At 63.6% G+C, this 56,547-nt stretch carries 51 protein-coding genes and 1 riboswitch (1 of these 52 only partly in view); of the genes, 18 read left to right on the top strand and 33 right to left on the bottom strand.

Annotated features, from left to right (window positions below):
- Positions 1-302: 302 nt before the first annotated feature.
- The 3 genes from HGB41_RS16335 to polA all read right to left on the bottom strand — a co-directional run bounded on the left by HGB41_RS16335 (position 303) and on the right by polA (position 5,236).
- On the bottom strand, positions 303-1,091 hold the full coding sequence (locus HGB41_RS16335; RefSeq protein WP_229423075.1) for a ZIP family metal transporter: 789 nt from the start codon (positions 1,089-1,091) through the stop codon (positions 303-305).
- Positions 1,092-1,190: 99 nt separating this feature from the next.
- Complete coding sequence (locus HGB41_RS16340; RefSeq protein ID WP_171086373.1) at positions 1,191-2,072, bottom strand: dienelactone hydrolase family protein; 882 nt, start codon at positions 2,070-2,072, stop codon at positions 1,191-1,193.
- Between the two features lie 380 nt (positions 2,073-2,452).
- A complete protein-coding gene (polA, locus tag HGB41_RS16345) occupies positions 2,453-5,236 on the bottom strand; it encodes a DNA polymerase I (protein ID WP_171086374.1) in 2,784 nt (927 codons plus the stop codon).
- Positions 5,237-5,435: 199 nt separating this feature from the next.
- Here polA and HGB41_RS16350 point away from each other — a divergent pair, with 199 nt between their 5' ends.
- Genes HGB41_RS16350 through HGB41_RS16360 form a run of 3 tightly spaced genes read left to right on the top strand, consistent with a single transcriptional unit; the run spans position 5,436 to position 7,762 of the window.
- Positions 5,436-5,966 (top strand): hypothetical protein, encoded by a 531-nt coding sequence (locus HGB41_RS16350; RefSeq protein WP_171086375.1) that lies wholly within the window; start codon positions 5,436-5,438, stop codon positions 5,964-5,966.
- A 54-nt stretch (positions 5,967-6,020) separates the two neighbouring features.
- Entirely contained in the window at positions 6,021-6,980 is a 960-nt protein-coding gene (locus HGB41_RS16355) for a homoserine kinase (protein WP_171086376.1), read from the top strand.
- Positions 6,977-7,762, top strand: coding sequence for a BPSS1780 family membrane protein (locus HGB41_RS16360; protein ID WP_171086378.1), 786 nt, complete (start codon positions 6,977-6,979; stop codon positions 7,760-7,762). The genes HGB41_RS16355 and HGB41_RS16360 overlap by 4 nt, the downstream gene beginning before the upstream one ends.
- A 142-nt stretch (positions 7,763-7,904) precedes the next feature.
- Here the strand turns inward: HGB41_RS16360 and HGB41_RS16365 are convergent, their stop codons facing one another.
- Both HGB41_RS16365 and HGB41_RS16370 read right to left on the bottom strand, forming a co-directional pair.
- Entirely contained in the window at positions 7,905-10,223 is a 2,319-nt protein-coding gene (locus HGB41_RS16365; protein WP_171086379.1) for a UvrD-helicase domain-containing protein, read from the bottom strand.
- A gap of 87 nt (positions 10,224-10,310) precedes the next feature.
- The gene (locus tag HGB41_RS16370) at positions 10,311-10,715 is read right to left on the bottom strand and encodes a GFA family protein (protein WP_171086380.1); all 405 of its coding nucleotides are present in this window, start codon (positions 10,713-10,715) and stop codon (positions 10,311-10,313) included.
- 247 nt (positions 10,716-10,962) lie between these two features.
- Between HGB41_RS16370 and HGB41_RS16375 the strand changes: the two genes are divergently transcribed.
- The gene (locus HGB41_RS16375) at positions 10,963-11,508 is read left to right on the top strand and encodes an SRPBCC family protein (RefSeq protein WP_171086382.1); all 546 of its coding nucleotides are present in this window, start codon (positions 10,963-10,965) and stop codon (positions 11,506-11,508) included.
- Between the two features lie 393 nt (positions 11,509-11,901).
- Here HGB41_RS16375 and HGB41_RS16380 read toward each other — a convergent pair whose 3' ends face one another.
- Both HGB41_RS16380 and HGB41_RS16385 read right to left on the bottom strand, forming a co-directional pair.
- The gene (locus tag HGB41_RS16380) at positions 11,902-13,797 is read right to left on the bottom strand and encodes a M56 family metallopeptidase (protein ID WP_371868534.1); all 1,896 of its coding nucleotides are present in this window, start codon (positions 13,795-13,797) and stop codon (positions 11,902-11,904) included.
- A 203-nt stretch (positions 13,798-14,000) separates the two neighbouring features.
- Positions 14,001-15,107, bottom strand: a complete 1,107-nt coding sequence (locus HGB41_RS16385; protein ID WP_171086384.1) for an S-(hydroxymethyl)glutathione dehydrogenase/class III alcohol dehydrogenase — start codon at positions 15,105-15,107, stop codon at positions 14,001-14,003.
- A 333-nt stretch (positions 15,108-15,440) separates the two neighbouring features.
- Here HGB41_RS16385 and HGB41_RS16390 point away from each other — a divergent pair, with 333 nt between their 5' ends.
- On the top strand, positions 15,441-17,027 hold the full coding sequence (locus HGB41_RS16390; protein WP_171086393.1) for a S8 family serine peptidase: 1,587 nt from the start codon (positions 15,441-15,443) through the stop codon (positions 17,025-17,027).
- 158 nt (positions 17,028-17,185) lie between these two features.
- On the opposite strand, the gene HGB41_RS16395 is transcribed toward HGB41_RS16390, so the two are convergent.
- The 9 genes from HGB41_RS16395 to thiC form a co-directional block, all read right to left on the bottom strand.
- Positions 17,186-17,725 carry a GNAT family N-acetyltransferase gene (locus HGB41_RS16395; RefSeq protein ID WP_371868535.1) on the bottom strand — a complete coding sequence of 180 codons (540 nt, stop codon included), beginning with the start codon at positions 17,723-17,725 and terminating at the stop codon, positions 17,186-17,188.
- The gene (locus tag HGB41_RS16400) at positions 17,722-19,149 is read right to left on the bottom strand and encodes a M28 family metallopeptidase (protein ID WP_171086396.1); all 1,428 of its coding nucleotides are present in this window, start codon (positions 19,147-19,149) and stop codon (positions 17,722-17,724) included. The genes HGB41_RS16395 and HGB41_RS16400 overlap by 4 nt, the downstream gene beginning before the upstream one ends.
- A 92-nt stretch (positions 19,150-19,241) precedes the next feature.
- A complete protein-coding gene (locus tag HGB41_RS16405) occupies positions 19,242-19,955 on the bottom strand; it encodes an ion channel (protein WP_171086397.1) in 714 nt (237 codons plus the stop codon).
- A gap of 162 nt (positions 19,956-20,117) precedes the next feature.
- Entirely contained in the window at positions 20,118-21,998 is a 1,881-nt protein-coding gene (locus HGB41_RS16410) for a potassium transporter Kup (RefSeq protein WP_171086398.1), read from the bottom strand.
- A gap of 89 nt (positions 21,999-22,087) precedes the next feature.
- Complete coding sequence (gene thiE, locus HGB41_RS16415) at positions 22,088-22,702, bottom strand: thiamine phosphate synthase (RefSeq protein ID WP_171086806.1); 615 nt, start codon at positions 22,700-22,702, stop codon at positions 22,088-22,090.
- Positions 22,703-22,810: 108 nt separating this feature from the next.
- On the bottom strand, positions 22,811-23,554 hold the full coding sequence (locus HGB41_RS16420) for a bifunctional hydroxymethylpyrimidine kinase/phosphomethylpyrimidine kinase (RefSeq protein ID WP_171086399.1): 744 nt from the start codon (positions 23,552-23,554) through the stop codon (positions 22,811-22,813).
- A complete protein-coding gene (locus tag HGB41_RS16425; RefSeq protein WP_171086400.1) occupies positions 23,554-24,336 on the bottom strand; it encodes a thiazole synthase in 783 nt (260 codons plus the stop codon). The genes HGB41_RS16420 and HGB41_RS16425 overlap by 1 nt, the downstream gene beginning before the upstream one ends.
- A gap of 164 nt (positions 24,337-24,500) precedes the next feature.
- The gene (thiS, locus tag HGB41_RS16430; protein WP_171086402.1) at positions 24,501-24,704 is read right to left on the bottom strand and encodes a sulfur carrier protein ThiS; all 204 of its coding nucleotides are present in this window, start codon (positions 24,702-24,704) and stop codon (positions 24,501-24,503) included.
- Entirely contained in the window at positions 24,704-26,629 is a 1,926-nt protein-coding gene (gene thiC, locus HGB41_RS16435; protein ID WP_212760994.1) for a phosphomethylpyrimidine synthase ThiC, read from the bottom strand. The genes thiS and thiC overlap by 1 nt, the downstream gene beginning before the upstream one ends.
- A gap of 69 nt (positions 26,630-26,698) precedes the next feature.
- Positions 26,699-26,807, bottom strand: a riboswitch (TPP riboswitch).
- A gap of 196 nt (positions 26,808-27,003) precedes the next feature.
- Here thiC and HGB41_RS16440 point away from each other — a divergent pair.
- The 6 genes from HGB41_RS16440 (at position 27,004) to HGB41_RS16465 (ending at position 32,418) form a co-directional block, all read left to right on the top strand.
- Positions 27,004-29,802: a valine--tRNA ligase gene (locus HGB41_RS16440; protein ID WP_171086403.1), complete on the top strand. Its 2,799-nt coding sequence runs from the start codon at positions 27,004-27,006 to the stop codon at positions 29,800-29,802.
- A 268-nt stretch (positions 29,803-30,070) separates the two neighbouring features.
- Positions 30,071-30,517: a DUF2147 domain-containing protein gene (locus HGB41_RS16445; protein ID WP_171086405.1), complete on the top strand. Its 447-nt coding sequence runs from the start codon at positions 30,071-30,073 to the stop codon at positions 30,515-30,517.
- 27 nt (positions 30,518-30,544) lie between these two features.
- Complete coding sequence (locus HGB41_RS16450) at positions 30,545-30,910, top strand: VOC family protein (protein WP_171086406.1); 366 nt, start codon at positions 30,545-30,547, stop codon at positions 30,908-30,910.
- A 19-nt stretch (positions 30,911-30,929) separates the two neighbouring features.
- Positions 30,930-31,271, top strand: coding sequence for a DMT family transporter (locus HGB41_RS16455; RefSeq protein WP_171086407.1), 342 nt, complete (start codon positions 30,930-30,932; stop codon positions 31,269-31,271).
- 149 nt (positions 31,272-31,420) lie between these two features.
- Positions 31,421-31,846 carry a hypothetical protein gene (locus HGB41_RS16460; protein ID WP_171086408.1) on the top strand — a complete coding sequence of 142 codons (426 nt, stop codon included), beginning with the start codon at positions 31,421-31,423 and terminating at the stop codon, positions 31,844-31,846.
- Positions 31,847-31,950: 104 nt separating this feature from the next.
- Entirely contained in the window at positions 31,951-32,418 is a 468-nt protein-coding gene (locus HGB41_RS16465; protein ID WP_171086409.1) for a hypothetical protein, read from the top strand.
- Here HGB41_RS16465 and HGB41_RS16470 read toward each other — a convergent pair.
- The 4 genes from HGB41_RS16470 to HGB41_RS16485 form a co-directional block, all read right to left on the bottom strand.
- The gene (locus HGB41_RS16470) at positions 32,385-32,990 is read right to left on the bottom strand and encodes a response regulator transcription factor (RefSeq protein ID WP_171086410.1); all 606 of its coding nucleotides are present in this window, start codon (positions 32,988-32,990) and stop codon (positions 32,385-32,387) included. The two genes, HGB41_RS16465 and HGB41_RS16470, sit on opposite strands and share 34 nt — an antisense overlap.
- On the bottom strand, positions 32,987-34,105 hold the full coding sequence (locus tag HGB41_RS16475) for a sensor histidine kinase (protein WP_229423076.1): 1,119 nt from the start codon (positions 34,103-34,105) through the stop codon (positions 32,987-32,989). Before HGB41_RS16475 ends, HGB41_RS16470 begins: the two co-directional genes overlap by 4 nt.
- 28 nt (positions 34,106-34,133) lie before the next feature.
- Entirely contained in the window at positions 34,134-35,924 is a 1,791-nt protein-coding gene (locus HGB41_RS16480) for a CIA30 family protein (protein ID WP_171086414.1), read from the bottom strand.
- 257 nt (positions 35,925-36,181) lie between these two features.
- Entirely contained in the window at positions 36,182-37,360 is a 1,179-nt protein-coding gene (locus tag HGB41_RS16485; protein WP_308788937.1) for an aldo/keto reductase, read from the bottom strand.
- Here HGB41_RS16485 and HGB41_RS16490 point away from each other — a divergent pair.
- A complete protein-coding gene (locus tag HGB41_RS16490) occupies positions 37,359-38,339 on the top strand; it encodes a LysR family transcriptional regulator (protein WP_171086415.1) in 981 nt (326 codons plus the stop codon). The two genes, HGB41_RS16485 and HGB41_RS16490, sit on opposite strands and share 2 nt — an antisense overlap.
- Before the next feature lie 122 nt (positions 38,340-38,461).
- Here HGB41_RS16490 and HGB41_RS16495 read toward each other — a convergent pair whose 3' ends face one another.
- The gene (locus tag HGB41_RS16495) at positions 38,462-38,689 is read right to left on the bottom strand and encodes a hypothetical protein (RefSeq protein ID WP_171086416.1); all 228 of its coding nucleotides are present in this window, start codon (positions 38,687-38,689) and stop codon (positions 38,462-38,464) included.
- Between the two features lie 151 nt (positions 38,690-38,840).
- Positions 38,841-40,373 carry a right-handed parallel beta-helix repeat-containing protein gene (locus tag HGB41_RS16500; RefSeq protein ID WP_171086417.1) on the bottom strand — a complete coding sequence of 511 codons (1,533 nt, stop codon included), beginning with the start codon at positions 40,371-40,373 and terminating at the stop codon, positions 38,841-38,843.
- A gap of 624 nt (positions 40,374-40,997) precedes the next feature.
- Between HGB41_RS16500 and HGB41_RS16505 the strand changes: the two genes are divergently transcribed.
- On the top strand, positions 40,998-41,231 hold the full coding sequence (locus HGB41_RS16505) for a hypothetical protein (protein ID WP_171086418.1): 234 nt from the start codon (positions 40,998-41,000) through the stop codon (positions 41,229-41,231).
- A 32-nt stretch (positions 41,232-41,263) separates the two neighbouring features.
- On the opposite strand, the gene ruvB is transcribed toward HGB41_RS16505, so the two are convergent.
- The 10 genes from ruvB to tyrS form a co-directional block, all read right to left on the bottom strand.
- The gene (gene ruvB, locus HGB41_RS16510) at positions 41,264-42,331 is read right to left on the bottom strand and encodes a Holliday junction branch migration DNA helicase RuvB (protein WP_171086423.1); all 1,068 of its coding nucleotides are present in this window, start codon (positions 42,329-42,331) and stop codon (positions 41,264-41,266) included.
- Positions 42,332-42,337: 6 nt separating this feature from the next.
- The gene (ruvA, locus tag HGB41_RS16515; RefSeq protein ID WP_171086425.1) at positions 42,338-42,916 is read right to left on the bottom strand and encodes a Holliday junction branch migration protein RuvA; all 579 of its coding nucleotides are present in this window, start codon (positions 42,914-42,916) and stop codon (positions 42,338-42,340) included.
- A 19-nt stretch (positions 42,917-42,935) separates the two neighbouring features.
- Entirely contained in the window at positions 42,936-43,472 is a 537-nt protein-coding gene (ruvC, locus tag HGB41_RS16520) for a crossover junction endodeoxyribonuclease RuvC (protein WP_171086427.1), read from the bottom strand.
- A gap of 191 nt (positions 43,473-43,663) precedes the next feature.
- Positions 43,664-45,259 (bottom strand): bifunctional phosphoribosylaminoimidazolecarboxamide formyltransferase/IMP cyclohydrolase, encoded by a 1,596-nt coding sequence (gene purH / locus HGB41_RS16525; RefSeq protein ID WP_171086429.1) that lies wholly within the window; start codon positions 45,257-45,259, stop codon positions 43,664-43,666.
- 90 nt (positions 45,260-45,349) lie between these two features.
- Entirely contained in the window at positions 45,350-45,583 is a 234-nt protein-coding gene (locus HGB41_RS16530) for a helix-turn-helix domain-containing protein (RefSeq protein WP_027865797.1), read from the bottom strand.
- A gap of 123 nt (positions 45,584-45,706) precedes the next feature.
- Positions 45,707-46,732, bottom strand: a complete 1,026-nt coding sequence (dusB, locus tag HGB41_RS16535) for a tRNA dihydrouridine synthase DusB (protein ID WP_171086431.1) — start codon at positions 46,730-46,732, stop codon at positions 45,707-45,709.
- Positions 46,733-46,968: 236 nt separating this feature from the next.
- Positions 46,969-47,646 carry a histidine phosphatase family protein gene (locus HGB41_RS16540; RefSeq protein ID WP_371868536.1) on the bottom strand — a complete coding sequence of 226 codons (678 nt, stop codon included), beginning with the start codon at positions 47,644-47,646 and terminating at the stop codon, positions 46,969-46,971.
- Positions 47,647-47,674: 28 nt separating this feature from the next.
- Positions 47,675-48,340, bottom strand: coding sequence for a YbhB/YbcL family Raf kinase inhibitor-like protein (locus tag HGB41_RS16545; protein WP_171086434.1), 666 nt, complete (start codon positions 48,338-48,340; stop codon positions 47,675-47,677).
- Positions 48,341-48,408: 68 nt separating this feature from the next.
- Positions 48,409-48,867: a D-aminoacyl-tRNA deacylase gene (dtd, locus tag HGB41_RS16550; protein ID WP_171086436.1), complete on the bottom strand. Its 459-nt coding sequence runs from the start codon at positions 48,865-48,867 to the stop codon at positions 48,409-48,411.
- Positions 48,864-50,126, bottom strand: a complete 1,263-nt coding sequence (gene tyrS / locus HGB41_RS16555) for a tyrosine--tRNA ligase (RefSeq protein ID WP_171086437.1) — start codon at positions 50,124-50,126, stop codon at positions 48,864-48,866. The genes dtd and tyrS overlap by 4 nt, the downstream gene beginning before the upstream one ends.
- A 148-nt stretch (positions 50,127-50,274) precedes the next feature.
- Between tyrS and HGB41_RS16560 the strand changes: the two genes are divergently transcribed.
- On the top strand, positions 50,275-51,639 hold the full coding sequence (locus HGB41_RS16560) for a M23 family metallopeptidase (RefSeq protein ID WP_171086438.1): 1,365 nt from the start codon (positions 50,275-50,277) through the stop codon (positions 51,637-51,639).
- A gap of 84 nt (positions 51,640-51,723) precedes the next feature.
- Here HGB41_RS16560 and HGB41_RS16565 read toward each other — a convergent pair whose 3' ends face one another.
- Positions 51,724-51,939 carry a hypothetical protein gene (locus HGB41_RS16565; protein ID WP_171086439.1) on the bottom strand — a complete coding sequence of 72 codons (216 nt, stop codon included), beginning with the start codon at positions 51,937-51,939 and terminating at the stop codon, positions 51,724-51,726.
- Between the two features lie 253 nt (positions 51,940-52,192).
- On the opposite strand from HGB41_RS16565, the gene HGB41_RS16570 reads away from it, so the two are divergent.
- From HGB41_RS16570 to HGB41_RS16585, 4 genes are all read left to right on the top strand, one after another.
- The gene (locus HGB41_RS16570; RefSeq protein ID WP_171086440.1) at positions 52,193-52,942 is read left to right on the top strand and encodes a Crp/Fnr family transcriptional regulator; all 750 of its coding nucleotides are present in this window, start codon (positions 52,193-52,195) and stop codon (positions 52,940-52,942) included.
- A gap of 283 nt (positions 52,943-53,225) precedes the next feature.
- On the top strand, positions 53,226-55,343 hold the full coding sequence (locus HGB41_RS16575) for a PAS domain-containing hybrid sensor histidine kinase/response regulator (RefSeq protein ID WP_229423096.1): 2,118 nt from the start codon (positions 53,226-53,228) through the stop codon (positions 55,341-55,343).
- Positions 55,336-56,160: a response regulator gene (locus HGB41_RS16580; RefSeq protein ID WP_171086441.1), complete on the top strand. Its 825-nt coding sequence runs from the start codon at positions 55,336-55,338 to the stop codon at positions 56,158-56,160. The genes HGB41_RS16575 and HGB41_RS16580 overlap by 8 nt, the downstream gene beginning before the upstream one ends.
- A 233-nt stretch (positions 56,161-56,393) precedes the next feature.
- A protein-coding gene (locus HGB41_RS16585; protein WP_171086443.1) for a collagen-like protein crosses the window boundary here: on the top strand, positions 56,394-56,547 show its start. Its footprint extends 218 nt past the window's final position; the window shows 154 of its 372 coding nt (coding positions 1-154); its start codon is at positions 56,394-56,396; the stop codon falls past the right edge of the window.

A 56,547-nucleotide genomic window follows, 5' to 3' on the forward strand; every position in this document is an offset into this window, starting at 1 on the left:
CCGCCATCATCACGCAGGGCACCACGGCAGCGAAAAAAGCATCCGCTCAAAAGCGAGTGTGACTTTTGGAAAACGGACATTTTAACTTTGCTAAAAGCGGACATTTCTACTTTGCTGTTACAGGGTGGGCAAGTTCCTTGCCCACGCGATCAACCCACCGTGCTGCAGCCCGTGCGGCTGCTCATATCGCAACTATCACCGCGCGGGCGTTCGTAATTCCGGGCATTGCCCGAAATTACCCCGCCCACCCTACGAGAAAGAGGCGGCGCTCAATGGATAGGCAATGGACCGTCTCTTCGATCTCAATACGCGTGGTTCAGCGCCAGCACGATGGCCACGCCGAGGGCGATCAGCAGCACCTGCGGCACCGATTCCTTGACGGTCGCGCGGCGCTGCATCTGCGGCATCAGGTCGCTCACCGCGATATAGATGAAGCCCGACGATGCGAACACCAGCACGTAGGGAATCAGGCCGCTGGCCTGGTCGAGCGTGAAATAACCGAGCAGGCCGCCCGCCACCGCCATCAGGCTGCACAGCAGGTTGAAGACATAGGCGCGCAGGCGCGAGAAGCCGGCGTTGAGCAGCACGATGAAGTCGCCGATCTCCTGGGGGATTTCATGCGCGACGATGGCCAGCGCGGTGACGATGCCCAGCTCCGGGTTGGCCAGGAAGGCCGCGGCGATCAGGATGCCGTCGGTGAAGTTGTGCATGGCGTCGCCGAGCAGGATCATCCAACCCGACTTGCCTGCCTGGTGCGCGTCGTGGCCGTGCGCGTGGTGGTGGCCGTCGCCTTCGTGGTGATGCGAGTGGCGCAGGATCGCCATTTTCTCCAGCACGAAGAAGGCCAGCAGGCCGCCCAGCAGCGTGGCGAACAGGCTGCGCGGGTCGGCGCCGGACTCGAAGGCTTCAGGCAGCGCGTGCAGCAGCGAAGTAGCCAGCATGATGCCCACCGACAGGCTGACCATGCGCTCCACCACTTTCGACAGCAGCGTGAACGAGAAAATCGCAGCGCCTGTGATGCTGACGACGCCGGCGATCACGGTCGCCAGCAGGATGGAGCTAAGTATCGGGTCGAAAATCGGGTCGGGCATCGGGTCGCTTCGGGCTTCTTGTTCTGGTCTGGCTCACAACCCGGAACCTGGGCCGCAAACCGGGCATTGTAACCTGCCCGGCCCTGCGGCCGCGCGAGATCAGGCGACGCCGTGCTTCGCGAACCAGTTCAATGCCTTGCTCCAGCCGTCTTTCGCATCCTCGGCATTGAAGCTCGGGCGGTAGTCGGCGTGGAAGGCGTGGCCCGAGTTCGGGTACACGTGGATCGTCGACTTGCTGTTTCCGGCATCGAGTGCCTTGCGCATGCGCTCGACCGACTCCAGCGGGATGCCGCCGTCCTTGGCGCCGTACAGGCCGAGGACAGGCACCTTCAGGGCTTGGGCGACCTCGATCGGGTGTTTCGTCTGCAGCGCATTGGTCTCGCCCACCAGGCGGCCATACCAGGCCACGCCGGCCTTGACCTTCGGGTTATGCGAGGCATACAGCCAGGTGATGCGGCCGCCCCAGCAAAAACCGGTGATACCCAGCTTGTCGACATTGCCGCCGCGCTGCCTGGTCCAGGTGACGACCGTATCGAGATCGGACATGACCTGTGCATCGGGCGTCTTGGCGATGATGTTCTTCATCAGCTCGGGCTGCGGGGTCTTGGTCGCATCACCCTGGCGCACGAACATGTCCGGGGCCACCGCCATGTAGCCGGCCTTGGCGAAGCGGCGCGCCACGTCCTTGATGTGCTCGTGCACGCCGAAGATCTCGGAAATCACGAGGACGACCGGCAGGTTGGTGCGGTCCTTGGGCTGGGCGCGGTAGACCGGGACGTCCTGGCCGTTGATCACGATGATGTGGTCGGCGGCGTCCAGGCCTTCGGTCGAGGTCTGGATTTGCGTCTGCGCCACCACCGGTAGCGCGGCAACGGCAAAGCCGCTGCCCATGGCAGCTTTCAGGAAGACACGGCGGTCGACGCCTTCGCTGAACGCGCTGGCGGCCAGCAGGCTTTTGGCGTCGCTGATGAGATCTTTCATGAACGTCCTTCCGGATGGGTGTGAGATGGGAACGTTATCTTATCAGTACCGGTTTTTGTATGGTGGGGTGAGTTTCAATTGTGCAATGTCGGGGCGGGGCTTGTCCGGTTCATGGCAGCGCCGGGGTGCTGCCTGCCGCAGAAGCACGTCATCCTGGCGAAGGCCGGGATCCAATTTCGTCGCACCGTGAGAACGCGAGCGTTAGTGGAAGCGCACGAAAATTGGGTTCCCGCCTTCGCGGGAACGACGGTCTTTGGGCTAGGGGGTACAACGGATGCTGCTGGTCCACGTGCAAACTTGGATCCCGGCCTGCGCCGGGATGACGGTTTAAAAGGTGGAGGTGAAAGGATGCGCCGCGGGCCGTCAAGCCTCTCCTTGCCTCAGTGCGCCTGCTCCCAATTCGGCCCCACCCCCGTCTCGGCCAGCAGCGGCACCTTCAAAGTCGCGACCTTCGCCATCAGCTCCGGCAGCTTCACCCGCACCAGCTCCAGCTCCGCTTGCGGCACCTCGAGCACCAGTTCATCGTGCACCTGCATGATCATGCGCGTCGCCAGCCCGTCGGCTTCGATCCAGCCCTGCACCGCGATCATCGCCAGCTTGATCAGGTCTGCCGCCGTACCCTGCATCGGCGCATTGATCGCCGCGCGTTCGGCGCCGGCGCGGCGCGGGCCGTTTGGGGAGTTGATTTCGGGGAGCCACAGGCGGCGGCCGAACACGGTCTCCACGTAGCCGCGCGCCTTGGCCTGCAGGCGGGTCTCGTCCATGTACTGCTTCACGCCGGCGAAGCGGGCGAAATAGCGGTCGATGTAGCTGGCGGCGGCGGAACGCTCGATGCCGAGGTTCTGGGCCAGTCCGAAGGCGCTCATGCCGTAGATCAGGCCGAAGTTGATCACCTTGGCGTAGCGGCGCTGCTCGCTCTGCACTTCGTCCGGTGCGATGCCGAAGATCTCGGCGGCGGTGGCCTTGTGGATGTCTTCGCCGTCGGCGAAGGCCTTCAGCATGGCCGGGTCGCCCGAGATATGCGCCATGATGCGCAGCTCGATCTGCGAATAGTCGGCCGAGACGATCACGTGGCCCGGCGCTGCGATGAAGGCTTCGCGGATGCGGCGGCCCTCGCTTGTCCTCACCGGGATATTCTGCAAATTCGGCTCGTTCGAGGACAGGCGGCCGGTAATCGCCACCGCCTGCGCGTAATTGGTGTGCACGCGGCCGGTCCTGGCGTTAACCATCTTCGGCAGCTTGTCGGTATAGGTCGACTTCAGCTTGGACATGCCGCGGTATTCGAGCAGGATCTTCGGCAGCGGATAGTCTTCGGCCAGCTTCTGCAGCACTTCTTCATCGGTCGACGGCGCGCCGGTCGCGGTCTTCTTGACCACCGGGAGGCCGAGCTTGCCGAAGAAAATCTCGCCGATCTGCTTCGGCGAGCCGAGGTTGAACGGGCCGCCGGCCAGTTCATAGGCCTGCTGCTCGAGCTCCATGATGCGCGCGCCCAGCTCGGACGATTGCACCTGCAGCAGGTCCGCGTCGATCAGCACCCCGTTGCGCTCGATCTTCTGCAGCACTTCCATGGTCGGCATCTCGATGTTGCGGTAGATAGTGGCCAGGCCCTTGTCGGCCTCCACATGGCCCAGCATCGCGCCGTGCAGGCGCAGGGTGATGTCGGAATCCTCGCCGGCGTATTCGGTGGCGCGGCCGAGTTCCACCTGGTCGAAGCAGATCATGTTGGCGCCCTTGCCGCACACGTCGACGAAGGGAATCGTGGTGTAGCCAAGGTGGCGCATGGCCATGGTGTCCATGTCGTGCGGCTTGTGCGACTCGAAGACATAGGACTGCAGCAGCGTGTCGTGCACGATGCCTTTGAGCTTGACGCCATGGTTCTCGAAGATGTGCATGTCGTACTTCAGGTTCTGCCCGAGCTTGGGCTTGGCCGGGTTCTCCAGCCACGACCGCATCCGCTCCAGCACGTGTTCGCGCCCCAGCTGGTCCGGCACGCCGGCGTAGCGGTGCGCCAGCGGGATGTAGGCGCCCTTGCCGGTTTCGACCGACAGCGAAATCCCGACCATCTCGGCCGTGAGCGGGTCGAGCGAGGTGGTTTCGGTATCGACCGAGGTCAGCTCGGCCGCATCGACCAGCGCCAGCCATTTATCCAGTTGTTCAATGGTGAGCACGGTCTCGTACTCGCCCTTGATGATCGCCATGCCCGGCAAGGTGTCGGAGCTACCCAGCGCGCCTTCCGGCGAATTGAGCGGCGCACCGCCAGGACCGGCGCCGCGGGCCGGGGCCACGGCGCCGTCCGCGCGGCCACCGCCGCCCAGTTCGCGCAGCATGGTCTTGAAACCGTAGCGCTGGAAGAAGTCGCGCAGGGCCTCGGCATTTTCGGGACGGCCGACCAGGGTTTCCTCGAAGGAGATCACGTGATTGACCAGGTCGCAGTCGGTTTTTACCGTGATCAGCTCGCGGCCTTTCGGCAGCCATTCGAGCGCGGCGCGCAGGTTCTCGCCGACCGCGCCGGTGATGGCATGGGCGTTTTCCACCACGCCGTCGAGCGAGCCGTGCAGGGTCAGCCACTTGACCGCGGTCTTGGGGCCACACTTGCTCACGCCCGGCACGTTGTCGACGGTGTCGCCCACCAGGGTCAGGTAATCGATGATGCGGTTCGGCGGCACGCCGAACTTGGCGACCACGCCGGCTTCGTCGAGCTTCTCGTTGCTCATCGTATTGATCAGCATGACCTTGTCGTTGACCAGTTGCGCCAGGTCCTTGTCGCCGGTCGAGATCACGGTTTTCATGCCGCGCGCAGTCGCCTGCACCGCCAGGGTGCCGATGACGTCGTCGGCTTCCACGCCCTCGACCATCAGGATCGGCCAGCCCATGTAGCGCACGATCTCGTGGATCGGCTCGATCTGCTTGCCCAGGTCTTCCGGCATCGAGGCGCGCGTCGCCTTGTACTCCGGATACAGGTCGTCGCGGAAAGTCTTGCCCTTGGCATCGAATACGCAGGCGATATAGGCCGCCGGGAAGTCGGCGCGCAGGCGGCGCAGCATGTTGACCATCCCGTGCATGGCGCCGGTCGGGAACCCGTCCGGGCTGCGCAGGTCGGGCAGCGCGTGGAAGGCGCGGTAGAGGTAGCTGGAACCGTCAACGAGCAGCAGGGTATTTTCCATAGGGCGACTATGCAGTTCGATCAAAAAAGGGGCAGTGGCGCGGGCGCGCCGGGTAGCCGGCATTATCGCAGAATCAGGATGGGCAACGCACGAGTGATGGCAGGCCCGGCCGTGAGCGCTGCCGGGATTCCCCGCACACTTTTCACAGGGAAGCGTGTCTGTTTGTTACAATGAACTAAACGATACAAGGGTGACCATCATGTTGCGCACTTCTTCCCGCCTGAAACTCCTGTCCCTCTGCGGGACCCTATGCCTGCTTGCCCATGCCGGAGCGGTGTCGGCCCAGGCGCAACAGCCAACCCAGCCACAGACTCAACAGCAAGCGCAGCAACCGGCCGCCCAACAGCGCCCAAGCCAAGCCCCTCCCCAGCTCGAGCGCATCGAGCCGGGCAGCGACACCCCGACCACCACCATCCCGCCGCGCGAACGTACCCGCATCACCGAAAAACGCGGCAACGACGGCATGGTCAAGGAAGTAGAAGTGCAAAGCGGCAAGAGCCGCTACATCATGAAGCCCAACGTTGCAGCAGGTAACGCCCAACCCGGCGATGCCCAGAGCAGCGCGATCCGCGCCCCACAATGGCAGGTCATGGAATTCGACCTCGGCAATCCGAAGAAGCAGGCTGCTGCCGACCAGTCGGCCACCGCGCCGGCGCCGGCCAAGGCAGGCGTGCCCGCCCGCGCCGATGCACCACCGCCGCCCCCGATGGAACCTGTCGAGAAAAAATAATCCTGGCCGCTGCCGGCTTTCGCGGCAGCCGACCCTCACCTTCGTTGCAAGCACATGGCAGTTTTCACCGCGGTCTCGCTGGACGACCTTTCCCAGTGGATCAAGCAGTTCCCCCTCGGCCGCGCCCTCGCGCTCCAGGGCATTTCCTCCGGTATCGACAATAGCAATTTCTTTCTCACCACCGAGCGTGGCGAGTTCGTGCTGACCATCTTCGAGAACCTCGGGATCAAACAGCTGCCCTTCTACGTCCAGTTGATGCGCCATTTAGCAGAGCGCGGCATCCCGGTGCCGGCGCCGGTGCCGAACGCGGACGGCGAACTGGTCGTGACCCTGCAGGGCAAGCCGGCCATCATCGTCAGCCGCCTGAGCGGGGCCTCGCAGATGGACCCGCAGCCGGTGCATTGCGCCGAAGTCGGCCGGATGCTGGCGCGCATGCACCTGGCCGGGCAGGATTTCGAGATGACGCAGCCGAACTTGCGCGGCCTCGACTGGGTGGGGGCGACCGCGCCGCAGGTACTGCCCTTCCTGTCGGAAGCCGAAGCGGCGCTGCTGCGCACCGAGGTGGCTTTCCAAAGCGAGTTTGCCGCGACTGCCGGCTATGCGGCCTTGGCGCGCGGCCCGGTGCATGCCGACCTGTTCCGTAATAACGTCATGTTCGAAGGCGAACGCCTGACCGGCTGCTTCGATTTTTACTTTGCCGGCGTCGACACCTGGCTGTTCGACGTCGCCGTCACCGTCAACGACTGGTGCATCGACCTGGCCACGGGCGCGCTGGATGAAGCCCGCGTGCGCGCCCTGCTCGACGCCTACCACGGCGCGCGTCCATTCACGCCAGAAGAACGCACCGCCTGGCAGCCGCTGCTGCGCGCCGCCGCGCTGCGTTTCTGGCTGTCGCGCCTCTACGATTTCCATTTGCCGCGGGCAGCCGAACTGCTCACGCCCCACGACCCCACCCATTTTGAACGCATCCTGCGCGAACGCATCGAACGTACCGCGCCGGAGCTGCCCGTATGAACAATCTCCCTGCAATCACTGGCTGGCACTGGCTCAAGCAAGGCGCCGCCCTGTTCCGCAAACAGCCTGCCGCGCTGACCACCCTGCTGTTCGCGAACATCCTGATCAGCATCGGCATCAGCGCCGTGCCCCTGCTCGGGCCGCTGATCGTCTCGGTGCTGATTCCCTCGTTCTCGATGGCCTTCATGCAGGCCTGCCTGATGATCGAAAACGGCGAGCGCGTCACGCCGGGCGTGCTGCTCACGGGTTTCCGCAAGCCGGCCTTCGGCGCCCTGTGCAAGATCGGCCTGGTCTACCTGGGCATCGGCATCCTGCAGCTGGTGCTGGTGCGTCTCTTGATTGATCCGGATGCGATGCAGGAAATGGCGCGCCAGAGCCGCGAGGGCGGCCAGCCGCAGGTCTCGGGTTCGTTCATGCTGTCGATCTTCGCGATCGTGATGCTGAACATGGCAGGGATGGTGGCGATGTGCTTCGCCGGTCCGCTCACCTACTGGCAGAAAATGCCGCCGGCGAAAGCAACCTTCTACAGTTTCTTCGCCGTGCTGCGCAGCGCCCGCGTGTTCCTGGTGATGCTGATGGCGTGGTTTGCGATTTTCTTTGCGATCACGCTGGTGCTGTCGCTGGTGCTGGGTGGGGACAACCTGGTGCGCGTCTTGATCATGTGGCTGATCTTCTTGTTCGTGCTGCTGCTGCAGTGCGCGATGTATGTGGGGTATCGGCAGATTTTTGGGAAGCCGGATGGCGGTGGCGGTGGCGGCGGCGGCGTGAGCCTCGCCAAGTAAGATCGGCAACGTCATATCCGTCGTGAAGCCGTAGGGTGGGCGGGTCTCCCGCCCGCGCGTTCAACCAGACTTCGAATCGTCGCTCCGTCGCTATTCACACGTGATTTGAACGCGCGGGCGGCGAAGCCGCCCACCCTACGAGTCAGCGTGCAATCCGCTCCAGCTTCGCAATCGACAAATCCAGCACCTTCATCCCCGCCGCGCCGAAATTGATCTGCGCGCGCGCCGCCCCTGCCCCACCCTCGATATTCACGATCACGCCTTCGCCGAACTTGGCGTGCGCCACCGACTCGCCCACGCGCCAGCCGGTGCCGTTGCCGTTGGCGGACTTCTGGGTGATCTGCTGCGCGATGCGGTTGTCGGTGCCGTCGCGGAAGGCCGCGTCGTCCCAGGCCGTGGTGGATTTGCGGCCGGCGAACCAGTTGGTTTGCACGCGCGGCGACAGCCACTTGAGCGATTCTTCGGGCAGCTCTTCGAAAAAGCGCGACTTCATGTTGAAGCGGGTCTGGCCGTGCAGCATGCGTTGCTGGGTAAAGCTCATGTAGAGGCGGCGGCGCGCACGCGTGATCGCTACGTACATCAGGCGCCGTTCTTCGTCGACGCCATCGAGCTCGCGCGCGCTGCTCTCGTGCGGGAACAGGCCTTCTTCCAGGCCGGTGATGAACACGGCGTCGAATTCCAGGCCCTTGGCCGAGTGCACGGTCATGAGTTGCAGGGCGTCCTGGCCAGCCTGGGCCTGGGCGTCGCCCGCTTCCAGTGACGCGTGCGAGAGGAAGGCCGACAGCGGCGACATCACGGTGGGCAAAGGCGCATCGCCATCGAAGACCTCGATGCCATCCTGGTTCAGGATCGCTTCGCCGGCCTGCGGCAGCGCCTGCGGGCCGAGGTGGGCCGGGGCGCCCTGGCCGAAGCCTTCTTCCTGCACGAACTGGGTGGCCGCATTGACCATCTGCTCCAGGTTTTCGATGCGGTCGGCGCCTTCTTTTTCGTTACCGTAATGCTGGAGCAAGGTGCTGCGCTCGAGCACCACGCGCACCATTTCCGGCAGCGGCAGCTGCTGGGTCTCGAAGCGCGCCGACTCGATCAGCTTGATGAAGTTGCCCAGCGAGGTGCCGGCCTTGCCGGTCATGTAGGGCACTGCCGCGAACAGCGAAATGCCATAGGTATCGGCCGCCATCTGCAGCTGCTCGATCGAGCGCACGCCGATGCCGCGGGTGGGGAAATTCACCACCCGCAGGAAAGCCGAATCGTTGTGCGGGTTGTCCATCAGCTGCAGGTAGGCGATCGCGTGCTTGACCTCGGCGCGCTGGAAGTAGCGCAGGCCGCCATACACGGTATACGGCAGCCCGGCCGCGAACAGCGCATGTTCGATCACGCGGCTTTGCGCGTTGGAGCGGTACAGGATGGCGATCTCGCTGCGCTTGAGGCCCTCGTTCATCAGGCTCTTGGTCTCTTCGATGATCCACTGCGCTTCTTCGAGGTCGCTCGATGCTTCGTAGATGCGTACCTGCTCGCCCTGCCCCTCGTCGGTGCGCAGGTTCTTGCCGAGACGCTTGGTGTTATTGGCGATCAGGAAGTTGGCGCTGTCCAGGATGTGGCCGTGCGAGCGGTAGTTCTGCTCCAGCTTGATCAGGTTCTGGACGCGGAAATCGCGCTCGAAGGCCTGCATGTTGCCGACGTTGGCGCCGCGGAAGGCATAGATGCTCTGGTCGTCGTCGCCGACGGCGAAGATGGCGCCGCCGCCTTCCTGGTCGTGGCCGGCCAGCAGCTTGAGCAGGTTGTATTGCAGGTCGTTGGTATCCTGGAACTCGTCCACCAAAATGTGGCGGAAACGCATCTGGTAGTGGTGGCGCAACGGTCCATTACGCGCCAGCAGTTCGTACGAGCGCAGCAGCAGCTCGGCGAAATCGACCACGCCTTCGCGCTGGCATTGCTGGTCGTAGAGCTCGTAGAGCTCGACCATGCGGCGCTCGATCGGGTCGTAGGCTTCGACCGCACCCGCGCGCAAGCCCTGGTCTTTCGCATTATTGATGAAATACATCAGGTTCTTGGCCGGATACTTCTCGTCGTCGACGTTCGCGGCCTTGAGCATGCGCTTGATCAGCGAAAGCTGGTCTTGCGAGTCGAGGATCTGGAAGGTCTGCGGGAGCGCCGCATCTTTATAGTGGGTGCGCAGTAGGCGGTTGCACAGGCCGTGGAAGGTGCCGATCCACATGCCGCGCGTATTGATCGGCAACATGGACGAGAGGCGGGTCAGCATCTCCTTTGCCGCCTTGTTCGTGAACGTCACCGCCATGATGCCGGCGGGCGAGACCTGGCCGGTCTGGACCAGCCACGCGATGCGCGTCGTCAGCACGCGGGTCTTGCCGGAACCGGCGCCCGCAAGGATCAGGGCGCTCTGCGACGGCAGGGTGACAGCGGCGAGCTGTTCAGGATTGAGGTTATGGAGGAGATTCTGCATGCCCCCATTATACCGCTGTGATTACTGTATGCCCATCCAGCTTTTCAATAGTCGCGGCTGGCCGCCGCATGCAGTGTACTTTCTGACCTACTGTCCGGCCGAGCGTGTCGTTGGATATTCCGGCAGCCCGTCGTGCAGCTTCATCCAGCTGAGCCGGCTGCGCACGAAGGTATGGTCGCCCGGCGGCGCGGCCTCGGGATCGTCGAGCGAGGCGCTGGTAATGTCGAGTTCTTCTGGCCAGCGGGCATCCTCGAAAGTCAGCGCCGTGCCGCAGTGCGCGCAAAAACTGCGCAGGATGCCTTCGCTCGATGAGAAGCACGCCGGCTGGCCCAACGTGTAGCGAAAATCGGCGCGGCGCGCGCTGAACCAGGCCAGGGCCGGTGCACCGGAGACCTTGCGGCAGTCGGTGCAATGGCACAAGGTACTGTTGAAAATGGCGCCCGTGACAGCGTACTTTACTGCACCGCAGAAACACCCTCCTTGCAAACTCATGCCGATCTCCTTTCAGGCTGGAAATTGTGTGCTCATCAGTAACTCATCAGCAAATACGCGACAGCGCTCGCCCATCCTCTCGCGCGCCACTTGATTATCTTTTCGCTTATTTTAACCAGAGATTCGCGACAGATAACGTGGCCCGTCGTACCTCGCAGTTACAAAGCCACCTTCTCCGCATGCCACCGGTACGGGCCATTGTTCATCGTGCATGCGGACTGGCTTTCCACCCATAAGGAGATTAATAATGCTGAATCGCGTAGTTACTGTTGCTGCACTTGCGGTCGGCGGCATGATGCTGTCGAAAAAACTGAAACAAAATCGTGGCTTTGGCGCCAGCTCGTCGGTAGCAGAATCGATCGAGATCAATGTTCCGGTCAAAACTGCCTACAACCAGTGGACCCAGTTTGAAGATTTCCCACAGTTCATGAAGAGCGTGAAGGAAATCCGTCAGCTCGACAACAAGCACCTGCACTGGGTCGCCAATGTCGCCGGGGAAACCAAAGAATGGGATGCGGAAATCACCGAGCAGATCCCGGACAAGCGCATCGCATGGCGTAGCGTCACCGGCGTGAAGAACGGCGGCGTGGCCACCTTCCACAAAATCTCCGACAATGTCACCCGTGTCATGGTCCAGATGGACTACGAACCGGATGGCGCACTCGAAACCGTTGGCGACGCCATCGGCGCCGTACGCATGGAACTGCGCTCGAACCTGCAGAACTTCAAGGAAATGCTCGAGAAGCGCGGGTCCGAAACCGGCGCATGGCGCGGCAAGATCGCCCAGCAATAAGTTAACAAGGCGGGATGCGTCCCGCCTCGGTATGCGAACGGCCCGGTTGCATAAAGCGACCGGGCCGTTTTTTCTTCGGCAATTCACACAGGGTGATATGCCAGACGTATCAAACCCTGCTCTCTGATACGCCCGGCGTATCAGTGACCCACGGGGCCGCCTGCCCTAATACCGATCATTTAAGAGCCGCAGGTTACTCGTAGGGTGGGCAATTCGTAATTCAGGGCATTGCCCTGAATTACTTGCCCACGCGTTCGAACTACGGTGCTGCAGCCCGTGCGCCGGCTCATATTGCAACTATCACCGCGTGGGGTAATCTGGTCCGGTGGACCAGATTACAAGCCGCCCACCCTACGGTTCTCCCTAATTGACTGGCATTGCCACCTGCCCTTCCTAGCCCGCTTGCGGCACCGGCTTGGCCAATCCCTTTTCGCGCGCCTCGCGAATCAGCGCACGCACCGTCTTGTCGGCTGCCTTGCTCTCGCGCTCCATGTCCTTGCCGAGCGCGCCCATGCGCTTGCCCAGGGCATCCATCGGCTTGCCGGCATCGCCCATGCGGCGGCCGATCTCGTCCATCGACTTTTGGGCCTGGCGCATGCCGGGGCCGTTGTGCGCCTCGCCCATTTCGCTTCCCGCCGCCGACATGCGCTCGCCGGCCTCGGACATCTGCCGGGTGATGCGGTCGCGCTCGGCGTCGGTATTGGCCTTCTCCATCTGCCTGCCCAGCGCTTCCATCTCGGCGCCGTGCGTCTTCATGCGCGCTTCGAGTGCGCGCAGTTTGGCTTCGTCCGGCTTGAAGCCGCGCGAGGCGACGTCCATTTCCTTGCCGAGCGCATCCATCCGCTTGCCATGCACGTCCATTTCCTTGCCCAGGACATCCATTTGCGCGCCGAGCCGGTCGACCGGGGCCCAGGCGGCCGTCACGCGTGCCAGGACAGCCGGGTCCTGGACGTAATACGCCTTGCCGCCGTCGCGGAACCACAGGAATTCCCCTCCGATCCAGCTTCGGGCTTCCTTGATATCGTCCCAGTCGTCGCTGCTGCCGCTCATGGTCATGCCCTTGTCGCCGGCGCGCACCACGGAATACGGCTCGTCCCCGTCGCCGAGTTTGCTGCGTACGACGCGCCGCTCGGATTTCGCTTCGGTCGCACGTGGCTCGGCGCGTGGTGCGCTGGCCGGCGCGGCATGCGGCGCCGCTTGCGGAAGCGGATCGGCCGCCGCATGGGCCGGCGCGGCCCAGGAGTAAAACGCGGCGCAGGTGGCGAGGCCGAGGATCGGCAGGGCCAGTTTCCAGTTCAGCGGTTCGGTTTCAGGGCGAACCAGGCGTTTGATGCGGGACATAAGATTTCCTCCATGTGCTGCTGGGGCAAGTTGCGGGGTGAACTGGAACAAATCCAGTTCGGACAATGCAAGTGCCAGGCGCCGCGGTTCGCCAAGCTCGCTTGCGGCTACATCATCTGCAATCTGTTCGCGCTCGTCGCGGATCCGGTTCGACAACCACCAGACGGCCGGGTGGTAGAACAGCAGGATCTCGATCGCGCCCTGGATCAAATTCACTACGTAATCGCAGCGCCGGACGTGGGCCAGCTCGTGCGCCAGCAGCGCCTCGAGCAGCTGCGGCGGCATGCCCGACAGCAGCGAAGCCGGCACCAGCACCACCGGGCGCCACCAGCCGGCCGTCACCGGCCCGGCCAGCCCGTCGGCCAGATCGTCGGCCAGGCCCAGCGTGACGCGGCGGGCGATGCCCATGCGGCGCGCCATCGCATCCAGCCGGGCCTGCCATACGGCGTCGGTCTGGTACTGCCCCGGCCGGCTGCGGCGGCGCACCCAGGCCAGGCCCAGCAGCATGCGCAGCGCCAGCAGGCCGGCACCAATCGACCAGAACAGCACGACCAGGGGCAGACTTTCCTGCAAAACCATTTCCCAACCGGCGAAGCGGCTGCTGTCGAGCACGACGGCCGGCAGGATCGGCGACTGCGCCGTCGGCGCCACCACTGACAGCAGCGTCGTCGCCGAGCCGGCCCCGGCGTCCGTTGCGGCAATCCGCTGCACGGTGCCGGCAAGCGGCAAGGCGGCGCACAGCAGCAGTGCACCGCAGGCGACCGCATAGCGTGCCTGGGGCCGCGTCTTGCGCATCAGCGCCAGCAGCAACGCCACAGCCCAGCCGACCAGCAGGCCCTGCCACAGGAAATCGATCAGCGCCCAAGCCAGGGCCGGCGCCCATGCGTCCAGCAGGGCATTCACCGGGTGGTCTCCGTCATCGTGGGTCCAGGCAGCGTCATTGCTCACTCCATCCTTGGCAACTAGATTAAAAGTTCTAGATAAAATTGTCTAGAACTTTTTTTCTACTTTGTGCCGGAGCTTGCCGGCGATGGAAGGACTGTAGGGGGACGTGCGGGCGCCGGCCAGCCTCTTGCGACAGGAGGCAGGATCGGCGGTACAGAGCGGAGGAAGAGCACCGATGGGCAGGCCAGGACGGCCTGCCCGGTCAATCAGAACACGACGACGGAGCGGATCGACTCGCCCGATTTCATCAAGTCAAAACCTTCGTTGATGCGCTCGAGCGGCAGGTGGTGGGTGATCAGGTCGTCGATGTTGATCTTGTTTTCCATGTACCAGTCGACGATCTTCGGCACGTCGGTGCGGCCGCGCGCGCCGCCGAACGCGGAGCCCTTCCAGACGCGCCCCGTCACCAGCTGGAATGGACGGGTCGAGATTTCCTGGCCGGCCGCCGCCACGCCGATGATGATCGACTGGCCCCAGCCCTTGTGGCAGCACTCCAGCGCCTGGCGCATGGTGGTGACGTTGCCCACGCATTCGAAGCTGTAGTCGACGCCGCCGTCGGTCAGCTGCACGATGCTGTCGACCACGTTCTCGACCTTGGTCGGGTTGATGAAATGGGTCATGCCGAACTTGCGCGCCATCGCTTCGCGCTCGGGGTTCAGGTCGACGCCGATGATCTTGTCCGCGCCAACCATCTTCGCGGCCTGGATCACGTTCAGGCCGATGCCGCCCAGGCCGAACACGACCACGTTGGCGCCCGCCTCCACCTTGGCAGTGAAGATCACCGCGCCGATGCCGGTGGTGACGCCGCAGCCGATGTAGCAGATCTTGTCGAAGGGCGCGTCCGAACGCACCTTGGCCAGCGCGATCTCGGGCACCACGATGTAGTTCGAGAAGGTGGACGTGCCCATGTAGTGGTAGAGGGGCTGGCCATCCAGCGAGAACCGGGAAGTAGCGTCAGGCATCAGGCCGCGGCCTTGCGTGGAGCGGATCGCCTGGCACAAATTGGTCTTCTGCGACAGGCAGAACTTGCACTGGCGGCATTCCGGCGTGTATAGCGGGATGACGTGGTCGTCTTTGCGCAGGCTGGTCACGCCCGGCCCGACGTCGACCACCACGCCCGCGCCTTCATGGCCGAGGATGGCCGGGAACAGGCCTTCGGGGTCGGCGCCCGACAGGGTGTAGTAGTCGGTGTGGCAGATTCCGGTGGCCTTGACTTCGACCAGCACTTCGCCGGCCTTCGGACCTTCGAGCTCGACTTCCTCGATCGTGAGCGGATGGCCCGCTTTCCATGCAACTGCTGCCTTGGTCTTCATGGTGTCCTGTTGAATGAGTTGACGCGTTTGCCATCATACCAATCCCAGCTGAACCCTGCCGCCACATGCGCCAGAGAGAAATGCTGCAGATGCACAAGGTCGAGGGCCAAAAATATACACCGGAATAGCAAAATCAGATCGCACATTAATCATGCGCGGACAAAACATTGCAACACATCAAAGCACGATTGAATTATCAATTGCTCACGAGCAGGTTCTATGCATACACTGGTTGAGCCGGCTTTTTTTCGGCGACCAGCGTTTTTAAAAAAAACGTGCACGCGAGCATAGATATCGCGGCATATCGATAAGTTTTCATACGGAGAAGTGAAGATGATCCAACGTTCGACTCGTGCCTCAAAAACGACCTTCAGCCTGTGCGTGGCCGCTGCCGCGGTAGCGCTGCTCTGCAACCCTGCCGCCGCGGCTGATCACGATAGCGATCCAGCGCCCGATAATGCCCGCGTCATTGTCAAATTCAAGAAAGGCCAGAAAGCGGTACTGAAAAACCTGGTGGCTGGCCTGAAAGGCAAGGTCAAGCACGAGATCTTCAACGATGATGCGATGGCCATCGAAGTGCCGCGCGCCGTTCTCCAGGCTTTGGAAAACAATCCGTATGTCGAGTTCATTGAAGAAGACGCCAAGCGCTATCCGCTGGCGCTGACCACCCCATCGACCGGCACGCCATTTGCGACCGGCCAGCTGGTCCCTTACGGCATCAAGATGGTCCAGGCCGACCTGCTGAGCGACTCGGCTGCTGCCAACCGCAAGATCTGCATCATCGACTCCGGCTACGACCGCAACCACGAAGACCTCTCTGCCAACGTCGCCACCGGCGAATACGACGCCGGCACCGGCTGGTGGTACACCGACGAAAACCACCACGGCACCCACGTGGCCGGCACCATCGCCGCGATCAACAACAGCGGCAAGGGCGTGGTCGGCGTGAATGCGAACGCAAAAATCAAGCTGCATATCGTGAAGGTATTCGGCGCCAACGGCTGGGCCTATTCGTCGAGCCTGGCCTCGGCCGCCAACAAGTGCAAGGCGGCTGGCGCGAACATCATCAGCATGTCGCTCGGCGGCCCATCCCAGAACAATACCGAGAAGAACACCTTCGCCTCCCTCGCCAATGCCGGCATCCTGAACATCGCCGCCGCCGGCAATGACGGCAACACCGCCGTTTCCTACCCGGCCGGCTACACCAGCGTGATCTCGGTCGGCGCGGTCGACGAGAACAAGGCCTGGGCCACCTTCTCGCAATACAACAGCAAGGTCGAGCTGGCAGGTCCTGGCGTCGGCGTGCTGTCGACCGTCCCGATGGGCAGCGGCCAGGAAGCCGTCCTGACAGTGGGCGCCTCCAGCTATGCTCCGGGCGCGATGACCGGCTCACCGGTCACGACCGCTACTGCTCCACTGGCCGACTTCGGTATCGGCGACACCGTCAACGCGGCCGTATCGGGCAAGGTCTGCCTGATCCAGCGCGGCACCGTGGACTTCGCGACCAAGGTCTCGAACTGCCAGAACAGCGGCGGCGTCGGCGCCATCGTGTACAACAACGTCGCAGGCGCCTTCGGCGGCACGCTCGGTACGGTCGTGACCAGCATCCCGTCGGTCACCGCCACCATGGCGGACGGCACCGCGATGAAGGGACAATTCGGCCAGAGCGCCACCGTCGGTATCAAGGCCTCGAACTACGCCTACTTCGACGGCACTTCGATGGCGACCCCGCACGTGGCAGCCGTCGCGGCGCTGGTGTGGAGCTACTACCCGACTTGTACCGCCGCGCAGATGCGCAGCACCCTCACCAAGAGCGCGCTCGACCTGGGCACGGTGGGCCGCGACACCAAGTACGGTTTCGGCCTGGTGCAGGCGAAGGCTGCACGCGATCGCATCGCATCGCTGGGTTGCGGTAACTAAGCTGGTTTGGATGTGAAAAAAAGGGACGCCGTTTCGGCGTCCCTTTTTTTGTAGGGTGGGCGGGTCCTCCCGCCCGCGCGTTCAACTCGTTCCCGCACATTGATGCGACGAATCGAATCACACACTGGTTGAACGCGCGGGCGGCGAAGCCGCCCACCCTACGATTTTCGGGCTAATTCGAGTCTCATGGTCTGTTCCATGAGCGCCGTCCCTTCGCGCATCGGATACGGCGCGCCGACCGCTACGAATCCGGCACGCGCATACAGCGAGACGGCGGCGCCGTTGGCGCAGTTCACGCCCAGCTGGAGAGCCCGCGCGCCACGTGCCCCGGCCCAGCCGATGGCCTGCTGCAGCAGCGCCCCTGCCACGCCTTGAGCGCGCCACTGCGGCGCCACCCACATCTGGAACAGGTTGACGATGCCGGCATCGTCCGCGTCCACCTTGGCCCAGGCCAGGCCGGCGAATTCGCCTCCTGCCTCCGCCACCAGCGGATAGTCGATCCCGGAGACCACCGACTTCGCGACCCGCGCCGCCCAGGTGTCCGCCGCCAGTGCCTCTTCGCGCGCGAGCGTGCTGCCGAAGGCGTCCGGCGCATCGGCCAGCGCGTGCAGGCGGATGGCGCGGTAGGCCTGCCATTCCCCGGCACGCAGGGTGCGGATCACGAAGCCCGGCGCGCGGGACTCCGCGGGCGCGTTCACGGGGCCGCCTTCAGCGCGCGGCCCTTGGCGGCATAGCCCGCCGCCTTCGGCGCCTCGGTCCAGACCGGGCGCTCGGGATTGTTCGCGATCGCGGCCACGCCCACCGCCAGCATGCGGGTCACGCGCGCCATGTTTTCGTAATCCAGCTTGTCCCAGGTGTCGTCCTTGCCGTGGTAGTCCGAGAAGCCATAGGCCACCGACAGCGTGTGCGCCGGTACACCGGCATCGGCCAGCGACTGGTTGTCGGCGCGGCCGAAGAACTGGTCGCTGTAGGACGCGTGCTTCCACAGGCGAATACCGGTCTGCTCGCCCGCCCGGCGCAATGTGTCGCTGACGGTCGAGAAATCGAAGCCGGTCATGGCGATCGAATTCAGTTGCGCGCCTTCGCTGTCGTCGGTGCGGCCGGTCTGTTCCAGGTTGAGGTTGGCCACGGTGTCCTTCAATGGGAATACCGGGTGGCGCGCATAGTATTTCGAGCCGAGCATGCCGAGTTCTTCGCCGAAGAAGGTCATGAAGACGATGCTGCGGCGTGGACCTTCCTTTTGCGCGGCCAGGGCCCGGGCCACTTCGATGACCGACACCACGCCGCTGGCGTCGTCGTTGGCGCCGTTGAAGATCTCGCCGTTGCGGATGCCGACGTGGTCGTGGTGCGCGGTGAGCAGCACATAGGTATTCTTCAACGCGGGATCGGAGCCGCGCAGCACGCCCACCACGTTGTGCAGCTTGACCGGGCGCACTGCCGCCGCGGCGACGCGGGCAGAGACGCTGGCGCCGCCTTTTTCGAGCGCGGCGGCGGCGTCCGCAGCATGCAGCACCAGCACCGGCGGCCCACCCTTCACGGTCGCCTGTTCCGGATCGATCAGCCAGCCGCCGGTACCGGCGCCGTGGCGCTTTTCGCGGTCGATCATCACGACCAGCGCAGGCTTGCCCTTGAGTTTTTCCTGCAGCACGCGGGCGGCGCCCGGTACCGGCGCGGCCGGCACCACCAGCACCTTGCCGTTGGCGGCCTCGCTGTTGTCCATGGCATCCTTCCAGCTCATGAACACGGCTGGCGTGGCCGCCAGCGCTACCTGGTCGAGGAAGTTGCCGGTCGCGCCGCCCGCAGGCACCGTGATGCTCGTTGCGCCTGCCCTTACGCTCAAGTCGACATCCTCGGCCTTGCGCTCGGCGTACTGCCAGTTCGCGGTCTGGAAATAGCCGTCGTCGCCGGCCGGCTCCAGGCCCGCCCCACGGAACTGGGAAGCGATGTACTCGGCCGCCAGGTCCTGGCCGCGCGAGGGCGTGCCGCGGCCCTCCAGCAGGTCGGAGGACAGGAAGGACACGTGGCTGCGCAGCGCCCCGGGCGAAATATCGGCGACCGTCGGGACTTGGGCGCAGCCGGCGCCGGCCAGTGCGAGGACGAGGGCGGTGACGTAAAGACGCATGCGATGGCTTCCGTTCAAATGGCAAGAAAGGCAATATCGCATGCCCCGCCGCACCTGGTCAATGTGCGGCGGACCCTAATCAATACATATTCTTAGTCCTTTTCCCAGGGCTCGGGCGCCTCGTTCGGATGGCGCCGGTGGACCTTGCCCTGGGTCGTGAAGCCGATCAGGCGCGCGACCACGGCCGCGATGTACATCACGCCGACCAGCATTTCGATGCTGCACAGCGCACGCGCATGCACGGTCAGCGGGATCACGTCGCCGATGCCGGTGCTCGAGAGCAGCGCGAAGCTGAGGTAATTCAATTCGGTCCACGAACGCGGCATCCCCACGTTGACGGCCCCCGCGAAGCTGCCCGGGTGCAGCTCCTGCACCATCAGGTAGAGGTGGGTGAAGCCCCAGGCCAGCAGGGTGAAGGTTGCGCCGGCGGCGAACAGCTCGTCGGTGGTGGCCTGGCGGTCGCCCATCATGTAGCCGATCAGGCTGGCGGCGGCATAGAAATAGAACAGCGCCTCCAGCGCGGAGGACCAGGGCAGCAGCGGACCGCGCATGTCGAAAAAGGTCTGCAGCGCCAACAGCACGACGATCGGCACTGCCAGCGCCACGCTGACCCAGGTTTGGCCCGGCGTGCGCCGCACCATGCGGATCGTCAGCGCCAGCACGAGCACCCCGAAGACATTCAGGGCGCCATGACCGGCCGGCTCGCCCTCGATGAAGGGGTAGAGCAGCATGCCCAGCAACTGCACCAGCAGCAGGATGGCGGAGGGATGGCGGCGGGTATGGATCAGGAGGGACACAGGTAGCATGGTCGAAACGGCACATTGAACATGCTGCCATTGTAGGGCCTGCACGGCCTGCTGGGCGCGCCGAATCGACCTGCTGCCGCAGTGGCGCCGGTGGTGACCATGGGCGCGACATCATCGCCCTGCCTGATGCCCGGACCAAGGCGGGGATTCGGCGCCTCCCTGTCAAATCTCGATTTGCGTACCCAGCTCGATTACACGGTTCGTCGGAAGTCCGAAGTAGTCGGCCGCATCTCTCGCGTTCCTTGCCATCATGGCGTACAGGTTTTCGCGCCATAGCGCCATGCCTGCCCCCGGCGTCGCAATGACCGTCTGCCGGGCGATGAAATACGAGGTGGTCATTGGATCGAAGGACAAGCCGGCGCCTGCTCCGGCTTCCAGGTCCGCGGGAACGTTACGCGGATCGGTAAAGCCGTAGGACAGGTTGACCTGGTAACAGTCGTGACCGAGCTCCACGACTTCAAGGCGCTCTCCCGGAGGAACGGCCGGGATATCCGTCGCATGCACGGTAAGGAAAACGACGCGCTCATGCAAGACCTTGTTATGCAGCAGATTATGAAGCATTGCATGCGGCACGCCGTCGCCTTCGGCGCGGAAATAAATGGCTGTCCCTGGCACGCGATGTGGTGGCGAAGCGAACAGGCTTTCAAGGAATTCCTGCAGCGGCAGCATGTGCCGTTTGACGTTCTCGAACACCAGTTCACGGCCTTTGCGCCAGGTGAGCATGATGGTCACCATGAACAAGCTGATCAACAGGGTGAACCAGCCCCCGCTCACGATCTTGAGGCTGGTGGACGCGAACAGGGTCACATCGAAGACCAGGAAGAACAGGGTCGCCGATGCAGCAACCAGGGTGGAATGGTTCCAGCCATACCGGACGACAAAGAAGGTGAGCAGTGTCGTGGTCAACATGGTCGCCGTCGCCGCAATGCCATAGGCTGACGCCAGGTTGGTCGACGACCCGAACGCGACTACGGCAAAGACCACGGCGCCAAACTGCACCCAATTCACCAGCGGAATGTAGATCTGCCCTTTTTCCTGGTGTGAGGTATGCACGATGCGCATGCGCGGGAGGAAACCCAGTGAAATCGCCTGCTGGGCGACAGAGAACGCACCCGAGATGGTTGCCTGGGATGCGACGACAGCGGCCACCGTCGACAATGCCACGAGGGGATAGATGCTCCATGCGCCGAGCTGATTGAAGAATGGATTGGAAGCTGCCGCAGGGTTAGAGATCAGCACGGCACCTTGCCCAAGGTAGTTCAGTGCGAGGGCGGGAAAGACGACTGTAAACCACGCAAGTCGTACCGGCTTGCGGCCGAAGTGGCCCATATCCGCATAGAGCGCCTCCGCCCCCGTCAGGGCCAGTACCACGGCGCCCAGCGCGACAAACGCGAACCATCCGTTTTGCAGCAGGAACCGGGCTGCATGCAGGGGATTGAGGGCGGCCAGGATCTGCGGACCTTCGAGAATATTCACTACTCCCATCGCGGCGAGCGCAGTGAACCAGACGAGGACGATCGGGCCGAACCATTTGCCGATCCCGCCCGTCCCCCGGTGCTGCGCCCAATACAGGACAGCGAGCACGGTCAGCGTCAATGGGACCACATAAGGCTTGAACGCCGGGGTCGCGACTTCGATACCTTCGATCGACGACAGGACGGTAATCGCGGGGGTGATGATCCCGTCCCCGAAGAACAGCCCCGCCCCTATCATCCCGAGCAACATCACCGGGTAGTAGAAACGCGAATTCTGGCTCACCGATTTCAGCGCCAGGGCCGTAAGGGCCATGATGCCACCCTCGCCATGATTGTCCGCCCGTAATACCAAGGTGACGTACTTCAGGGAGATCACAATGATGAGGCACCACAGGATCAGCGAGATGACCCCGATGACGTTGGCTGGCGTAACCGCTATTCCGTGCGCAGGCGCGAACACCTCCTTGAGCGTATACAGGGGACTGGTTCCGATATCGCCGTATACAACGCCGATCGCACCCAAGGTGAGGGCAGCTACCCGGTTCTGATTGCCCTGTGGTTTTGTCATTTTATTGTCTTCAGAAAAACGTTAGCACATTGTAACGTCACAAACCCGAAAACAGCGCCGCGCCTCGAACGCGAACGAATTACTTTCCCTTATGCCGCGCCAAGCAAGGCGCGGAATTCGCGCACCGCCGCTGCCGGATCGCTTGCTGCGTACACGCTGGTGATGGCGGCCACCATCGATGCGCCGCGCCGGACCAGCGGCGCCGCGTTCTGTGGCGTCATGCCGCCTATCACCGCCATTGGCAGGGCGACCCGGTCGCGCCAGACGTCGACCAGCTGCGGCGGCGTGACGAAACTGTATTTTTTCACCAGGGAGGGATAGAAACCGCCGAAGGCGACATAGCTGGCGCCGGCCGCCTGGGCTGCCTCGGCCAGTTTCAGTTCGCCGTAGCACGAGGCGCCGACGATCGCCTCCGGGCCGAGCAGGGCGCGCGCCTCGGCCACCGACACGTCGGTCCCGCCCAGGTGCACGCCGTCGGCGCCGAGGTCGCGGCACAAGTCGACGTGGTCGTTGATGACGAGCGGACGGCCATGATGGCGGCACAGCGCCAGCAAGGCCGCGCCCTGCTCCGCCCGCAGCGCGTGGCTGGCATTCTTGTGGCGGTACTGCACCAACGCGGCGCCGGCGGCGAGCGCGGTCTCGGTGACCGCCAGCAGGCGGTCGGTGTCGATCCAGTCGGGAGTGACCAGGTAGAGGCCTTGCAGGAGTGGCGTGCTCAGTGGCGTGCCCAGTGGCGTGTTTAGTGGCGTGTTCAGTGGCGTGTTCAGTGGCGTGTTCAGTGGCGTGTTCAGTGGCGTGTTCAATGCGGTCTTTCAGTAGGTATGGAGGATGCGGCGTGGGATGCGCTGTCCGGGGGCGATCCAGAATGCGTGGGCCAGCGTCTGGTGGCAGTAGTCCTGCGCGCGTTCGAGCGCCTGTTCCATCGGGTCGCCCAGCGCCAGCCGGGCGGCGATGGCGGCGGCCAGGGTGCAGCCGCTGCCGTGGTAGGTGTGCGGAAGGCGCGGCAGGCGCCAGACCCGCTGTTCGACGCCGTCGCGCAGCCAGCGGTTCAGGATGATCTCGCCCTCGCCGTGGCCGCCGGTGACGAACACGTGCTCGCACGGCACGCTTCCCAGGGCCCGGGCTTCCGGCAGGTTTGGCACCAGCACGGTGGCCAGCGGCACCAGCTCGGCCAGGGCTTCGAGCGCGTTGCCGCGGCAGAGCAGGTCGCCGTGGCCGCTGGCCAGCACCGGGTCGAGCACCACCGGCAGCGCGGGATCGGCGGCGCGCAGCTGGCGCAGGAGCGTGGCGATCGCTGCCGCATTCTCCCTGCTTCCGGGGATGCCGATCTTCACCGCGTCGATGCTGCAGGTATCGACCAGCGCATCGGCCTGGCGCAGCATGAAGGCGGCATCGACCGCACGCACCTCGTGCACGCGGTTGTTGTCCTGCACCGTGAGCGCAGTCGCCACCGGCAGCGCATGCGCCCCGAGCGCCGCGATGGCGGCAATGTCTGCCGCCAGGCCCGCGCCGCCGCCGGGATCGAGCCCGGCGAACACCAGTACGGTGGGGACCATCAGGCCACGACTCCCTCGATTGGGGAAGACCGGACGGCTGCGAAGCGCTTCGGCATGCGCCCCGCCAGGCAGGCTTCGCGGCCTGCGATCACGGCATGGCGCATCGCGCGCGCCATGCGCACCGGATCGCGCGCGCCGGCGATCGCGCTGTTCATCAGGACGCCGTCGCAGCCCAGCTCCATCGCGATGGCCGCATCCGAGGCCGTGCCGACGCCGGCATCGACCAGCACCGGCACTGTGGCCTGCTCGATGATCAGCCCCAGGTTCCACGGGTTGAGGATGCCCATGCCCGAACCGATCAGCGAGGCCAGCGGCATCACCGCGACGCAGCCGATCTCCTGCAGGATGCGCGCCTGCACCGGGTCGTCGCTGCAGTAGACCATCACGTCGAAACCGTCGCGCACCAGGGTCTCGGCGGCTTTGATGGTTTCGGGCATCTGCGGGAACAGGGTGTCGGGGTCGCCCAACACCTCCAGCTTGACCAGCTTGCGCCCACCCAGAAGCTCGCGCGCCATCTGCAGCGTGTAGACGGCATCCTTCGCGGTGTAGCAGCCGGCGGTATTGGGGAGGATGGTGAATTCATCCAGGGGCAGGACGTCGAGCAGGTTGGGCGAGTTGCGGTCCTGGCCGATGTTCACGCGCCGGATGGCCACCGTGACGATGTCGGCGCCGGCTGCCAGGGTGGCTTCGCGGGTCTGGGCCAGGTCGCGGTACTTGCCGCTGCCGACCAGCAGGCGCGAGGCGTAGCGGCGGCCGGCGATGGTGAGGAAGTCTTCGTTCATTGTTGTCCTTTCTTGTAGGGTGGGCGGGTCTCCCGCCCGCGCGTTCAACCAGTGCGTGGTTCGAGCGAGCGCATCACAGAGCGAGCACGGTTTGAACGCGCGGGCGGCGAAGCCGCCCACCCTACGAAACCCGTCATATCCGACGGTGGTGAAATAGTTTGTAATCAACCGCCGCCGATGGCGCGCACGATGTCTACTTTGTCGCTGGCCCGCAAGCGCCGCTCTGGCCACAGCTCGCGTGGCACTACCTCGCGATTGACCGCCACCGCCACCGCCTGCCCCGCCACGCCGAGCTGCCCGGCCAGCTCCTGCAGCGACTGCCCGGCAGGCACATGGAAAGGCGCGCCGTTCAATTCGATATCCAGCATCACGCCTCCCGGTACAAACGGGCGCCGCCCTTCACGAACTCGATCGCCTTTTCCTGCATGCCCTGCGCCAGCGCGGCGTCTTCGCCGACGCCATTGGCGGCCGCATAGGCACGCACTTCCTGGGTGATCTTCATCGAGCAGAAATGGGCCACCTTGCTCGACTCCTTGGGCAGGGTCTCGTCATGGAAGGCGCGCGCCTTGTCCGGGTCGAGGCCCAGGTTGAACTGGTCGTCCCAGCGGAATTCGAAGCGCGCTTTCGACAACGCGTTGTCGCGCATCTGCGCACCCGGGTGGCCCTTGGCCAGGTCGGCGGCGTGGGCCGCGATCTTGTAGGTGATGATCCCGTCCTTGACGTCCGCCTTGTCGGGCAGGCCGAGGTGCTCCTTGGGAGTGACGTAGCACAGCATGGCGGTGCCGTACCAGCCGATGGTGGCCGCCCCGATGCCCGAAGTGATGTGGTCGTAGCCGGGCGCGATATCGGTGGTGAGCGGCCCGAGGGTGTAGAACGGCGCTTCGCTGCACTGCTCCAGCTGGAGGTCCATGTTTTCCTTGATCAGGTGCAGCGGCACGTGGCCAGGGCCTTCGATCATGGTCTGCACGTCGTGCTTCCACGCGACCTGAGTGAGTTCGCCGAGCGTTTTCAGTTCGGCCAGCTGGGCTTCGTCGTTGGCGTCGTAGATGGAACCCGGGCGCAGGCCGTCGCCCAGGCTGAAGGACACGTCATAGGCCTTCATGATCTCGCAGATGTCCTCGAAATGCGTGTAGAGGAAGGATTCGCGGTGGTGGGCCAGGCACCACTTGGCCATGATCGAGCCGCCGCGCGAGACAATGCCCGTCAGGCGGTTGGCCGTCATCGGCACATAGGCCAGGCGCATGCCGGCGTGGATGGTGAAATAGTCGACGCCCTGCTCCGCCTGTTCGATGAGCGTGTCGCGGTAGATCTCCCAGCTCAGGTCTTCGGCCTTGCCGTTCACCTTCTCCAGCGCCTGGTAGATCGGCACCGTCCCGATCGGCACCGGCGAATTCCGGATGATCCATTCGCGCGTCTCGTGGATATGCTTGCCGGTGGAGAGGTCCATCACGTTGTCGGCGCCCCAGCGGATCGCCCAGGTCATCTTCTCGACTTCTTCGCCGATCGAGGAGCTGACGGCCGAGTTGCCGATGTTGGCGTTGATCTTTACCAGGAAGTTGCGGCCGATGATCATCGGTTCGACTTCCGGGTGGTTGATGTTGGCCGGGATGATGGCGCGGCCGCGCGCCAGTTCGCTGCGCACGAATTCGGGGGTGACTTCAAGCGGGATGCTGGCGCCGAAGGACTGGCCCGGATGCTGGCGCCCCAGCAGGCTGGCGACCCGCGCGCCCATCGGGCCCGACTCGCTAAGGGACGCCAGGTATTCCCGGCGGCGCAGATTCTCGCGCAGCGCGACGAATTCCATCTCGGGCGTGATGATGCCCTGCCGCGCATAGTGCATTTGCGTGACGTTGCGACCCGGGCGTGCGCGGCGCGGCGTGCGCTGCAGGTTGAAGCGCAGCGCAGCCAGGGCCGGATCGCGCAGCCTTGCCTGCCCGTAGGCGGAGCTCGGCCCCGCCAGCTCCTCGGTATCGGCGCGCTCGCGGATCCAGGGCAGGCGCGGCGAGGTCAATCCGCAGCGCACGTCGATGGCGGCTGCCGGGTCGGTGTAGGGACCAGAAGTGTCGTAGACGAACAGCGGCGGGTTCCGCTCGCCGCCAAAGCTGCCGGTTGTGGGCGATTGCGCGATCTCGCGCATCGGCACCCGGATGTCGGGCCGGCTGCCTTCGATATAGACCTTGCGCGAATTCGGGAAGGGTGCGATGGCCGCGCTGTCGACCGTGGCGGTCGCGGCGTCGAACGCGCTTGGGATGGGAAGCGCTGCCTTCAGTGCGGCGTCGAGTGGTGCATTCATGTGGCTCCTTTGCGTAGGAGCCAGCAAAGGATTGATCGGGTGTAGCGAAGCATGTGCGCAAGCGCACGGCCCCCAAGCCGACTGCTTCCCTTCGCTGGCATTATCCAGATCAGGTTCGGAGGGTATTTCTCACCCGCGCACGCATCGATTTGCATGCGCAGGACCCCTAGCGTTGCTGCCGTTTCGGCAACGGGCGGATTATAGCCCAGCTTGCCCGCCCATGTGTAAATACTATATGCTCATAAGGCTAATGCATGGGCATGCCCAGGGCGATGCGGGGGCGCCAGGGTATTTTCCGGCGGCCTTTGCGGCACCGCCGCATCGGCCCTGACCTCCTCTATAATGTTCGTTTCAGCAAATCACATCGCCATATCATGGAATTAGCCAAGTCTTTCGAGCCCGCCGACATTGAACAACATTGGCGTACCGAGTGGGAAAAGCGCGGTTACTTCACCGCCACCATGGAAGACGGCAAGCCGTCGTTCAGCATCCAGCTGCCGCCGCCGAACGTGACCGGCACGCTGCACATGGGCCACGCCTTCAACCAGACCGTCATGGACGGCCTGACCCGCTACTACCGGATGCGCGGCCATAACACCGCCTGGATCCCGGGCACCGACCACGCCGGCATCGCCACCCAGATCGTGGTGGAGCGCCAGCTCGACGCGCAGAAAATTTCGCGCCACGACCTGGGCCGCGACGCCTTCGTCGAGAAGGTCTGGGAGTGGAAGGAAAAGTCGGGCAATACCATCACCGGCCAGATGCGCCGCATGGGCACCTCGCCGGACTGGCAGCGCGAATACTTCACGATGGACGAGACCCGCTCCAAGACGGTGTCGGAAGTCTTCGTGCGCCTTTACGAACAAGGCCTGATCTACCGCGGCAAGCGCCTGGTCAACTGGGACCCGGTGCTGGGCACCGCCGTCTCGGACCTGGAAGTCGATTCGCAGGAAGAAGACGGCTCGATGTGGTACATCCAGTACCCGTTGGCCGATGGCTCTGGCCACCTGACGGTGGCCACCACCCGTCCTGAGACCATGCTGGGCGACGTCGCCGTGGCGGTGGACCCGACCGACGAACGTTACACAAGCCTAGTGGGCAAGATGCTGGTGCTGCCATTGACCGGCCGCCAGATCCCGGTGATCGCCGACAGCTATGTGGACAAGGAATTCGGCACCGGCTGCGTGAAGATCACGCCGGGCCACGACTTCAACGACTATGCGGTCGGCCAGCGCGCCGGCCTTGCGCCGATCACGATCATGACGCTCGACGCCAGGATCAACGAGAACGCCCCCGCCCAATACCAGGGCATGGACCGCTTCGCCGCGCGCAAGCAGATCGTCGCCGACCTGGAAGCACAAGGCCTGCTGGAACAGGTCAAGCCGCACAAGCTGATGGTGCCGCGCGGCGACCGCACCGGCGTCGTCATCGAACCGATGCTGACCGACCAGTGGTTCGTCGCCATGAGCAAGCCGGCGCCGGAAGGCACTTTCAATCCGGGCAAGTCGATCACCGAAGTGGCGATGGAAAAAGTCGCCAGCGGCGAGATCAAGTTCGTTCCCGAGAACTGGACCACCACCTATAACCAGTGGCTGGGCAACATCCAGGACTGGTGCATCTCGCGCCAGTTGTGGTGGGGCCACCGCATCCCGGCCTGGTATGCGGAGGACGGCCAGATCGTGGTCGCCCGCAGCGAAGAAGAAGCGCAAGCCAAGGCCAAGGCCGCCGGCATCGCGGGCCTGCTCCGCCGTGACGACGACGTCCTGGACACCTGGTTCTCGTCGGCGCTGGTGCCCTTCTCGACCATGGGCTGGCCGGAACAGACCAGGGACATGTCGATGTTCCTGCCGTCGTCGGTGCTGGTGACCGGCTTCGACATCATCTTCTTCTGGGTCGCCCGGATGGTGATGATGACGACCCACTTCACCGGCAAGGTGCCGTTCGAGACCGTGTACGTGCACGGCCTGGTGCGCGACTCGCAGGGCCAGAAGATGTCGAAGTCGAAGGGCAACACGCTCGACCCGATCGACCTGATCGACGGCATCGACCTGGATTCGCTGGTGGCCAAGCGTACGTCCGGCCTGATGGACCCGCGCGCTCTTGATAAGATCGCGAAAGCCACCCGCCGGGAATTCCCGGACGGGATCCCGGCCTTCGGCACCGATGCCGTGCGCTTCACCATGGCGAGCTACGCTTCGCTGGGCCGCAACATCAACTTCGACCTGGGCCGCTGCGAAGGCTACCGCAACTTCTGCAACAAGATGTGGAATGCGACGCGCTTCGTGATGATGAACACCGAAGGCAAGGACTGCGGCGCCCCGAATCCGGAAGACCTGTCGCAGGCCGACCGCTGGATCATCTCGCTGATGAACCGCGCCGAACTCGAAGTAGCCAAGGGGTTCGCCGACTACCGCTTCGACAACATCGCCAGCACCATCTACAAGTTCGTCTGGGACGAGTACTGCGACTGGTACCTCGAAGTGGCCAAAGTCTCGGTCCAGCAGGGCACCGAAGCGCAGCAGCGCGCCACCCGCCACACCCTGCTGCGCGTGCTGGAAGTGATCCTGCGCCTGGCGCACCCGATCATCCCCTTCGTGACCGAAGCGCTGTGGCAGGCCATCGCGCCGCTGGCCGGCAAAACCGGCGACAGCATCATGATGCAGCCCTACCCGATCGCCGACGAGTCCCTGATCAGCGAAAGCGCCGAAGCCTGGATGGCCCAGCTCAAGGACCTCACCAATGCCACCCGCAACCTGCGCGGCGAGATGAAGCTGTCGCCGTCGGTGCGCGTGCCGCTGATCGTCGAACCGGGCGTTGATGCCGAGCGCGCCAACCTGGCCGGCTTCGCGCCGTATGTCCAGTCGCTGTGCAAGCTGCTTGAAGTGCAGATCGTCGACGCGCTGCCGGAGTCGCCGGCCGCGGTGTCGATCGTCGGCACCACCAAGCTGATGCTGAAGGTCGAGATCGACGTCGCCGCCGAACGCGAGCGCCTGTCGAAGGAGATCACGCGCATCACAGGCGAGATCGCCAAGGCCAACGGCAAGCTGTCGAGCGAAAGCTTCGTTGCGCGCGCACCGGCGGCAGTGGTGGCCCAGGAGAAGGAACGCGTGGCGAACTTCTCGGCGACGCTGGAGAAGATGCAGGAGCAGTTGGTGAAGCTGGCTGCGGCGTAAGCTGTCAACGATCCATGAGAACGCGGCCCGTGTGGCCGCGTTTTTTATTGGGTTTCGTAGGGTGGGCGGGTCTCCCGCCCGCGCGGTGATAGTTAGCACGAGCTAGCCACAGTGCGTCCGTGCTACCGCTGCTTGAACGCGCGGGCGGCGAAGCCGCCCACCCTACGGTTCACGGCAGATTGGAATGGTTCTTCAGTTTCACGATCACCCCACCGTCAACACAGTTTGCTACACTGGCCCCGCCTGACAACAACAATGGAGACTCACAATGCGTAAACTGATTGGGGCAAGCCTGATTGCCATGATGGTCGCAATTCCTGCAGCAATGGCGCAAAACGCCACGCCGGCGGGCACCTGGAAGACGATCGACGACGAAACCGGCAAGCCGAAGTCGCTGGTGCGCATCACCGACGAAGGCGGCGTCCTGACCGGCAAGATCGAAAAGCTGTTCCGCCCTGCGGACCAGGACCAGAACCCGAAATGCACCGCCTGCGAAGGCGCGCGCAAGGACCAGCCGCTGATCGGCATGACCATCCTGTCGGGCCTGAAGAAAGACGGCAACGAGTACACCGGCGGCGAGATCATGGACCCGGCCAAGGGCAAGACCTACAAGAGCAAGGCCCAGCTGAAGGACAATGGCAGCAAGCTCGAAGTGCGCGGCTACATCGGCGCGCCGATGTTCGGCCGTTCGCAGACCTGGGTCCGCGAGCAGTAAGCTTCACGCCGGGGACGGAGGCACAGCATGATTCGTGATCACCTGTACGTGCTGGCCGTCCCCGACCTCGAACGCTCCGCAAGCTTCTACCGCGACACCCTGGGGTTCTCCATCCACAAAATGGGCGACCCTGGCTGGCGCATGTTCGTGCGCGACGGCTGCCGCATCATGGCCGGCGAGTGCCCCGACGCCATGCCGGTGGCCGACACCGGCTTGCATTCCTATTTCGCCTACCTCGACGTCGACGACGCCGACAGCTGGCATGCGCGCGCCTTGGCTGCCGGCGCCGAGATCGTCAAGCCGCTCGCCGACGAGCCCTGGGGCATGCGCGAATTCGGCCTGCGCACGGTGGACGGCCACCGCATCATGATCGGCCACGAGCTGCCTTCCTAGCGCGCGGTATCATCCGGGGATGACCCAGACCCACGCCTATCTCTACCTCGCATTTGCCATCGTTGCCGAAGTCATCGGCACCACGGCGCTCAAGGCTTCCGACAGCTTTACCCGCCCGCTGCCCAGCCTCGTCACGGTCGGCTGCTATGCCCTGTCCTTCTACCTGCTGACCTTCAGCCTCCGCGTGCTGCCCACCGGGATCGCCTATGCGATCTGGTCGGCGGTCGGCATCATCCTGATTTCCCTGATCAGCTGGATCGTCTATGGCCAGCGCCTCGACCTGCCGGCGATCGCCGGACTGGCCCTGATCATCGCGGGCGTGGCGGTCATCAACCTGTTCTCGAAGAGCACCGGCCACTAAGCAGCCGCTAGCGGCAGGCTGCGCAGCCGCGCGCCACGAATATTGATTTTTCGCTAAGCTCTCGTTTATTGCTGAGTTTTCCGCATGAACAAACCGAGACGAGGAATCAAGAATATGCCGCAATCGATGCTGTCCCACGGAGGACATCGATGATCTTCCTGCGACTTGCCTGCCTGGTGGCTGGCATAGCAGTACTGGTCGCGCCGCCGGCCATGCTGTTCCCGAACGGTGCCGTGGCGCCCAACCTGGCCGGGGCGCTGGCCATGCCGCTGATGCTGTTGCTGGCCGCTTCCGCCTTCTTCTTCATCACCTTCGCGGGTCACCGGATCAAGCGTTCGCCTTCGCTGCGCCGCCTGTGCGTGATGCTGCTGGCCGCGCCTTTCCTGACCGGGGTCGTCACGCTCTGGCTGGGCATGGATCCGAATACCCTGTGGATGAGCGGCCTGCTGCTCAGCTTTACGCTGGTCACCGGGCTGGCGCTGGTCTATCCGATGCTGCAGGGCCCGAGCGCCGGCCGCATGCGCGCCCGCGACGGGCGGCGCAGCCGCCGCGAGCCGGTACTGTACCAGGCCTGATCCGCGCCTTCCGTCCACGCACCGCCCCGTCGGGCGGCGCGATTGTGCTATCGTCAAGCTTCCCGGATCTGCATCCCCTACCTGGCACCTTGATGAGCATACCGATGAGCGTTCCCAAGCCGGCGCGCCCCGTGGTGCGGGGCCGCGCGCTGCGCTATCTCCGGCTGCTCAGCCTGTTCGCGGGCGTGCTCGCGCTCATCCATCCCCCGCTGCTGCTGCGCTCCATCGCGCACGCCATCCCCGACATGGCCGAACCCTTCGTGATGCTGGCGGGGATGCTGCTGGCGGCCGGCGGCTATTTCGTGATCGGGCTGGCGGGCAACCGCATGCGCCGTTCGCCGCCGCTGCGCGCCCTGGCCTCGCTCCTGATGATGATGCCCTTCGCCGCCAGCGCCATCGTGGTCTGGCACGGCGGCAGCCCCACCCTGCTGCGGGTCTGCGGCTTCCTGATGGTGCTGACGCTGGTGCTGTACATGACCTTCATCTACCCGCTGATGTACACGCCCAAAATCAAGGCCACGCCGCCCTCACTTGATTCCTACAGCCAGCCGGCGTCGCGCGCCATCCGGTAGGCCTCAACCCGGTTCGCCGCACCTAGCTTGCTGATCGCCTCGGACAGGTAGTTGCGCACGGTTCCTTCGGACAGGTGCACCTGGCGCGCGATGTCGGAGCTGGCTCGCCCTTCCCCGGCCAGGCGCAGCACCTGGCGTTCGCGCTCGGTGAGCGGGTCGCCGCCCCCGCTCCAGCTTTCCAGCGCCAGTTCGGGCGCGATCGCCCGCCCCCCCTCGTGGACCGCGCGGATCGCCGCAGCCAGCGCATCGACCGGAGCGTCCTTGAGCAGGTAGCCGCGCACGCCCGCCTCCAGCGCGCGCCGCAGGTAGCCGCTGCGCCCAAAAGTAGTCACCACGATCACCTTCGCCGCCAGGCGCCGTTCCTTGACCTGGGTCGCCAGCTCCAGGCCGGTCATGAGGGGCATCTCGATGTCGGTCAGGACGATGTCAGGCGCGAACTGCTCGCACAGCGCCAGTGCTTCCTTGCCGTTGGTGGCGGCGCCGACGACATCGAAGTCCGGCTCGAGCCGCAGCAGCGCGGCCATCGCGCCGAGGACGAGGTTCTGGTCTTCGGCCAGGAGGATGCGGATCATACGGTAGCTCCTGCAGGAATACGCAGTTCGAGTTCGAGGCCTGCGCATACGCGCAGCGCCAGTTTGCCGCCGACCGAGGCCACGCGCTCGCGCATGCCGGATAAGCCGTTGCCATGCCGGATATCGGCCTCGCTGCGCGCCTGCCCGTCGTCGGCGATGCGCAGCACCGCCACGCCATGCTCCAGCGCGAGCGACACGCTGCAGCGCTTCGCGCCCGCATGCCGCACGACGTTGGTGACCGCCTCGCGCAATGCCAGCGCCACCACGTTCTCGGCGGCCGGCCCCAGCGCGAAGCGCTCCACCTTTTCTTCCAGCTGCACGTCCGCCGCGGCCAGGCTGGCGCGGGCGCTCGCCAGCGCATGGGCCAGGCCGCTCTCGCGGTAGCCGCTGACGGCGGCGCGCACTTCGGCCAGGGCCTGGCGCGCGCTGGTTTCGATGTCGCCGATTTCGCGCGCGCAGCTGTCAAGGTCGCGGTGCACGAGCTTGCGCGCCAGTTCGGCCTTCAGCGCGATCAGCGACAGCGAATGCCCAAGCAGGTCGTGCAGGTCGCGCGAGATGCGTTCGCGCTCGGCGATGGTGGCCATGTGCTCGACCTCTTCCTGCTTGCGCACCAGCTCCTGGCGCGAGCGGCGCAGGCGCGCATCCATCACTGCGCCCACGCCCACCGGCAGGCTGATGGTCAGGATCGGCATCAGGAACAGGAAGCGCATCTGCGTGCTCGCGATGAGCAGCGAGGTGAGCAAGGCAAGCACGATCACGCCCGCAATCGCCAGCATGGCGCGCCGCAGGCGCAGGATGCCGGCAGCGGCCGCGCAGGCGAAGATGAAGAAGGTCGCAGCCCCCACGTTCCAGCGTACCCAGATGGCGCCGATCAGGCAGCTCGCCAGCATGCAGGCGACGACCTGCCAGCCGCGCGCCCAGAAGCTGAAGCAGTACAGCACGACGAACACCACCAGCGTCAGCACCAGCATCAGCGCTTCCAGCGGCGTCGGCATGACATAGAAGTACTTCCAGCCCATGTAGCCAAGGCTCAGCAGCCAGAAGTACGGCATCTTGCCATGCTCGGGCGGGATCCAGGGTCCCGCACCCAGTCGTCGGATTGCCCGCTTGAACATGTCCATCGCTCTTCCATCCCGGTGTTTTTTATTGTGCCAGCAGGCGCACGTCGGCGAGCTCGAAACGGTACTCGCCCGGCTGTGGTCCGGCATTGAATCCTAACATGGTCACGCTGGCCAGATCGACGCCTTTCAGGTCACTCAGGGGCACCGTCACTTCGGTCCATTCGGGGCCGGCGGTGAAGCGGCTCGCGCCCGGCATTTGCACGCCCTGCGACATCGCGATCAGCTGGTACACCTTGCCGTCGCCGCGCACCTTGAAGCGCACCAGTTTGGCGGCGCTCAGGTTCACCGATTGCATCGGCTTCGCACCCGGCATGAAGGCCACGCCGGCCCAGGCAAACGGCATGCCCGGCGCCACTGTCGCATTGACCGCGAGCGGCACCTGCCCATCCGGCAGCGCAGGCTGCGCGGCCAATGTGACGGTCGATTTGCCGCCGGCGAAGCTGTCGGTCGAGGGCATCCAGCCTGCGCCGAACGGGCTCCCCAGCTTGGCTTCGCTGAACTGGCTGATGCGGCCATCCGGCGGCAGCGCCTGCACGTTGCCGGCGCCGGTTGACGCCTTCGCTACCGTCTCGCGCTGGCGCTCGCGCAGGCCGTTGGCGCTCTCGCCATCCTTCCACACTTCGACAATCTGCCGGGTGGCGCGGATGTCCGCCGTGGGATTGCCGTCCACAAGCAGCAGGTCGGCCTTGTAGCCCTTGTCGATGCGGCCGCGCTGGCCCAGCTTGAAGGCTTTGGCCGGCGCACTGGTGGCGGCTGTCAGCGCCTGCGCCGGGCTCATGCCCGCCTCGACCAGCGAAGCCAGCTCGCGGTGCATGCTGACGCCGTACTGGGTGCCGGCATTGCCTGCGTCGGTCCCGGCCAGCACCGGCACGCCGGCGCGCTGCATGGCGGCCGTCACCATCTTGGGCGCCACCAGCATGGCGGGCTGCTGCTGCGAGCCGTAACGCGCCTTGAGCGGCGCTTGAGCGTCCTTGTCGAGCAGGCCGGCCAGCTTGGCGTCGGCCAGCAGGTCGTCGCCCTTGTAGCCGGCCATGCTTTCCAGGACGGTGAAGGTCGGGATCACGAAGGCGCGGCGTTTCGCGGCCAGTTTGGCCAGTCCCTCCGCGTCGGCCGTGCTGCCCGTGTACAGGTGCACCAGGCCGTCGGCGCCCGCCTCCAGAACCGCGCGCGCATCCGCCTCGGTGCTGATGTGGACCACGGCCAGCTTGCCGCGCCGGTGCGCCGCCGCGATTACGGCCTTCGTGGTGGCCAGGTCGAGCGATTTGAAGCCCATGCCCGCTTCCATGACGATCTTGATGAAGTCCGAACCTTCGGCAATGCGCGCATCGACGAAGGCCTGTGCGTCTTCCGGTTTGGTGAGGGTCGGGATGGCGACGCCGAACTGGGTGCCGTGGCCGTTTGGCGCGGTGACCAGGGTACCGGCCGAAAACAGGTCGGCGTGGCGGTGGTTGTGCCCTTCGCGCATGGCCTTCTTCGCGGCAGCCATCATCGCCACATCGGTGAACATGTCGACCTGGGTGGTCACGCCGAACAGCACCGGCAGCTCGAAATAGCGGAAGGCATGGGTGTGGGAATCGATCAGTCCGGGCAGCAGTGTGCGCCCCAGACCGCTCACGACCCGCGCGTCTTTCGGCACCGCCCCGCGGAAGTTGGCATCGACGATGACGCCCTTGTCGAACAGGACCGAGCGGCGCTCGTGCACGCGCTCGCCGTCGAAGACGCGCACGTCCTGGACCAGGGTCGGGGCGGCGGTGGCGGCGCTTGCCAGGCAAAGTGCGGCGGCGGCGGACAGGGCTTTCAAGGTGGTGTTCATACATTCCTCGCATGGGTGGGTAGTGAAGCCAGTATGCGAACAATGCGATGGCGCCAGTAGAAGCAGGCGCCATCAGTTTGGTATGACATTTGTCACTAGCGACTTGATGCGTCCGGCAGGACCACCTGCTTGCCGGGAGAGCAAAGCAGGTGCACCGTGCCTTTCCGGACGTCCGCTTTCGCGCCAGCGGACTTCCGGCCTGGACGTAGCACAGTGTCGCGCTTATCTGGCGCGGGTCGAGCACCGCCCTGGTGTACTCATGCTATCGGCTGATCTGGTGCGTCCAGCTGATCGAGCTGTCCCCCTGCCAGGCTCTGGCGGACAGAGTCCTGGCTCAGGAGTTCATGAGGGAACCCGAGACTGGGCGAGCCTGCCGCGTTCAGGTGTAAAAGCTGCTGTTCCGTGAGCCTTAGTTCTGTCGCACCGAGGTTGTCGTCCATCTGTGCCAGTGACTTCGGTCCGACAATCGGGATGGCGCCGCGTGCCATCACCCAAGCGATCGCCACCCTTCCAGGGTTCGATTCCGTTTCATCGGCGACGACTTGCAAAGCATCCAGGACTGCTCCCTTCTGGGCGCTGTCTTCGTGATGAATGAGCGTGCCTAACTGGGTCGCACGGCCAAGTTCCCCACGACGATACTTGCCGGTAAGAAGCCCCCCGCCCAGTGGCGACCAGGCTACGGTGCCGAGACCCAATGCCTGCGCCATTGGCAGCAACTCTCTCTCGGCCGTTCGCTCGACCAGGCTGTACTCGAGCTGGACGCCGGCGATCGGTAGCGAACCCCGGAGTTCTGCCAAGGTGGCCGCACGGGACACGCGCCATGCGGGGAAGTCAGACAGACCGGCGTATACAATCTTGCCGGCTCGCGCCAGGTCGTCCAGGCCGCGCATGACTTCCTCCATCGGCGTTACGCCATCGGGCATGTGGACCCACAGGAGGTCAATCCGATCGGTCTTCAATCGTTTCAGGCTGGATTCGACGGACTGGATCATCACCTTGCGCGAGTTGCCGGTCGCCGCTATCCCGGCCTGTGCAGGCGTGGGACCTAGTGTGAATTTGCTGGCCAACACAAGTCGCTCGCGAACCGGAGCAATCAGGTCGCTGAGCAATGTTTCAGACTGACCGGCCTGGTAGTTGTCGGCCGTATCGATGAAGTTTCCACCGACCTCGATATATTTGCCGAACATGCGGCGGGCTTCGTCCGGCTCCGCGCCATAACCCCATGTTGTCCCAAAGTTGCCCGTACCCAGAGCCAACTGTGAAACTCGCAAGCCCGTGTGCTTGCCGAAAACCCGATAGCGCATAGTGATCCTCTTTGGTGAGTGTGTACCTTCATGGAACCAAACGAAGACTTGGCATGTTCCGAAGAGCAGATGCGCCGTCGACACAGAAAGATTAGACTCCTCCTGATGATTATTCCAATCGATTGAAAACATGATCGATATCAATGAACACGATTTTCACAAGCTCGACCTGAATCTCCTGCTTGTCTTCACGGCACTCCTGCGCGAGCGAAGCGTGACTCGGGCCGCCAAGCGCCTGTACCTCGGACAGCCGGCGATGAGCGCGTCCCTGGCCCGGCTTCGCGCATTTGCTGGAGACGACCTGTTCGTAAGAACGGCCCGGGGAATGGAACCAACCGCCCACGCTCTCGCGCTCGCGGAGCGCCTGAAGCCGGCCCTTGAAGGCCTCAGTACCGCGCTCTTCACGGATACTGCGTTCGACCCGGCCTCGAGTGATCGTACGTTCGCTTTGGGGATGTTCGATATCGGAGAGGTCACGCTGGCGCCCGCACTGCTCGGCGCCCTGGCGGCACAGGCGCCCCGCATACGGCTCGCATTGCGTCCAGTCGACCAGGCCAACGCTGTTGCGCAACTCGAGGCAGGGACGCTGGAACTTGCAATTACCGACATAGGCCCGACGACGGGCTGGATATGCACCAAGCCACTGTTTAAAGAATCCTTTGCCTGCATGTTCGATCCCAAGCTGGTACAGGTGCGGATTCCAATCAGCCTCCAAGACTACCTTGCCTACCCTCATCTTCTGACATCGTTCGGGGGTGAATTCACCGGCTACGTCGATGATGTCCTGGTAGAACGCGGCCTCAGCCGCCACGTTACGATGACAACGACGCGTTTCAGCACATTGCCGTTTGTGCTGCGGCGCTTTCGGGGCATTGCTTCGCTCCCGGGAACAGCGGCGCGGGAACTGGGAAGTGCGCTGGGCCTGGAGGTCAGCCCACTGCCGTTCGAGGTGCCTGCCGTGGGCCTCCATCTCGTGTGGCATGCCCGCCATGAAACGGACAAAGGGCACCAGTGGCTCCGGGACCTGGTCTACCGTAGCTGCATGCGATTGGCGCCGCCCAGGAGGAACAGGAAAGTGAGTGCCAGCCACCCGAAGGCGCGTTGCGACTGACATCGCCACAATCGACTTGCGCTGCCATGGAAGTCGCCACCATGCAATCATGTCCCCCTCCCGGCCCGGTCGACTATAGGTCGGTGCATCCGGGTGTATTTCTTAAATTGCGGTAGCAGGCGTCATTCCTTGTCCCAAGGTGGTGCCATGTCCGTTCGGAGCGGTGACCAGCGTCCCGGCAGAAACAGGTCGGCATGGTGGTGGCTGCCGCCCTGCGCCATCTCCTGCTTGACCTTCTTCATCATGCCGACATCGGTGAACATGTCGATCTGAGTCGTCACACCGAACAGCACCGGCAACTCGACGTGGCGAAACGCGTGGGTGTGGCAGTCGATCAGGCCGGGCAGCAAGGTGCGGCCCGCTCCGTTCACCACCCGCGCGTCCTTCGGCGCCGCGCCGCGGAAATTGGCATCGATGATGACGCCTTGTCGCGCACACTTGGGCTATCCGAATTTCCGCTTTCGGGCCAAGCGGATATTTCACCGGGCACAGCATGTCGCGCTAGACATTGCGGACGGTAGTGATGTTCGAGTCGGTGCCGTCGGTGTAGATCCCCATACGGGTGCTTCCCGAGAAGCTGTTGTTGGAAACGACGGTTGGGCTGCCGTAAATGTACGATAGCGCGATATGGGCTTGGAATGGACTGGGCGTCTTCCCTCCGCTGCGCCGGTTCACGACGGAAAAGCTGCAGTTTGAACCCATCTTGTTGGAATCGACTAAGTGACCGCCTGTGTCAGGCCACTTGGCCCTATCGCCGCCACCATACATCTGGATACCGTTCCCTTCGTTATTCGAGATGATGTTGCCGTAAACCGAACACTTGCAGGTCCCGTCGTCCACACCGATGCCGACGCCTTCCGAGCCGTTGTCCAGCGGACCGCCGTAGTTATAGTTGAATCTGCAAGTGTTGTAGCGGATCGTATGTCCGGATACGGCATCCTGTCCGACTGCCGACGATAACTCGATACCCCGGCCGTAATAGGTAGGGGTCAATGTCCCACCATTGGAATTACAGACGTTGCGCTCGATGATATAAGACTTGGCAAAGCCGCTGATATGAATTCCGAAATTCATATTGTTGCTGCAGTTATTATTGCCCACGTAGCTGCGATCTCCACCGTTGATGAAGATGCCGGTCAGCATACCGGTCACAGTATTCCTGTCCAGCGTGGCAGCGTCCCCGCGGATAAGGTAGATACCGATCGCTCTGCGGTTCGGGTTATAAGCGACGCCCGGTGGCGGAGAAACGCGGTTCCGGCGTATCACGAGATGCGTGAGGAACGCGGCGCTGTCGTAGGTTTCACAGCGGATGCCATACGAGGTCACCGTGCCGCCACCGTGGTGACGGACAATATTATCGAGCAGGCGGATGTTTTCGATATTGGTGTTCCCGGCAACCAGAATCCCTTGATTGCCATACGCGGGGCTATTCCTGATGACGTCGAGCACACAGCCGGAGATGGTCACATGGTTTTTTTCGAAGATATACACGCCCGCACAATTGGACGTCACATTGTTATTTTCGAACACGCAGCTATTGCCCAACCAAAGGATTGCCGCGTCACTCGCTTCCGGCAAGGCACTATTTCGAATGTCGAGATGACGGTAGGTGATGAAATCGCGCTCCTGCTTGTACACCGCGATCGAGGCGCCGTCGGCCGGCATGGTAGGCGCGGGCGGCAAGATGATGACCGGTTTTGGCCGTGAAATATCGTCGCTGCCATTGGATCGATAATAAGCGCCAATGGTGATGCGCTGCAACGCAGTGCCGCTCGCCGATACCTGGAAGACACCCGAATAGGTCGTGCCCCGTTTCTGCAGGTAGGTGTGGCCGGGTGCCCAGGAAACGCTGGTCCACGAGCGAAAAGGTTTTGCAAGCGTTCCGTCACCCGGACCAATGACAGTTGGATCGATGTAATGCATATTCGCGTTGCGTCCCCCCTGGGCCATCGCAAACCTCGGAAGCACTGTTTCCGCGCACGCGCCGACACCCACACTGGAGGCAATCCGAAGGAAGTCTCTTCGTTTGGTCATAACGGCTCCTTCAATCAAGAAAGGTCTGCAATCGACCACCATCATTTCTTTGCAGATGCTTAAATAGGCCGAGAGCACTGCTCACAGGACCGGCTTGTCCAAGCATCGACTCGACCATCTCCGATGCCAAAATGCGACATCGATCGGCAACAACGCTTTGATGGCGCTCTCGTGTTTGGGCACGGACCTTAGTTATAGACCTTGTCCGGTATCTGGAGAAGGTTAATCTCTCGGCAGGACGTGGAAATCACTCGACTGCGGTGGACAGGAAAAAAAAGTGCATGAATCGATACCTGTTGTTCAGCGCTTTATCCTCACTCGCTCGCTTGATTCGGTAGCTTTATGAGGACATAACCAACGACACCAGGACTGCTGCGGTTTTCAACCTGAACGCTTTTGTTTAACTGTCACAGGCTGCTGACAGCCGGGAACAGGAATATGGCTGCTGATTTGACGCTGCAGTATTTCAGTCATTCGCACGGGACGTCATGGCGCACCTCCTGTCCCGTTTCAGGTTTGTCCCGGTCTATTCTATCGATTTACGTGAATTTACGGTTGGCGAAGGACCGTTTCGCGGGCGCCTGGATCTAACAGGACGAGTCACTGCACGAACAGGGGCCTGCCATGAGATACAGCCTGGACTACTGGACGGAGCGCCGAAACGATTTCCGCACATCGCTGCTGATCGATGCAGCAATCAATGCGGCCAGCTCACATGATGTGTTCACCGCTGCGCAAGAGCTTCTTGAGCAGCACACGCCGCCCGACGTCGTGATCCGTGTCCTGACAAGATCGACGAAGCGACGCCGCTACCCTGAATCGGAGATCCCGGGTTCATCGGCAGATTCGCCTCGATGACAGTGGGCGATGTGCAATCCGGGCACGCACTCCTAGGCCGGCGGCAAGCTATCCCACAAATCGCCCGTCGGGCTGATACGCGGCGCGGCCACACCAAAGTGCTGGTAAGCCAGCGGCGTAGCAATGCGCCCGCGCGGGGTGCGCTGCAAATAGCCTTGCTGGATCAGGAAGGGTTCGAGCACGTCTTCAATCGTATCGGCCGCTTCGCCGATCGCTGCCGCCAGGTTGCCGATGCCGACCGGGCCGCCGCCGAACTTGAACAGCACGGCTTCCAGCAGCTTGCGGTCCATCACGTCGAAGCCGACCGAGTCGACATCGAGCATCTTCAGCGCGAGGTCGGCGATGTCCTTGGTGATGTCGCCATTGCCCTTCACTTCCGCATAGTCGCGCACGCGGCGCAGCAGGCGGTTGGCGATACGCGGCGTGCCGCGCGCGCGCCGGGCGACTTCACGGGCGCCGTCCTGGTCGATCGGGGCGCCCAGCAGCGCGGCGCTGCGGGTGACGATCTTGGTCAGTTCGTCGACGTTGTAGAACTCGAGACGCGCGACGATGCCGAAGCGGTCGCGCAGCGGGTTGGTCAGCATGCCGGCGCGGGTGGTGGCGCCGACCAGGGTGAATGGCTGCAGGTCGAGTTTCACTGAGCGCGCGGCCGGGCCCTCGCCGATCATGATGTCGATCTGGTAGTCCTCGAGCGCCGGGTACAGGATCTCTTCGACCACCGGCGACAGGCGGTGGATCTCGTCGATGAACAGCACATCGTTCGGTTCGAGGTTGGTCAGCAGCGCAGCCAGGTCGCCCGGGCGTTCCAGCACCGGTCCGGAAGTCTGGCGCAGGTTGACGCCCATTTCGCGCGCGATGATGTGCGCCAGCGTGGTCTTGCCCAGGCCTGGTGGGCCGAACAGCAGCGTGTGGTCGAGCGCCTCGCGGCGATTGCGCGCGGCATGGATGAAGATCTCAAGCTGGGCGCGGATCTTCTCCTGGCCGACGTACTCTTCGAGCTGCTTCGGGCGCAAGGCGCGTTCGATCGCCTCTTCATTCGGCGAAGCCGGGGCTGCGTCGATGACGCGCTGTTCGGTGAAATTGTCGGTCTGGATGCTCATGCTTGTTTACGCTTTCGAGAGCGCCTTCAGCGCGAACTTGATGCCGTCGGAAACGCTCGCGCCGGCCGGCATGTTCTTGGTCGCGAGCAGCGCTTCTTTATCAGAATACCCCAGCGCCACCAGCGCATTGAGCACGTCGGTCTGCGCCTCGTCACGGACCACGCCGCCGACCACGCCGATGTCGGCGCCCAGCTTGCCCTTGAGTTCGAGCAGCAGGCGTTCGGCGGTCTTCTTGCCGATGCCCGGCACCTTCACCAGGCGGCCGGTCTCCTGCAGCGTCACCGCCTGCGACAGCTCGGCCACCGTCATGCCGGACAGGATCGACAGCGCCATGCGCGCGCCGACGCCGGTGATCTTGATCAGCTGGCGGAACAGCGCACGCTCGGAGGCGCTGCCGAAGCCGAACAGCAGGTGGGCGTCTTCGCGCACGGTCAGGTGGGTGAACAGCACCACCCGCTCGCCGGTATGCGGCAGGTTGTAGAAGGTGCTCATCGGGACGTCGACTTCGTAGCCGACGCCATTGCAGTCCACCAGCACGTGCGGTGGCGCTTTTTCGAGCAGTCTCCCTTCGATTCGACCGATCATCGTTGTTTCCTTGTTGTTTTTAGACGAGGCGGCTGCGTTTCATGCGCAGCGTGGTAGCGGCGGGCGTTAGCGCGCCGAGCAGGGCCAGGGTATCGATGCTGTGTGCATGGCAGATGGCCACGCCGAGCGCATCGGCGGCATCGCTGCCGGGCAGGCCGGGCAGCTTGAGCAGGCGTGCGACCATGTCCTGCACCTGGGCCTTGGCTGCCCTGCCGGTGCCGACCACGGCCTGCTTGACCTGCACCGCGGTATATTCGGCCACGTCGAGGTCGGCGCCGACCAGGGCCGTGATCGCGGCGCCGCGCGCCTGGCCCAGCAGCAGGGTCGAGTGCGGGTTGACGTTCACAAACACTTTTTCGATGGCGGCGCAGCCGGGCTGGTAGGCGGAGACGATTTCGCTCACGCCCTTCAGGATCACCTTCAGGCGCGGCGGCAATGCGCCTTCAAGGCCGGTCTTGATGGTGCCGGACGCGATATAGCGCAGTTTGCTGCCGTGTTTTTCGATGACGCCGAAGCCCGTCGTGCGCAGGCCCGGGTCGATGCCGAGAATAATCATTGTGGAATGATATACGGCGGAAGGGGGTTAGTGGGAAAATACTGTGTAAAAACACAGGTGATGTAGCAAAGCTTGACACGTAGGGTGGTCGGATTTTCCGACCGCGCGTTCAAATCACATTTGAAAATCATAGCGCGTCCACACCCACGATGGTTGAACGCGCGGCCGGCAGAGCCGGCCACCCTACAAAATCAATGGCGGAAATGGCGGGTGCCGGTATACAGCATCACCACGCCACGCTCATCCGCCGCATCGATCACTTCCTGGTCGCGCATCGAACCGCCCGGGTGGATGACGCAGGTCGCGCCCGCATCGACCACCACGTCCAGTCCGTCGCGGAACGGGAAGAAGGCATCCGAAGCCACTGCCGAACCAGCCAGCGACAGCCCGGCATTTTGCGCCTTGATGGAGGCGATGCGTGCCGAATCGATACGGCTCATCTGCCCTGCCCCGACGCCCAGGGTCATGCCATTGGCGCAGAACACGATCGCGTTCGATTTCACGAACTTGGCCACGCGCCAGGCGAACATCAGGTCTTGCAGTTGCTGCTGGGTCGGCTGCTTCTTGCTGACCACGCGCAGCTCACCGAGGCCGACATTCTTCGCATCCGGCGCCTGCACCAGCAGGCCGCCGCCGACGCGCTTGACGTCGTAGGGGTTCTGGGCGTCGCCCAGCGGGATCTGGAGCAGGCGCACGTTCTGCTTGGCCGCCATGACCTGGCGCGCCTCGGCCGTGAACGATGGCGCGATCAGGACTTCGACGAACAGTTTCGATACAGCTTCTGCCGCGCGGCCGTCGACTTCGACATTGAAGGCGATGATGCCGCCGAAAGCCGAGGTCGGGTCAGTCTGCAGCGCGCGCCCGTAGGCGTCCAGCGCGTCAAGGCCGATCGCCACCCCGCACGGATTGGCGTGCTTGACGATCACGCAGCCGGCCTGGCCTTCGCCGCCGAGCGACTTGACGCATTCCCAGGCCGCGTCGGCATCGGCGATGTTGTTATACGAGAGTTCCTTGCCCTGCAACTGGGTATAGGCGGCCAGTGCACCGGCACCCGGGACGAGGTCGCGGTAGAAGGCGGCGCCCTGGTGGGGGTTCTCGCCGTAGCGCATGTCCTGGACCTTTTCGAAGCTCATGTTCAGGGTCTGCGGATAGCTGGCGCGAGTGGCATGCAGGCGGTCTTCGCCCAGGCTGGTCAGGTAATTGGTGATGGAGCCGTCGTATTGCGCCGTGTGCGCGAACACTTTTTTCGCCAGGCGGAACTTGGTCTCGTAGCTGACCGGCGCTCCACCCGCCGCGTCGGCTCCGCCGACGCCTTTCATTTCCGCCAGCACCACGCCGTAGTCGGCCGGGTCGCAGACCACGACCACGTCGCGGTGGTTCTTGGCTGCCGAGCGCAGCATGGTCGGGCCGCCGATGTCGATGTTTTCGATCGCGTCTTCCAGCGAGCACTCGTCCTTGGCGACGGTTTGCTGGAACGGATACAGGTTGACCACGACCATGTCGATCTGCGGGATGCCGTGCTCATCTAACTTGGCGACGTGCTCGGGCAGGTCCCGGCGTGCCAGGATGCCGCCGTGTACCTTCGGGTGCAGGGTCTTGACCCGGCCGTCGAGCATTTCCGGGAAACCGGTGTAGTCAGCGACTTCGGTCACCTGCACGCCATTTTCCTGCAGCAGCTTGGCAGTGCCGCCGGTGGACAGGATATTCACGCCGAGGGCTGCCAGCGCCTTCGCGAAATCGAGGACGCCGGTCTTGTCGGAGACGGAAATCAGTGCTTGTTTGATCATGGTGTGGCCTGTTGTTGAGAATTGGTGCGTCCGGGCGCGCGGACCTTGTACCGGCCGCGCCCTAACGCACGGCCCACGCCATGCAATGCTTTAGAGGAGACCGTGCTCCTGGAGTTTCTTGCGCAAAGTGTTCCGGTTGATGCCCAGCATCTGCGCCGCGTGCGACTGGTTGCCGTCGGCGCGCGTCATCACGACTTCGAGGACCGGTTTTTCAACGGTCAGCACCATCATGTCGTAGATATTGGTCGGCTTTTGCTCTCCCAGATCGTTGAAATAATCCTCGAGGCTTTTCTGGACGACTTCCTGGATACTTTCTTTGCTCATGTTCTCTGCTGCTTCATCCTGGTTAATGATTGCTCGCTGCTGAAGCAGCGTGTCCCCGTTTGTTCTATTTTTATGCTCTGCTGGTACTGCTGCTCGCGTGATTGTTGCGAAGCGATGGCCGGCTCAGGCCGCCAATGCCTCATCCGCAGGAAGCGCGGGGCGGTATTGTAACCGCTCCCCAAGGTCGAGTTGGGATTTGAAAAACATATCGACTGCCGCCAGCTGCTCGGCGGTCGATTCGAGCAGATTCATGCGCTGGCGGAATTCTTCCCCGCCGGCCAGGTCTTGCACATACCAGCCGATATGCTTGCGCGCAGAGCGCACGCCGATGAAATCGCCATAGAAGGCGTAGTGCGCCGGCAGGTGCTCGTTCATCAGCTCGCGCACTTCTTCCACCAGGGGCGCCGGCAAATGTTCGCCGGTGCGCAGGAAATGGTCGATCTCGCGGCAAATCCAGGGACGGCCCTGGGCGGCGCGGCCGATCATCACAGCGTCGGCGCCGGTGTAGTCGAGCACGAACCTGGCTTTTTCCGGCGTGGTGATGTCGCCATTGGCGACCACCGGAATGCCAACGGACGCCTTGACGGCGCGGATGGTGTCGTATTCGGCGTCGCCCTTGTAGCCGTCGGCGCGGGTGCGGCCGTGCAGGGTCAGCATCTGGATGCCGGCCTGCTCGGCCAGGCGCGCGATGCGCAGGGCGTTCTTGTTCTGGCGGTCCCAGCCGGTACGGAATTTCAGGGTGACCGGCACGTCGACTGCCTCCACCACCGCATGCAGGATGCGCTCGACCAGGTCTTCGTGCTGCAGCAGCGCGGACCCGCACCAGCTGTTGCACACCTTTTTCACGGGGCAACCCATGTTGATGTCGATGATCTGGGCGCCGCGCTCGACGTTGAACTTTGCGCAATCGGCGAGGTCTTTCGGGTCGGCGCCCGCGATCTGCACCGCTTTCGGCTCCATTTCCCCGGTGTGGTCGGTGCGGCGCGAGGTCTTTTCGCTGGCCCACAGGCGCGGGTTCGAGGCCGCCATTTCGGACACGGCGTAGCCGGCGCCGAGCTGCTTGCACAGCTGGCGGAACGGGCGGTCCGTCACCCCGGCCATCGGGGCGACAAAGACGTTATTACGCAGGATATAGGGTCCGATTTGCACAGCAGAAATCTCAGAAGTTTCTCGGGGAACCTATTATTTTACCTTAATCGCTGCTCAAATTATCGGCAGAATTTTTGGGGAGTGTTGTTTGTGTGATATTGGCAGGGGTGGGTAGTGGGGGTAGGTGCAGGGGTTTGGGGTGTAAGGTCAGGCTGGTGGTGGGCGACGGAATTGGGTTCCGGCCTTCGCCGAAGTCGTAGGCGCAGGCCGGAATCCAAGTTCTTTCACCGAAACCCCTAGGTCAAATCATCCAGCACCGCCGGCTGAAGGTGCCCCACCTCGCCCCAGCTCACAAGCTTCAACCCACCCTCTTCCACCACGAACCGGTTCACACTCGCATTGAGCACCTTGAAGTCGCGCGGCGTTTCCAGCGACAGGCCCAGCGCCGCCCGGTAGGCGCATTCGAGCACCCCGCCATGGGCGACCAGCGCCAGCGTCTTGCCGGGATACGCCGTTGCGTGTTTGACGATCGCTCCCCTCGCCCGGTCGAAAAACTGGCGGAAACTTCCGCCCTGGTTGGTTCCCGGCGGCAAGACGCCGTCGACATCGCGCGCCTGCCAGGCCGCGAACTCGCGCGGGAAGCGTGCGGCGATCTCGCTGTATAGCAATCCTTCGAAGCCGCCATAGCAGCGCTCGCGCAGCGCCGGGTCGGTGCCAACCTGCATGCCGCGCTCGCGGGCGATGGCCTCGGCGGTCTGGCGGGCCCGCGCCAGGTCGCTGGAGATGATGTGGTCGATCCGCTCCGGCGCCAGCGCAGCGGCCAGCAGCGCGGCTTGGCGCTCGCCTTCGGCGTTGAGGGCGATGTCGATATGGCCCTGGAGCCGGCGTTCGGCATTCCAGGCGGTTTCGCCATGGCGGATCAGGAGGATGGTGGTGGAAGGTGGCGCGTTGTCGTTCGAAAGCATGAGGTCCATTCGCCCGAACCTCGGGGCGGATATTGGTTTATGTTGTTAATGAAGGCGCGATCGCCGGATTTAGCGAATACATGCCGAAGGTCCGCGCCTCGTCGAGGATATGGCCGCGGATCGCGAATCGCAACCTGGCGCCGGTAAAACTGCCTTCCAGCGGCAGGCGCGAGATGTCGAGGGCATACAGCGTGAATACATAAGTATGCACCCGCTCGTCGTTCCATGGCGGGCAGGGGCCGTCATAGCCATAATATTCGCCCACCATGTCTGGGTCGCCGGCAAACCAGGTCGTGTAGTCGTTGATTCCGTGGCGCAACTGGTGCTCGGTACCGTTCTTGATCGTGAATGGCACCAAGGGCCCCGGCTTGCCGTGGGGCGTGACCATGTCCGAGAAGACGCCTTCCGGGAAAGCCTTCAGGACGATCGGGATATCGACCAGGCTCCAGTGGAAGAAATCGACCCGTGGCAAGGTATCCGGGATGAACTTGCCTTCCTGGTTGACGCGGTCGCTGCTTGATGGCACGTCCGGGTCGTGGCAGATCAGTACCAGCGACTTGGTGCCAGGTGGCACGTCTTCCCAGCCCAGGTGCGGGCTGCGATTACTCGACAGCCTGACGTGGCTGGCGGGGTCGATTGCCGCAAACGCGCATTCCGGCGGAATCGCCTCGCCCTCGATGAATGAATCGCTCCAGATCCGCATACGTCCTCCCAGGCCATATGCTATTGACCCCCGACGCAGGCGCGGGTTTCAGCACAACTGGGCGCAAGTCAACGCAAAACCCCGACCGGATCAACCTGAAGCCAGAAAGTCACCGGGCCGTCATTGACCAGGCCGACTTTCATGTCGGCGCCGAACTTGCCGGTCTCGACGCTGCCGTGGCGTTCGCGTGCCTGGCGCACGACATGGTCGAACAGGCGCCGCCCGTCTTCGGGCGCCGCCGCCGGCGAAAACGAGGGGCGCGTGCCCGATTTCGTATCCGCCGCCAGGGTGAACTGCGGCACCAGCAGCAGGCCGCCGGCGGTGTCGGTAATGCTGCGGTTCATCTTCCCGGCATCGTCGGAAAACACGCGGTAACCAAGCAGCTTGGCCAGCAGCAGGTCGGCTTCGCGCTCGGTATCGCCCTTTTCGGCGCACACCAGCACCATCAGGCCGGCGTCGATGGCGCCGACAACCGTGCCGTCGACGCGCACGCTGGCTTCACTGACCCGTTGCAGCAGGGCAATCATCCGAGAATCACACGTGCAAACTTGCGCTTGCCCACTTGCATCACGAACTCACCGCACTGAACTTGCAAGCCTTTGTCGCTAATAACAGCGCCGTCAATGCGTACGCCACCTTGGTCAATCATGCGCATCGCCTCTGACGTCGATGCGCAGAGCTTGGCCTGCTTGAGCAGTTGAGGCACGCCCATTGGACCGCCTGACACCGACACCTCTGGGATATCGTCCGGGATGCCGCCCTTGGAGCGGTTGACGAAGTCGGCCAGCGCATCGTCGGCGGCCCCAGCCGAGTGGAAGCGCGCGACGATTTCCTTGCCCAAGGCCACTTTCGCATCGCGCGGGTTGGCGCCGCCGGCGACTTCCGCTTTCACGGCCTCGATCTCGGCGAGCGAGCGGAAGGACAGCAGGTTGTAGTACTTCCACATCATGTCGTCGGAAATACTCATCAGCTTGCCGAACATGGTGCTCGGGGCTTCGGTGATGCCGATATAGTTGTTTTTCGATTTCGACATCTTTTCGATGCCGTCCAGGCCTTCGAGCAGCGGCATGGTCAGGATGCATTGCTGCTCCTGTCCGTAATCTTTCTGGAGTGCGCGGCCCACCAGGAGGTTGAATTTCTGGTCGGTGCCCCCAAGTTCTAGATCTGCCTTCAAAGCGACCGAATCATAGCCCTGCATCAAAGGGTAAAGGAACTCATGCACCGCAATCGGTGTCCCACTCTTGTAGCGCTTGGTGAAATCATCCCGCTCCATCATCTGGGCAACGGTATAACGCGAAGCAAGCTGGATCATGCCGCGCGCGCCCAGCGGGTCGCACCACTCTGAGTTGTAACGAATTTCCGTACGCGCGGCGTCCAGCACCAGCGATGCCTGGCGGAAATAAGTCATCGCATTTTCTTCGATCTGCTCGCGGGTCAGCGGCGGACGGGTAGCGTTTCGGCCCGACGGGTCGCCAATCATCGACGTGAAGTCGCCAATCAGGAAAATCACCTGGTGGCCGAGGTCTTGCAGTTGACGCATCTTGTTCAGCACCACGGTGTGGCCAAGGTGCAGGTCCGGCGCGGTCGGGTCCAGGCCCAGCTTGATGCGCAGCGGGGTGCCGGTCTGCTCGGAACGGGCCAGCTTTTGAGCAAATTCGCTCTCGATCAGCAGTTCATCGACACCGCGCTTGGCAATGGCCAGCGCCTCGCGCACCTTGTCCGTCAGAGGCAAGGAAGCAGAAGGATTCCCCGGGGGGCCGTTACCGGGCGAAGCAATTAAAGTCATAAATTCGTGTAGGAAATTGGCTAAAGCGGTTGTAGGACCAGATCTTTTGGTATAATGCTCGATCCCGTTTCTGTTTCCTGTAGACATGTTTTCAAATCTACAAGACTCAGGAATCCTGGAAGTTCAGCCGCAAATTTTAACTGATTGCATGAACATTACACATAAAATTACCCCTAAAAGCCTGCTCCAGCTGGTGCCGGTAACCCGCAAGGCGCGTATCCTCAGCGCCGGTGCCGTGTTCCTGAGCGCGTGCGCTTTCAGCGCCATTGGTGTCTCGCCGATCGCTACCGACACGTCCGACGTGGCGGTGAAGTCGATCCAGCAGAACCTGGAAATGCCGAACCTGGCAGACCAGATCGCCGCCCTCCAGCAAAACGAGCAGCAATTCATCCACGAAGAGCGCATCCGCCCTGGCGATTCGCTCGGTTCCCTCTTCAACCGCCTCGGTGTCGACGACGCCCAGGCGCAAAAATTCGTCCGTACCGATAAAACCGCCCGCCGCCTGCTGTCGCTCAAGACCGGCAAGCGTGTCCAGGCCGAAACCGATGAAAATGGCCTGCTGCTGTCGATGCGCGCCACGATCCTAGAAGTCAAGGGTGGCGATGCACGCCAGGTGACGGTCGAGCGCAAGGGCGATGAGTTCGTCGCCCTCGAAGCGCCGGCCAAGCTCGAGCGTCGCGTCGAGATGCGTTCGCGCGAAATCGCCAGCTCGCTGTACTCGGCGACCGACTCGAACGTCGACGGCGGCAGCATGCCTGACTCGGTCGTTGGCCAGATCATCGAAATGTTCTCGACCAACATCGACTTCCGCTCGGACATCAAGCGCGGCGACCGTTTCAGCGTCGTGTACGAAACCTTCTGGCTGGACGGCGAACTGGTGAAAACCGGCCGCATCCTGGCCGGCGAATTCGTCAACCGCGGCGTGAGCTACCAGTCGGTCTGGTACGAAGACCCGGTCACCAAGCAGGGCGGCTACTACAGCCTCGACGGCAAGGCGCTGAAAAAGGCCTTCCTCAAGTCGCCACTGGAATTCTCGCGTATCTCGTCGGGCTTCTCGATGCGCGTGCACCCGCTGTCGGGCAAGTGGAAAGCACACAAGGGCGTCGACTACGCAGCAACGACCGGCACCCCGATCCGCGCATCGGCAGACGGCACCGTCGATTTCGCCGGCAACAGCGGCGGCTACGGCAACCAGGTCGTCCTGAAGCACTGGTCGAACTACAGCACCGCCTATGCCCACATGAGCCGTTTCGCTCCTGGCATCCGCAAGGGCAGCAAGATCAGCCAGGGCCAGGTCATCGGCTATGTCGGCTCGACCGGCTGGTCGACCGGACCCCACCTGCACTACGAGTTCCGCGTCGCGGGCGATGCCAAGGATCCGAACAAGTTCAAGTCGCTGGCGCAGCAGCCGCTGACCCCGACCGAACTGAACCGCTTCCGCATGGCAGCAGCCGAGATGAACCACCGTTTCTCGCTGCTGGCTCCAGGCGGCAACGCAATGGCTGCTCGCTGATCGTCGTTTCCTGACCTACGAACGCCCCGCCGCATCCTGGATGCCGCGGGGCGTTTTGTTTGGCGCAGGCAGGTATGGCCTGCTTCACCATTTTGAGTATGTTCTTCCAGCCAGCCTGGCGGTCTTTCCCGCAAGGACGGCGAGCAGGGGAATACAGCAGGCCCAGCCCTGTTGCTGGAATGCCCAGGCCAAGGCAGCGATCCGGCCCGCTGCCAGCGCCACCAGTGGCGACGACAAAGGATTGTGCCAGCCGGTGGCCACGAATCCTGTTACTGCTGCATAGCCGTGATCGAGGCGCATGTCGGTACTTTCTAGTGAATCATTTCCCGAATTCTCCGCACGAGGTCATGCAAGGGTGGAAATGCCGGAGCGCGTTTTATTGACAGCGTTTTTGCTTCCGTCGATTCAATATCTACCTCTACAGGAGGCCGTTCCGTTCGGTAGCGCGCGCAACTTCCTTTATATATTGCGGGCCAGATAGTTGTAGGTTTCAGGTAAGTCGCATGCTACCCTGATCCTTAATCAGTTTTTTCCGACTGAACAATAAGGCAGTATGCAATCTCGGCAAGACCCCAACCAGAACCAGCTTCTCGCTGCCCTTCTCGACGAAGAGTTCGACCGCATCTCTCCTCACCTCGAGCTCATACCACTGCTCCTTGGCGATGTCCTGTCCGAATCCGGTGCCAAACCCGATTACGTCTATTTTCCGACGACTGCCATTATTTCGATCCACTACCTGCTGGAAAACGGCGGTTCATCGGAGATTGCCGGGGTCGGTAACGAGGGCATGCTGGGCGTGTCCCTTTTCATGGGTGGCAGCACCACGCCGAGCCGCGCCGTGATCCAGACCGGCGGCTTCGGCTTCCGCCTCCCGGTGCGGATCCTGGCGGAAGAATTCGACCGTGCCGGTCCGGCCATGCGCATGCTCCTGCGCTACACCCAGGCCTTGCTGACCCATATGTCGCAGACGGCCGTGTGCAATCGCCATCATAGTGTCGAACAGCAATTGTGCCGCTGGCTGCTGCTCACGCTTGACCGCCTCGGATCCGGCGAACTCAGGATGACTCAGGAGTTGATCTCGAACATGCTGGGCGTACGGCGCGAAGGCGTCACCGAGGCTGCCGGCCGGCTGCAGGTTCGTGGCTTTATCAGTTCCCGGCGCGGCCACATCACAGTGCTCGACCGGGTCGGCCTTGAAGGGGAGGTATGCGAATGCTATGGGGTGGTCAAGAAGGAATTCGCGCGGCTGCTACCGGACGTACGGCAACGCCAGCCCAACGGCCTGCCAGTGCGCGCCTCCTGAGCGCTTCTTTATTGCAGTCACCTCCCGGCGCCGGATGGCGTCTGTTGTCCCATTTTAGTTAGCACCAATGCAAAACAAGCGACATCTCTCAGTCGAGCGCCTGATGGCGGCCGGCTTCACTGCCACCTTTATCGTGCTGCTCCTGGTCAGTGCGGTGGCCCTCGACGAGGGCGCCGTCAGCAGCGCCGCGGCGCTGCGCATCGGCGCCAGCCTCGGCTTGCTGCTGTGCGTGCTGGCCGGCTTGCTGCTCGTGGCCAGGCGCCAGGCGCGCCAGCGCAAGATCATGAAGGAACAGGAACCGGCGCCGGCCGAGTCGCTGCTCAAAGCCGGCGCATTGCAGGACGCCATCTTCAACAGCGAAAATTTCTCCAGCATCGCCACCGATGCCGAGGGCGTGATCCAGATCTTCAACGTCGGTGCCCAGCGCATGCTCGGCTATGCCCTGAAGGACGTGGTCAACAAGCTGACGCCGGCGAGCATTTCGGATGCGAAAGAACTGATCGAGCGCGCGGCCGCACTGAGCCTGGAATCCGGCGCCACGATCCGCCCGGGCTTCGAGGCGCTGGTGTACAAGGCCGTGCGCGGCATCGAAGACATCTATGAGCTGACCTATATCCGCGCCGACGGCACCCGGTTCCCGGCCCTGGTCTCGGTCACGGCCCTGCGCGGCGCGCGCGACGAAGTCATCGGCTTCCTGCTGATCGGCACCGACAATACCGCCCGCAAGCAGGTCGAAGCCGAGCAGGAGATGCTCGACCAGCGCCTGCGCGACCAGCAGTTCTATACCCGCTCGCTGATCGAATCGAACATCGACCCGCTGATCACCACCGATCCCTGTGGCATCATCAGCGACGTCAACCACCAGATGGAAATGCTGACCGGCCGTACCCGGGACGAGCTGATCGGCGCGCCCTTCCGGAGCTGCTTTACCGAGCCGCAGCGTAGCGATGAAGCGATTGCCCGCGTGCTCCAGGAAGGCAAGGTCAGGAATTACGAACTGACGGTGCTGGCCTGCGACGGCAAGCAGACGGTGGTCTCGTTCAACGCGACCACGCTCCACGACCGCGACCACAAGCTGCAGGGCGTGTTTGCCGCGGCGCGCGACGTTACTGAACGCAAGCAGTTCGAACACGCGCTGCAAGAAACCAATGTCGAGCTGCACGCCGCCAGGGAAGCGGCGGACAAGGCCAACCTGGCAAAATCCGACTTCCTGTCGAGCATGAGCCACGAGCTGCGCACGCCGCTCAATGCGGTGCTTGGCTTTGCCCAGCTGATGGGCTCGGAAGTGCCGCCGCCGGACCCGCGCCAGCAGCGCTCGATAGACCAGATCCTGAAAGGTGGCTGGTACCTGCTGCGCCTGATCAACGAGATCCTCGACCTGACGATGATCGAGGCGGGCAAGGTGACGATGTCGCAGGAATCGATGTCGATCAACGAGGTGCTGCAGGACTGCAAGGGCATGATCGAGCCGCAGGCGACAAAGCGCGGTATCGGCATGAGCTTCCCGTCGCCCGACAACGTGTTCTACGTGCATGCCGACCGCACCCGCATCAAGCAGGTGATGATCAACCTGCTGTCGAACGCCATCAAGTACAACGGCCTTGGCGGCAACGTGATCGTTCAGTGCGCCAACAGCGGCACCGATCGCGTGCGCATCAGCGTCAAGGATACCGGCGCCGGCCTGTCGGCGGAGCAGCTGGCGCAATTGTTCCAGCCATTCAACCGCCTCGGCCAGCACGACAGCGTCGAAGAAGGCACGGGCATCGGGCTGGTGGTGACCAGGCAACTGGTCGAGCTGATGGGCGGGCGGATCGGCGTCGACAGCATCGTCGATGTCGGAACGGTGTTCTGGGTGGAGTTCGCAGCCTCGGCGCCGCCGACCCTGCTGCTGGACAACATCGACGAAGATTCGCTCGAGCGCCGCCCGGTCGTCCCGCAGGCACTCGGCGACCAGCCGACCCTGCTGTATGTCGAGGACAACCCGGCCAACCTGGCCTTGGTCGAGCAATTGATCGCGCGCCGCGGCGACCTGAAACTGCTCACCGCCATCGACGCCCACCTCGGCATCGAACTGGCGCGCGCCTACCTGCCGGACGTGATCCTGATGGACATCAATTTGCCGGGCATGAGCGGCTACGGGGCGCTCAAGCGCCTGCGCGAGGATCCCCTCACGGCGCACATCCCGGTACTGGCGCTGTCGGCCAATGCCGTACCGCGCGATATCGAAAAAGGGCTGGAAGCGGGCTTCTTCCGCTACCTCACCAAGCCGATCCGCGTGCACGAATTCATGAATGCGCTCGATCTCGCGCTGGTGCACGCCGCCGCTTACTGCCTGACGCCACCCGACAACGAACTCCCACCTCACCACGACGATGACCATCCACGGAACTGCCATGCTTGAAGCCAGCGAAATTCGGAACGCCACCATCCTGATCGTGGATGACCAGGAAGCGAACGTCATGCTGCTCGAGATGATGCTGCACAACGAGGGCTACCAGAACGTCACGACCACCCAGGATCCGCGCACGGTGCGCGCCCTGCACCAGGAGCACCGCTTCGACCTGATCCTGCTCGACCTGCAGATGCCCGAGATGGACGGCTTCGAGGTGATCGAGGCGCTCAAGGAGATCGAAGTCGGCGGCTACCTGCCGGTGCTGGTGATCACGGCCCAGCCGGCGCACAAGCTGCGCGCCCTGCAGGCGGGAGCGAAAGACTTCGTCAGCAAACCCTTCGATTTCGTGGAAATGCAAACCCGCATCCACAACATGCTGGAAGTACGCCTGCTCTACCGCAGGCTGAACGACCACAACCGCCTGCTCGAGCAGACCGTGCTCGAGCGCACGGCCGAGTTGCGGCAGAGCGAAGCGCGTTTCCAGCGCTTCACGGAGCTGTCGTCGGACTGGTATTGGGAGCAGGATGCGACGGGCAAGCTGACGCAATTCTCGGGCCCGGTGGAAGAAATGCTCGGCATCAGCCATGCTGCAACTGCCGAGGAACTGGCGGTGGCCGGCTGGAACGTCGAAGAGCGGGCCACGCTCGACGCCAGGATCGCGAACCGCCAGCCCTTCCTCGACTTCGTCTACAGCCGTACCCTGCCCGACGGCCGGATCCAGTACCTCCAGGTCAGTGGCGAACCGATGTTCGACGCAGCCAGTGCGTTTATTGGCTACCGCGGCATCGGGCTCGACATCAGCGAGCGCATGCAGCGAACAGGATGATGTGAAGGACGCCGCCTGCAAACTGCAGGACGGCGATGACTTGTGTTCGGTTCCGAACGGAACTACCTCAAGCGGCGGAGCATGATGGTCCTGTTCCCCGCTACCGCCCCTCCCCCGGTCACCTGACCTGGGGCAGCGCCTCCCGGCCGATTTCCCCTCCCGCCACGCAATGCTGCCCGACGCCGTCGAGCCGTTCGCCTGCTGCGGCGCACTACCCCAAACAAGGATTCACCATGAAACATTCCCTCATTCTGCTCGCCCTCGCCGCTACCTTTACCCTGTCGGCCTGCCAGCGCGAAGCGCCGCCGCCGGTCGTCCAGGTGGTCGCCGGTCCTGCCGGCGCGCCTGGCGCGACCGGGGCCACCGGTGCCACCGGCGCCGAAGCCC

Origin of the sequence: Telluria aromaticivorans, from assembly GCF_013003915.1 — a bacterium.
GTDB classification, from domain to species: domain Bacteria; phylum Pseudomonadota; class Gammaproteobacteria; order Burkholderiales; family Burkholderiaceae_D; genus Telluria; species Telluria aromaticivorans.

Bases quoted from the DNA above. Each gene is read 5' to 3' on its own strand.
- HGB41_RS16335 (WP_229423075.1), bottom strand. From the start codon at position 1,091: ATGCCCGACCCGATTTTCGACCCGATACTTAGCTCCATCCTGCTGGCG.
- HGB41_RS16340 (WP_171086373.1), bottom strand. From the start codon at position 2,072: ATGAAAGATCTCATCAGCGACGCCAAAAGCCTGCTGGCCGCCAGCGCG.
- polA (WP_171086374.1), bottom strand. From the start codon at position 5,236: ATGGAAAATACCCTGCTGCTCGTTGACGGTTCCAGCTACCTCTACCGC.
- HGB41_RS16350 (WP_171086375.1), top strand. From the start codon at position 5,436: ATGTTGCGCACTTCTTCCCGCCTGAAACTCCTGTCCCTCTGCGGGACC.
- HGB41_RS16355 (WP_171086376.1), top strand. From the start codon at position 6,021: ATGGCAGTTTTCACCGCGGTCTCGCTGGACGACCTTTCCCAGTGGATC.
- HGB41_RS16360 (WP_171086378.1), top strand. From the start codon at position 6,977: ATGAACAATCTCCCTGCAATCACTGGCTGGCACTGGCTCAAGCAAGGC.
- HGB41_RS16365 (WP_171086379.1), bottom strand. From the start codon at position 10,223: ATGCAGAATCTCCTCCATAACCTCAATCCTGAACAGCTCGCCGCTGTC.
- HGB41_RS16370 (WP_171086380.1), bottom strand. From the start codon at position 10,715: ATGAGTTTGCAAGGAGGGTGTTTCTGCGGTGCAGTAAAGTACGCTGTC.
- HGB41_RS16375 (WP_171086382.1), top strand. From the start codon at position 10,963: ATGCTGAATCGCGTAGTTACTGTTGCTGCACTTGCGGTCGGCGGCATG.
- HGB41_RS16385 (WP_171086384.1), bottom strand. From the start codon at position 15,107: ATGAAGACCAAGGCAGCAGTTGCATGGAAAGCGGGCCATCCGCTCACG.
- HGB41_RS16390 (WP_171086393.1), top strand. From the start codon at position 15,441: ATGATCCAACGTTCGACTCGTGCCTCAAAAACGACCTTCAGCCTGTGC.
- HGB41_RS16400 (WP_171086396.1), bottom strand. From the start codon at position 19,149: ATGCGTCTTTACGTCACCGCCCTCGTCCTCGCACTGGCCGGCGCCGGC.
- HGB41_RS16405 (WP_171086397.1), bottom strand. From the start codon at position 19,955: ATGCTACCTGTGTCCCTCCTGATCCATACCCGCCGCCATCCCTCCGCC.
- HGB41_RS16410 (WP_171086398.1), bottom strand. From the start codon at position 21,998: ATGACAAAACCACAGGGCAATCAGAACCGGGTAGCTGCCCTCACCTTG.
- HGB41_RS16420 (WP_171086399.1), bottom strand. From the start codon at position 23,554: ATGGTCCCCACCGTACTGGTGTTCGCCGGGCTCGATCCCGGCGGCGGC.
- HGB41_RS16425 (WP_171086400.1), bottom strand. From the start codon at position 24,336: ATGAACGAAGACTTCCTCACCATCGCCGGCCGCCGCTACGCCTCGCGC.
- thiS (WP_171086402.1), bottom strand. From the start codon at position 24,704: ATGCTGGATATCGAATTGAACGGCGCGCCTTTCCATGTGCCTGCCGGG.
- thiC (WP_212760994.1), bottom strand. From the start codon at position 26,629: ATGAATGCACCACTCGACGCCGCACTGAAGGCAGCGCTTCCCATCCCA.
- HGB41_RS16440 (WP_171086403.1), top strand. From the start codon at position 27,004: ATGGAATTAGCCAAGTCTTTCGAGCCCGCCGACATTGAACAACATTGG.
- HGB41_RS16445 (WP_171086405.1), top strand. From the start codon at position 30,071: ATGCGTAAACTGATTGGGGCAAGCCTGATTGCCATGATGGTCGCAATT.
- HGB41_RS16450 (WP_171086406.1), top strand. From the start codon at position 30,545: ATGATTCGTGATCACCTGTACGTGCTGGCCGTCCCCGACCTCGAACGC.
- HGB41_RS16455 (WP_171086407.1), top strand. From the start codon at position 30,930: ATGACCCAGACCCACGCCTATCTCTACCTCGCATTTGCCATCGTTGCC.
- HGB41_RS16460 (WP_171086408.1), top strand. From the start codon at position 31,421: ATGATCTTCCTGCGACTTGCCTGCCTGGTGGCTGGCATAGCAGTACTG.
- HGB41_RS16465 (WP_171086409.1), top strand. From the start codon at position 31,951: ATGAGCGTTCCCAAGCCGGCGCGCCCCGTGGTGCGGGGCCGCGCGCTG.
- HGB41_RS16470 (WP_171086410.1), bottom strand. From the start codon at position 32,990: ATGATCCGCATCCTCCTGGCCGAAGACCAGAACCTCGTCCTCGGCGCG.
- HGB41_RS16475 (WP_229423076.1), bottom strand. From the start codon at position 34,105: ATGTTCAAGCGGGCAATCCGACGACTGGGTGCGGGACCCTGGATCCCG.
- HGB41_RS16480 (WP_171086414.1), bottom strand. From the start codon at position 35,924: ATGAACACCACCTTGAAAGCCCTGTCCGCCGCCGCCGCACTTTGCCTG.
- HGB41_RS16490 (WP_171086415.1), top strand. From the start codon at position 37,359: ATGATCGATATCAATGAACACGATTTTCACAAGCTCGACCTGAATCTC.
- HGB41_RS16485 (WP_308788937.1), bottom strand. From the start codon at position 37,360: ATGTTTTCAATCGATTGGAATAATCATCAGGAGGAGTCTAATCTTTCT.
- HGB41_RS16500 (WP_171086417.1), bottom strand. From the start codon at position 40,373: ATGACCAAACGAAGAGACTTCCTTCGGATTGCCTCCAGTGTGGGTGTC.
- HGB41_RS16505 (WP_171086418.1), top strand. From the start codon at position 40,998: ATGAGATACAGCCTGGACTACTGGACGGAGCGCCGAAACGATTTCCGC.
- ruvB (WP_171086423.1), bottom strand. From the start codon at position 42,331: ATGAGCATCCAGACCGACAATTTCACCGAACAGCGCGTCATCGACGCA.
- ruvA (WP_171086425.1), bottom strand. From the start codon at position 42,916: ATGATCGGTCGAATCGAAGGGAGACTGCTCGAAAAAGCGCCACCGCAC.
- ruvC (WP_171086427.1), bottom strand. From the start codon at position 43,472: ATGATTATTCTCGGCATCGACCCGGGCCTGCGCACGACGGGCTTCGGC.
- purH (WP_171086429.1), bottom strand. From the start codon at position 45,259: ATGATCAAACAAGCACTGATTTCCGTCTCCGACAAGACCGGCGTCCTC.
- HGB41_RS16530 (WP_027865797.1), bottom strand. From the start codon at position 45,583: ATGAGCAAAGAAAGTATCCAGGAAGTCGTCCAGAAAAGCCTCGAGGAT.
- HGB41_RS16540 (WP_371868536.1), bottom strand. From the start codon at position 47,646: ATGGACCTCATGCTTTCGAACGACAACGCGCCACCTTCCACCACCATC.
- HGB41_RS16545 (WP_171086434.1), bottom strand. From the start codon at position 48,340: ATGCGGATCTGGAGCGATTCATTCATCGAGGGCGAGGCGATTCCGCCG.
- dtd (WP_171086436.1), bottom strand. From the start codon at position 48,867: ATGATTGCCCTGCTGCAACGGGTCAGTGAAGCCAGCGTGCGCGTCGAC.
- tyrS (WP_171086437.1), bottom strand. From the start codon at position 50,126: ATGACTTTAATTGCTTCGCCCGGTAACGGCCCCCCGGGGAATCCTTCT.
- HGB41_RS16560 (WP_171086438.1), top strand. From the start codon at position 50,275: ATGAACATTACACATAAAATTACCCCTAAAAGCCTGCTCCAGCTGGTG.
- HGB41_RS16565 (WP_171086439.1), bottom strand. From the start codon at position 51,939: ATGCGCCTCGATCACGGCTATGCAGCAGTAACAGGATTCGTGGCCACC.
- HGB41_RS16570 (WP_171086440.1), top strand. From the start codon at position 52,193: ATGCAATCTCGGCAAGACCCCAACCAGAACCAGCTTCTCGCTGCCCTT.
- HGB41_RS16575 (WP_229423096.1), top strand. From the start codon at position 53,226: ATGAAGGAACAGGAACCGGCGCCGGCCGAGTCGCTGCTCAAAGCCGGC.
- HGB41_RS16580 (WP_171086441.1), top strand. From the start codon at position 55,336: ATGCTTGAAGCCAGCGAAATTCGGAACGCCACCATCCTGATCGTGGAT.